Annotated in this window: 47 protein-coding genes and 1 pseudogene (1 of these 48 running past the window's edge); 33 read left to right on the forward strand and 15 right to left on the reverse strand. The window is 59.7% G+C overall.

What is annotated here, in order from left to right; genetic code table 11:
* Window positions 1–8,117, reverse strand: an 8,117-nt coding sequence (locus BW978_RS20335; protein WP_076397666.1) for a peroxidase family protein, incomplete at its 3' end; no start/stop codon positions are given.
* A gap of 318 nt (window positions 8,118–8,435) precedes the next feature.
* On the opposite strand from BW978_RS20335, the gene BW978_RS20340 reads away from it, so the two are divergent.
* Window positions 8,436–9,872: a sensor histidine kinase gene (locus tag BW978_RS20340; RefSeq protein WP_076397667.1), complete on the forward strand. Its 1,437-nt coding sequence runs from the start codon at window positions 8,436–8,438 to the stop codon at window positions 9,870–9,872.
* A gap of 64 nt (window positions 9,873–9,936) precedes the next feature.
* On the opposite strand, the gene BW978_RS20345 is transcribed toward BW978_RS20340, so the two are convergent.
* A complete protein-coding gene (locus BW978_RS20345; RefSeq protein ID WP_054149545.1) occupies window positions 9,937–10,593 on the reverse strand; it encodes a response regulator in 657 nt (218 codons plus the stop codon).
* 534 nt (window positions 10,594–11,127) lie between these two features.
* A complete protein-coding gene (locus BW978_RS20350; RefSeq protein ID WP_076397668.1) occupies window positions 11,128–11,391 on the reverse strand; it encodes a hypothetical protein in 264 nt (87 codons plus the stop codon).
* A 397-nt stretch (window positions 11,392–11,788) separates the two neighbouring features.
* On the opposite strand from BW978_RS20350, the gene BW978_RS20355 reads away from it, so the two are divergent.
* From BW978_RS20355 to BW978_RS20380, 6 genes are all read left to right on the forward strand, one after another.
* Window positions 11,789–13,147: an NAD(P)H-dependent oxidoreductase gene (locus BW978_RS20355; RefSeq protein WP_076397669.1), complete on the forward strand. Its 1,359-nt coding sequence runs from the start codon at window positions 11,789–11,791 to the stop codon at window positions 13,145–13,147.
* 11 nt (window positions 13,148–13,158) lie between these two features.
* Complete coding sequence (locus tag BW978_RS20360) at window positions 13,159–13,479, forward strand: putative quinol monooxygenase (protein ID WP_076397670.1); 321 nt, start codon at window positions 13,159–13,161, stop codon at window positions 13,477–13,479.
* On the forward strand, window positions 13,476–14,366 hold the full coding sequence (locus BW978_RS20365) for an NAD(P)-dependent oxidoreductase (RefSeq protein ID WP_076397671.1): 891 nt from the start codon (window positions 13,476–13,478) through the stop codon (window positions 14,364–14,366). Before BW978_RS20360 ends, BW978_RS20365 begins: the two co-directional genes overlap by 4 nt.
* A 50-nt stretch (window positions 14,367–14,416) precedes the next feature.
* Window positions 14,417–15,412 (forward strand): DctP family TRAP transporter solute-binding subunit, encoded by a 996-nt coding sequence (locus BW978_RS20370; protein WP_076397672.1) that lies wholly within the window; start codon window positions 14,417–14,419, stop codon window positions 15,410–15,412.
* Between the two features lie 63 nt (window positions 15,413–15,475).
* Window positions 15,476–16,033, forward strand: coding sequence for a TRAP transporter small permease (locus BW978_RS20375; protein ID WP_076397827.1), 558 nt, complete (start codon window positions 15,476–15,478; stop codon window positions 16,031–16,033).
* A complete protein-coding gene (locus BW978_RS20380; RefSeq protein WP_076397673.1) occupies window positions 16,030–17,310 on the forward strand; it encodes a TRAP transporter large permease in 1,281 nt (426 codons plus the stop codon). Before BW978_RS20375 ends, BW978_RS20380 begins: the two co-directional genes overlap by 4 nt.
* A 57-nt stretch (window positions 17,311–17,367) precedes the next feature.
* Here BW978_RS20380 and BW978_RS20385 read toward each other — a convergent pair whose 3' ends face one another.
* On the reverse strand, window positions 17,368–18,273 hold the full coding sequence (locus tag BW978_RS20385) for a LysR substrate-binding domain-containing protein (RefSeq protein ID WP_076397674.1): 906 nt from the start codon (window positions 18,271–18,273) through the stop codon (window positions 17,368–17,370).
* Window positions 18,274–18,848: 575 nt separating this feature from the next.
* Window positions 18,849–20,408, reverse strand: coding sequence for an acyl CoA:acetate/3-ketoacid CoA transferase (locus BW978_RS20390; protein WP_076397675.1), 1,560 nt, complete (start codon window positions 20,406–20,408; stop codon window positions 18,849–18,851).
* A 97-nt stretch (window positions 20,409–20,505) separates the two neighbouring features.
* Here BW978_RS20390 and BW978_RS20395 point away from each other — a divergent pair, with 97 nt between their 5' ends.
* The 9 genes from BW978_RS20395 to denD all read left to right on the forward strand — a co-directional run bounded on the left by BW978_RS20395 (window position 20,506) and on the right by denD (window position 28,599).
* Window positions 20,506–20,973: a MaoC family dehydratase gene (locus tag BW978_RS20395; protein WP_076397676.1), complete on the forward strand. Its 468-nt coding sequence runs from the start codon at window positions 20,506–20,508 to the stop codon at window positions 20,971–20,973.
* A complete protein-coding gene (locus BW978_RS20400) occupies window positions 20,970–21,623 on the forward strand; it encodes a hypothetical protein (protein ID WP_076397677.1) in 654 nt (217 codons plus the stop codon). Before BW978_RS20395 ends, BW978_RS20400 begins: the two co-directional genes overlap by 4 nt.
* 63 nt (window positions 21,624–21,686) lie before the next feature.
* Complete coding sequence (locus BW978_RS20405) at window positions 21,687–22,730, forward strand: LacI family DNA-binding transcriptional regulator (RefSeq protein WP_076397678.1); 1,044 nt, start codon at window positions 21,687–21,689, stop codon at window positions 22,728–22,730.
* 109 nt (window positions 22,731–22,839) lie between these two features.
* On the forward strand, window positions 22,840–23,856 hold the full coding sequence (locus tag BW978_RS20410; protein ID WP_076397679.1) for a Bug family tripartite tricarboxylate transporter substrate binding protein: 1,017 nt from the start codon (window positions 22,840–22,842) through the stop codon (window positions 23,854–23,856).
* 68 nt (window positions 23,857–23,924) lie between these two features.
* A complete protein-coding gene (locus BW978_RS20415) occupies window positions 23,925–24,425 on the forward strand; it encodes a tripartite tricarboxylate transporter TctB family protein (RefSeq protein WP_076397680.1) in 501 nt (166 codons plus the stop codon).
* Window positions 24,426–24,434: 9 nt separating this feature from the next.
* Window positions 24,435–25,958 (forward strand): tripartite tricarboxylate transporter permease, encoded by a 1,524-nt coding sequence (locus BW978_RS20420; protein ID WP_076397681.1) that lies wholly within the window; start codon window positions 24,435–24,437, stop codon window positions 25,956–25,958.
* Window positions 25,951–26,769: a shikimate dehydrogenase family protein gene (locus tag BW978_RS20425; RefSeq protein ID WP_076397682.1), complete on the forward strand. Its 819-nt coding sequence runs from the start codon at window positions 25,951–25,953 to the stop codon at window positions 26,767–26,769. The genes BW978_RS20420 and BW978_RS20425 overlap by 8 nt, the downstream gene beginning before the upstream one ends.
* A complete protein-coding gene (locus tag BW978_RS20430) occupies window positions 26,769–27,617 on the forward strand; it encodes a fumarylacetoacetate hydrolase family protein (RefSeq protein WP_076397683.1) in 849 nt (282 codons plus the stop codon). Before BW978_RS20425 ends, BW978_RS20430 begins: the two co-directional genes overlap by 1 nt.
* Before the next feature lie 4 nt (window positions 27,618–27,621).
* A complete protein-coding gene (denD, locus tag BW978_RS20435; RefSeq protein ID WP_076397684.1) occupies window positions 27,622–28,599 on the forward strand; it encodes a D-erythronate dehydrogenase in 978 nt (325 codons plus the stop codon).
* Window positions 28,600–28,753: 154 nt separating this feature from the next.
* On the opposite strand, the gene otnI is transcribed toward denD, so the two are convergent.
* A complete protein-coding gene (otnI, locus tag BW978_RS20440) occupies window positions 28,754–29,536 on the reverse strand; it encodes a 2-oxo-tetronate isomerase (RefSeq protein WP_076397685.1) in 783 nt (260 codons plus the stop codon).
* 1 nt (window position 29,537) lies between these two features.
* Window positions 29,538–30,452 (reverse strand): L-threonate dehydrogenase, encoded by a 915-nt coding sequence (gene ltnD, locus BW978_RS20445; protein WP_076397686.1) that lies wholly within the window; start codon window positions 30,450–30,452, stop codon window positions 29,538–29,540.
* A 343-nt stretch (window positions 30,453–30,795) separates the two neighbouring features.
* Here ltnD and BW978_RS20450 point away from each other — a divergent pair, with 343 nt between their 5' ends.
* The 4 genes and pseudogenes from BW978_RS20450 to BW978_RS20465 form a co-directional block, all read left to right on the forward strand.
* The gene (locus tag BW978_RS20450; RefSeq protein ID WP_076397687.1) at window positions 30,796–31,797 is read left to right on the forward strand and encodes a LacI family DNA-binding transcriptional regulator; all 1,002 of its coding nucleotides are present in this window, start codon (window positions 30,796–30,798) and stop codon (window positions 31,795–31,797) included.
* Window positions 31,798–31,824: 27 nt separating this feature from the next.
* Window positions 31,825–33,090, forward strand: a complete 1,266-nt coding sequence (gene otnK / locus BW978_RS20455) for a 3-oxo-tetronate kinase (protein WP_076397688.1) — start codon at window positions 31,825–31,827, stop codon at window positions 33,088–33,090.
* Window positions 33,087–33,728, forward strand: coding sequence for a 3-oxo-tetronate 4-phosphate decarboxylase (gene otnC / locus BW978_RS20460; RefSeq protein WP_076397689.1), 642 nt, complete (start codon window positions 33,087–33,089; stop codon window positions 33,726–33,728). The genes otnK and otnC overlap by 4 nt, the downstream gene beginning before the upstream one ends.
* A 195-nt stretch (window positions 33,729–33,923) precedes the next feature.
* A pseudogene (locus BW978_RS20465) lies at window positions 33,924–34,138 on the forward strand (hypothetical protein); the annotation flags it as partial.
* A 51-nt stretch (window positions 34,139–34,189) separates the two neighbouring features.
* On the opposite strand, the gene BW978_RS20470 reads toward BW978_RS20465, so the two are convergent.
* Together BW978_RS20470 and BW978_RS20475 are read right to left on the reverse strand one after the other, a co-directional pair.
* Window positions 34,190–35,932 (reverse strand): extracellular solute-binding protein, encoded by a 1,743-nt coding sequence (locus BW978_RS20470; protein WP_076397690.1) that lies wholly within the window; start codon window positions 35,930–35,932, stop codon window positions 34,190–34,192.
* 52 nt (window positions 35,933–35,984) lie between these two features.
* Complete coding sequence (locus BW978_RS20475; protein ID WP_076397691.1) at window positions 35,985–36,887, reverse strand: NAD(P)-dependent oxidoreductase; 903 nt, start codon at window positions 36,885–36,887, stop codon at window positions 35,985–35,987.
* 506 nt (window positions 36,888–37,393) lie between these two features.
* Between BW978_RS20475 and BW978_RS20480 the strand changes: the two genes are divergently transcribed.
* The 13 genes from BW978_RS20480 (at window position 37,394) to BW978_RS20540 (ending at window position 51,301) form a co-directional block, all read left to right on the forward strand.
* Window positions 37,394–38,467, forward strand: a complete 1,074-nt coding sequence (locus tag BW978_RS20480; protein ID WP_076397692.1) for a 2,3-butanediol dehydrogenase — start codon at window positions 37,394–37,396, stop codon at window positions 38,465–38,467.
* 139 nt (window positions 38,468–38,606) lie between these two features.
* On the forward strand, window positions 38,607–38,891 hold the full coding sequence (locus BW978_RS20485) for a YciI family protein (protein ID WP_076397693.1): 285 nt from the start codon (window positions 38,607–38,609) through the stop codon (window positions 38,889–38,891).
* Entirely contained in the window at window positions 38,888–39,901 is a 1,014-nt protein-coding gene (locus BW978_RS20490) for a Gfo/Idh/MocA family protein (RefSeq protein ID WP_076397694.1), read from the forward strand. The genes BW978_RS20485 and BW978_RS20490 overlap by 4 nt, the downstream gene beginning before the upstream one ends.
* Window positions 39,902–39,914: 13 nt before the next feature.
* Complete coding sequence (locus BW978_RS20495; protein ID WP_076397695.1) at window positions 39,915–40,898, forward strand: zinc-dependent alcohol dehydrogenase; 984 nt, start codon at window positions 39,915–39,917, stop codon at window positions 40,896–40,898.
* Window positions 40,899–40,902: 4 nt separating this feature from the next.
* Window positions 40,903–41,961: an SDR family oxidoreductase gene (locus tag BW978_RS20500; RefSeq protein ID WP_076397828.1), complete on the forward strand. Its 1,059-nt coding sequence runs from the start codon at window positions 40,903–40,905 to the stop codon at window positions 41,959–41,961.
* A 24-nt stretch (window positions 41,962–41,985) separates the two neighbouring features.
* Window positions 41,986–42,900, forward strand: coding sequence for an intradiol ring-cleavage dioxygenase (locus BW978_RS20505; RefSeq protein ID WP_076397696.1), 915 nt, complete (start codon window positions 41,986–41,988; stop codon window positions 42,898–42,900).
* A 156-nt stretch (window positions 42,901–43,056) separates the two neighbouring features.
* Complete coding sequence (locus tag BW978_RS20510) at window positions 43,057–43,356, forward strand: Dabb family protein (protein WP_076397697.1); 300 nt, start codon at window positions 43,057–43,059, stop codon at window positions 43,354–43,356.
* A 122-nt stretch (window positions 43,357–43,478) separates the two neighbouring features.
* Window positions 43,479–44,540 carry a ketopantoate reductase family protein gene (locus BW978_RS20515; RefSeq protein WP_076397698.1) on the forward strand — a complete coding sequence of 354 codons (1,062 nt, stop codon included), beginning with the start codon at window positions 43,479–43,481 and terminating at the stop codon, window positions 44,538–44,540.
* Between the two features lie 613 nt (window positions 44,541–45,153).
* Window positions 45,154–46,149 carry an ABC transporter permease gene (locus BW978_RS20520; protein WP_210216994.1) on the forward strand — a complete coding sequence of 332 codons (996 nt, stop codon included), beginning with the start codon at window positions 45,154–45,156 and terminating at the stop codon, window positions 46,147–46,149.
* Between the two features lie 23 nt (window positions 46,150–46,172).
* Window positions 46,173–47,240, forward strand: coding sequence for a substrate-binding domain-containing protein (locus tag BW978_RS20525; protein ID WP_076397700.1), 1,068 nt, complete (start codon window positions 46,173–46,175; stop codon window positions 47,238–47,240).
* Between the two features lie 72 nt (window positions 47,241–47,312).
* Window positions 47,313–49,814 (forward strand): ATP-binding cassette domain-containing protein, encoded by a 2,502-nt coding sequence (locus tag BW978_RS20530; RefSeq protein ID WP_076397701.1) that lies wholly within the window; start codon window positions 47,313–47,315, stop codon window positions 49,812–49,814.
* A gap of 93 nt (window positions 49,815–49,907) precedes the next feature.
* Window positions 49,908–50,699, forward strand: a complete 792-nt coding sequence (locus tag BW978_RS20535) for a glucose 1-dehydrogenase (protein ID WP_076397702.1) — start codon at window positions 49,908–49,910, stop codon at window positions 50,697–50,699.
* Between the two features lie 77 nt (window positions 50,700–50,776).
* Window positions 50,777–51,301 (forward strand): VOC family protein, encoded by a 525-nt coding sequence (locus BW978_RS20540; RefSeq protein WP_076397703.1) that lies wholly within the window; start codon window positions 50,777–50,779, stop codon window positions 51,299–51,301.
* Window positions 51,302–51,528: 227 nt separating this feature from the next.
* On the opposite strand, the gene BW978_RS20545 is transcribed toward BW978_RS20540, so the two are convergent.
* The 6 genes from BW978_RS20545 to BW978_RS20570 form a co-directional block, all read right to left on the reverse strand.
* Complete coding sequence (locus tag BW978_RS20545) at window positions 51,529–52,197, reverse strand: helix-turn-helix transcriptional regulator (protein WP_076397704.1); 669 nt, start codon at window positions 52,195–52,197, stop codon at window positions 51,529–51,531.
* Between the two features lie 635 nt (window positions 52,198–52,832).
* Window positions 52,833–53,621 carry an ATP-binding cassette domain-containing protein gene (locus BW978_RS20550; protein WP_076397705.1) on the reverse strand — a complete coding sequence of 263 codons (789 nt, stop codon included), beginning with the start codon at window positions 53,619–53,621 and terminating at the stop codon, window positions 52,833–52,835.
* Window positions 53,618–54,298, reverse strand: coding sequence for a siderophore-iron reductase FhuF (gene fhuF, locus BW978_RS20555; protein WP_076397706.1), 681 nt, complete (start codon window positions 54,296–54,298; stop codon window positions 53,618–53,620). Before fhuF ends, BW978_RS20550 begins: the two co-directional genes overlap by 4 nt.
* Window positions 54,295–56,247 carry a Fe(3+)-hydroxamate ABC transporter permease FhuB gene (gene fhuB / locus BW978_RS20560; RefSeq protein WP_076397707.1) on the reverse strand — a complete coding sequence of 651 codons (1,953 nt, stop codon included), beginning with the start codon at window positions 56,245–56,247 and terminating at the stop codon, window positions 54,295–54,297. The genes fhuF and fhuB overlap by 4 nt, the downstream gene beginning before the upstream one ends.
* Entirely contained in the window at window positions 56,244–57,122 is an 879-nt protein-coding gene (locus BW978_RS20565; RefSeq protein WP_244552020.1) for an ABC transporter substrate-binding protein, read from the reverse strand. Before BW978_RS20565 ends, fhuB begins: the two co-directional genes overlap by 4 nt.
* A gap of 8 nt (window positions 57,123–57,130) precedes the next feature.
* A protein-coding gene (locus BW978_RS20570; protein ID WP_076397709.1) for a TonB-dependent siderophore receptor crosses the window boundary here: on the reverse strand, window positions 57,131–57,671 show its 3' portion. It continues 1,946 nt past the right edge of the window; the window shows 541 of its 2,487 coding nt (coding positions 1,947–2,487); the start codon falls outside the window, past its right edge; its stop codon occupies window positions 57,131–57,133.

Consider the following 57,671-nt stretch of genomic DNA (forward strand, 5'->3'; position numbering starts at 1 on the left):
TCGCCGAGCCCGGCATTGATGACGTCATTGCCGTCACCGCCCGACACCACATCGTCGCCGTCCTCGCCACGCAGAATGTCCGAGCCGCCCTGACCGACCAGAACATCCGTCCCGGCCCCACCCAGGATGGTGTCGTCTCCACCAGCGCCAAGCAACGCATCCGCAGAGGCCGTGCCGATCAGCGTCAGTGCTGCAATCGGAACCGGCGTTGGTGTCGTTCCACCACCCGTGCCAGTACCGCCACCCGTGCCAGTACCGCCACCCGTGCCAGTACCGCCACCCGTGCCAGTACCGCCGCCTGTGCCGGAGCCATCGTCGTCCCCTTCGCCTTCCGAGGCGCCGTCGTCGTCCTCCTCATCCTCACCGTCGTTTTCATCGTCGTTGTCGGTCTGGCCGTCATCGTCGCCATCACCGTCGTTATCATCATCCTCTTCGCCGCCATCGTTCGGGCCATCCTCGAGATCCGACGAGAAGATGTCTTCCGGCAGGCCGGTGAGACCGGTATTGCGGGTGACGATGTCAGAGAAGCCCTGGCCATCGATGAAGTTTTCATAGAGGTCGAAATTGTCGAAGCGCTCCAGATAGTAGAGGCGATCCGCTTCCTGCAGGCGATCGAACTGCTCATGCAGGACGACCCAGAAGGTATCGCCGGCCATGCCACCGTTGAAGTGCCTCTCGGCAAGACCACCGACCCAGAGGTCGACGCGATCAATGCCCTTGACCAGACCGGTGCCATCGGGCTGGACCGCGACGACATTGCCGTTGATCGCCTTGAAGGCTGCGATCTTATCGGCCTGCAACACGAGATCCGGATAAGCTGCGATGAACTGCGCAAGCACGACATCGCTGAGCCCGTTGCGCTGCTGGAAGTCCTGCCAGCTCGAATAGGGGTTCATCGAGCCCCCATTGGCTTCGAGGAACTCGACAGCGAACTTGATGTAGGGATCGGTCGAGGCCTGCAGATCGGCCTTGACCTGATTGAGGGTACCGAGACCGACGTCGCGTCCACGCGCCACGTTGAAGGCGAACAGATCGGCGCGGATACGGACGAGGTCGTTTCGAACCGCATTGACGACGTTGAAGTCGACGTCTTCCGCCGGTTGCTCGACGATGCCAGCAAGGATCGCACCGGTGCCGAGCTGTTCATAGCCGGGCTTCGGATCGTATCCCATCGCCTGCAGCTGGGCGATCTCTGCCGGTGTGAACACATCGTTGGTCGGGTTCAAGAAGGCATCGAACAGATTGACAGAGACGTTTTGCCCGTCCGGCCCCTTGACCGTGATCGTGTCGCCGATCAGCGAGTGGCCGATCCGGTAGACCGCAGCTGCAAACTCGTGGCTGATGCCGGCGTTTGCCGTGTCGTTGTAGCCTTCAAAGCCGTGGCTGCCGTTGCCCTGGATGCCGCCGATGAGCGCATCGGCGAATTCCGTGAAGACGACGCGCTGGTACTCGGCCTCGTTGACCATCTTGGCGGCCTGGAAGAGCTCTTCTTGGGTGCCCTCAAAACCCGCAGCCTGCAACTTCTCGACATGGAAGTTGTGGTTGCGGGCCCAGATGGTGTGCATCGAGGTCAGCGTGAAGTTCTCGTTCGCACGGCCGTCACCACCGATATAGTGATCAAGCGGGCTGATGATCGGATTGGCGTCGAGAAGCAGGGCATGGCTCGAGCCCATGAAGTTCCCAGCGAGTTCCCGGACAACGGTCATGTTGTAGCCACCCGCCTGCGTCCACAGGGTCGGATAGTATTCAAGCAGGGTCTTGCCAGCGCCGAGGCCCGGTCCTTCGAAGATGGTTCCGGCTGCCCGGTGATGGTCGAGCAGTTCGCGCAGCGTCGACATCAGGTGGAAACCCTCCGCCGAGGGATCTTCTGGTCCCATCAGGATGTGCGAACCGACACCGCGGGCGCCGTCGCTTTCCCGCAGGAACTGACCGACGATCACGTTCGAACCATAGACCTGGTTCTGGTCGACGTAAGGCGAGGTCTTGTTGATATGCTGGGGCGTATCACTCGCCGATTGCAGCGGGCTCGCCAGCGAGCCACGGGTGAGATCGGTGAAGTTGGCCGCCGTCGGTCCGGGGATGTCCGCACCGTCGATGATTACCTTGCCGGCCCCACCCTTTGGCAGGAAGTCGAGACCGTGGTCGAAATACTGACCGAAGGCCATGAAGAAGATGTTGGCCTCGTTCGGTGCCTTCGGCAGGTTTGCCTCCTGCGCACCGATGGCATTGGAGATCGCCCGTGGATCGAGCCCGTCGAAGATTGGGTTGAGGGCCCGGTTGATGATATTGCCCTGGGCATCCAGCTCGACACCGGCGCCATAGCGGGCTTCGGTCAGGCGGAGGAAGGGCTGGTCGGCAGAGCCGAAGGTCGGATTGTCGATGTTGTTGCCGTTGCCCGAGAGATCACGGACGCCGCCAGCACCTGCCGTATCATCATCTCCTTCGAAGGCGGGCAAGCCCTTGAGGAGGTTCGTGATGCCCTGGATGTCGCGCGCCGTGTATTCGAAGGCGCCCGCAGGGCCGGGAATTGTACCGGGGTTCTCGATCCCATGTTCGCTCGGGACAGCAAGCTTTGGCACCTCGCCCGAGAAGGTGATCGAGTGCGCCCCGTTCGAAAGTGTTTTCGTGCCGTCGCCGTTCTCTGTCAGCGCATAATCTGTCGGATTCGCGCCTTCGGGGATCTCAACGACATCCTGTGCACGCAGGGTGCCGATGATGGTATCTTGGCCTCCGGCGGAACGGAACAGGATGCGGTGCGCAGAGGAAAGATCCGAAATGTTGACCGTGTCGTTTCCTTCGGAGCCTTCGATCGTGATCGTATTGAAGTTCAGGCTGGTCGGGTTGAAGTTACCGACCGGGATGACCAGATCGTTGCCCGGACCAGTGTTGATGATGATTTCCTCGATATTGTCGAGCTCGGCGATCACGTTGTTGTTGGCCGTGCCATTGCGAGTGATAACGATCTCGGTGTTGGCATTGAGAGTCCGGCCAGGCAGCGCGAGCCAGTCGGCTCGGGCATAGATGCGATAGGTTTCTGCTGTATTGTTTCCGTTGACGATGAAGGTGTCATTGGTGCCTGCGCCACCATCGATGAAGTCGCGACCATCTGTACGGGTAAAGACCGGTATCCCCAGTACCACGATCGGATTATCCACCGTCCAGCTAATGGTGTCATCGCCAGCGCCAGCGTTGATCGTGTCATTGCCACCATTACCTGCGATGACATCGGCCCCATTTGTGCCGTTGATGTTAGTGCCAAGAGCACTTCCGCCGATCGTGTCACCGACGGGAGTGGTCGGTGTGGAGGTCACCGTCGTCAGCGCACCAGCGCCATCGGTATACGTGACTTGAACGCGCAGCAGATTGCCGACCTGCGCCGCGACGGGCGTGAAAGTCGACGCGGTGGCAGCTGCGATGTTACCCCAGGTCGCCCCATTGTTGGTCGACACTTGCCACTGATAGGCAAATGTACCGAGGCCATCCGGATCCGCAATACCTGCCGTATTGACGGACAGTTGTTGGGGCCGAGTGGGCGTCAGATCGGAAATCACGGGAACGCCGCTCTGACCTTCCTGCGCGTTGGTTACGGTGACCGCGAGAGCCTGGGTGTCGACTGCAATTCCGTCCGAGACCTGGACCACAACGTCATAGACGTTGTTGCCGCCGGCATCCGTCGGTGCTTCGAAGTTCGGCGCAGAAATGAACGACAGAACACCAGTGTTCTCGTCAATCGAGAACAATCCTGCATCTGCCCCACCGCTGATCGAATAGGTCAGCACCTGACCCGCATCGAGCTCCGTTGCGGTTACGGTGGTAACGACGGTCGAGTTTTCGGGACGAGAGATCGTGGTCGTATCACCGCCCCCGTTCGACGTGATGACGGGTGGCCGGTTCAGTAGATCTTGGAGCAAGACTGTCGAACCGTCTCCGAAGCGCAAGGCTTCGATGTTCGACAGGCGGTCTGTTCCGTCAGACGTAACGAGCCCAAGCGTACCGTCTGGATCGACCGATACATGGGTGACAGTGACGCTACCATCCGCGTTGCGTGTGAACGAGTAATTTTCGCGAACGTCGGAATAGACTGCGACATCGACATCGCCCGTTTTGCCGCCGTTTACGATTTCGCGAACGATTTCCATCTGGCCCGGTGTGATGGTCCGCGCCAGCAGAAGATCAGACAGCGCCTTGCCTCCCAAGGCGGGTGCAGTGTTCGCCGGGATTTCGCCGTTGACCAGCTTGGACTCGAGATAGACCGGACCCGCCAGGCTGTCTGCCGTATAGATAGTCGCGCCGTCCTTGATACGGATCCGCACGTTAAGCCAGGCATCGCCATCGATGACGTCGTCGCCACCGCGGCCTTCGATGAGGTCGCTGCCGCCGCCGCCGAGCAGGATATTGCCATCGTCGAAGGCGATTTCAGCCTCGCGGGCGGCTTCGCCGACAGCTGTACTCGTCTGGACGAGGTTGCCCAGCAGTTCTCGCAGGCCGGCGATGCGATCGATGCCTGCCTGGCTGAGGTGGTGCTTGACCATGGTGTTTTCGGCGCCGGCAAGATTGGCGTCGGGCTCGGCCTCGGGATCCGGCGTCGACGGGAAGGCCGTCGCGCGATTGTCACCGCGAAGCACGTCGTTTTGCTTGTAACCCGAAAGACCTTCGACAGCGTCGAAGCGGTTGCGCAGGATGTCTTGCTGGTCGGTCGTGAAAATCGGCTTGGTCAGATCCGCATCGGCATTCTCGCTATTGCCCTTGTAGATCGCCCAGTCGTAGCCCCACATGCCTTCATTGCGCATGACGCTTTCGCCCTGCACCATGATGTCGTCGCCGGACTCGGCGTCGAAGTCATGCTCGTTTTCACCGGCAAACATGACGTCATGGCCGAGGATCGTCGAGTTGAAGAAGAGTTCGGAATTGTCGCCGGCTGTCGTGTCGAAGCCGTTGCCGCCCTCAATCCAGTCGTCGCCTTCGTTGCCGAGCAGGAAGTCGCCGCCTTCGCCGCCGAGCATGAAGTCGTCACCCTCGCCACCGAACATTTCCTTGCCATCGGGGCCGGCGATCAACACGTCAGAGCCCTGGTTGCCAAAGACAAGCGCCAGGCCAGAGCCGCCATGGACGACGTCGTCTCCTTCCTCACCCATGAGGAAGTCGGTCTCACCGATGTCGGTCCCCGAGTTGGTGATGATGTCGTTGCCTTCACCCCCGTGGATCTTGTCGACACCATAGCCGGCTTCGATCCGGTCATTTCCGCCACGGCCCCAGACGGTGTCGTCGCCGCCACCAGAAATGATGGTGTCGTCATCGTCAGTGCCCTGGATCAAGGCGTGATCGAGGCTGTTGAACTGGAGGAAATTGGTGCTCGCATCCCGCTGCACCATGGGCGACAGCGCGTTCTGGAAGAGATCGGTGCCCGTCGGATCGGTGTAACCCCACTTCCTCTGCTCATCGCGGTCGACATAAAGCACGTGATCCGGGACTGAGAAGATGTCGCCCGGCACGGCATATCCGGTCTCGCCGATATCGGTGTTGCGGATGACCATTTCGGCGAAGGAATTGGCTTCCAGTTCGTTGAGAAGGTTCAGACCCTGGGTGCGCGACAGATAGTAGAAACGGTCGCCGTTCTGCAGGTTTTCAAGCTGGAGTTCGAAGACGAAGGAGAAGGTCGAGCCCAGCATGCCGCCGAAGGCCATCTTCTTTTCGGCCAGACCGCCGATCCAGAGATCTACGTCGTTGAGGCCGCCGAGATCGGTGAAGTAGTCATTGGTGCCATTGTCGATACCATTCAGGAAGTCCAGGCGATCAGCAGGAGAGTCGACTGTCTGGAACACCAAGTTCATCGCCGCTTCGCGCTTTGCATCTGCAGTGGTCGCGGACGTGATTGAGGAGTGCGTTCCATAGGCAGCGATAAAGTTTACGATCGAGGCCGGGTTCTTGAGGTTCATGCCGAAGTCGACCCAGTTCTTGTAGGGGTCGAGCTGTGTGTCGCCGTTGGCAATTTCCTTGAATTGGGCGCGCGCAGCATTGAGGCCAGGAAGACCGGTCTCGCGGCCGCGAGCGATGTTCAGCGCCGCAAGGTCGAGCGGAATGCCAACCAGATGGTTGCGCAGAACGTCCGTGACGAATTCGTCGATCTCGTTGCCAACCTGCCCGGTCATGCCGCGAATGACGGCGCCGGCGCCCTGGTCGGCGGTGATCTGACCCGGTGCGTAAGCTGTCGGGTTCAGGAAGGCGGTGAACAGGTCCATTGAGGTCTTTGGTGCCGGCACGATAACGCCAGCCGCCGTCTCGCTGGGCAAGCCAACCCTATCGACCGTCTCATTCAGCATCGAGTGGCCGAAGCGATAGACGACGTGCGCGAACTCGGCGAAGATTGCCGGATTGATATCCATCGAAGGATTGAAGACGAAGGCGTCGACATCCGGCTGGACCTTGCGGGCGAACTCTTCGAAGACCAGATGCTGGTACTGCATTTCGGTGGTGAAGCGTGCAGCCTGGAACAGACGCTCGCCATCCCAGTTCAGCGTGGCAAGGTTGCCCGGCAGAGCCGTCACGTCCGTCGCGAGCCATTCGTTCAGGAAGGCGAAGTTGCCGCTTTGGGCCGCAGCGATCGCCTGAGCCTTTACCTGCTCGACAATGCGGTTGTGCTCGGAGTGGAAAATGTGGTGGACCGCGGTCAGGCCGATGTTTTCGTTGCCGCGACCGTCGCCCGTGACGAAATGCGCGTCGAGCAGTTCGTTGTCATAGGTCGTTGCCTGGCCAAGCGTATTCAGCTGGATAGCGTTGTTTGCGACATTGTCGGCATCCGCCCCTTTCATGATGGGGGCGGTTGAAGGATCCCGGTCATGATCGACCATTCCGGGGACCGCATTGTGGGCGATATCGTCGAGGAAGGCGTGGTTTGTCAGTACGGCATTTGCAAGGCTGATCGGCGTTGTCAGATTGCCTTCGACCCAAACGATGTTGTTGGGAGTGCCGGTCGCAACCATTGGAAGACCGTTCGGCCCGCGCACGAACTCGCCATAGGCATCCATCTTGAAGAGCGGAACGGTTCCGACGAGCTTGTCGGTCAGCTCGACGCCCAGCATCTTCGCCGCCTGTTCCTTCACCTCGGCCCAGGTTGCAATCCCCTTGGAGCCTTCAAGAAGGTGACCCGTCGATACGGGTTTGCCGTCGACGAGTTTGTACTCACGCAGGAAAAGCTGCTTGGAGGCGACGGAGGAGTAGGTCTGGTTCTGATCGACGAACGGCGTGGTCAGGTTGAGCGGCTGTTGTGGCGCGCGTGTCAGCACCATGTAGTTGGTGAAACTGCCGGGAACATAAAGCGGGTCATCCGGCGCCAGCGGAATGTAGATTTTCTCGTTGCCCCCCTTCTGAACCAGGTCGAGGCCGTGATCGAAGAACTGACCGAACAGCGTGAACCACGAGTTATAGGATGCCGAGAGCCCCTCATCCGGCGCCACGTTCTCGATCAGGATGGAGGGACCGTCGAACTTGATGCTGTACTCTTCCTCAATGTCGGCGGCCACCCGTTTTGTAGCCTCCGCGATCAAGACTGCGTCCGTCTTGAAAGGAGCGGTTCCTACTGGCGTTACGGCTTGGAGAGCTGCGGCAAAGTCGGCCCTGATATCATTGATCGCCGCCATCAGATCGCCGGAGTAGCCGGCCTGCACGAGTGCGGTGTAAATGGCGGCTGGATTCGCGAGTGTCTGATCGACGATCAAGTTCGAGATCAGTCTTGGATCCGCATCGGCGACGGCGCCGGTCGGGTTGTAGGCGCCTGGCACAACCGTGCCGGACTGCAGTGTGAAAGTGTCCCCGTCGGTTGCGCGCCATTCGTCGCCCAGCAGGTCGAGGAACGGCTGATCGACGGCGCCCCAATTCTCGCGACCGGCGCCCAGATTGTTGAAGCTGCCGTCGACGGTGCGCAGACCGTAGGGTACGTGCTCGGCGCTGATCGCGAGCGTCGCGCCGGGCGTGCCCGCCGGCACCAAGTTGCCGAGCTCATCGACCCAGATATTCATGAGGGCCTTCGCATCGGCTCCAGAATGAGCGATCGAGTTTGCTTCGGCGATCTTAATCTGCCGCAGGATGAATTCGAGATCGTGCTGGTTGACCTGGACCATGCTTTTATCGGGGAAGCCCCCGCCTCCGATGTTCGCCCCTGTACGTCCTGTCAGGGTTTTGTCAGGAGAGCAGGGTCTCACAGCCACGCGGAATGGTAAGGGTACTTGGTCTCGCGAAATCATGGATCAAAGTCCAAACTTAGTTCGGACCTTGGTCTGAACTTCTGCAGAACGCAGTCGACAAGAAGACTTAAGCGTGCATCAATTCAATCCCAAGTGTAGGCGGGAAAACTGCATCACTATACTGGGTGCCTCTGGAAGGCGCGGGGGGAAGGGAAAACCGATGCTGATGCTCTGGGCAGAACTCGGCCCGGTGTGATGAACACCAAGTCGAAGAAGATAGCACATGAAACTGCGGCGCCATCCTTGGTCCAGGGCGCCTGGCTCAGGCTGAAATCCCTGTCCTTGTCGGCACAGTTCCTGATTGCGGCATCCCTGATCGTGTTTGGTCTGATGACCGGCGTGAGCCTGTTTGTCGCCGCACAGGTCGAAAAGGCGGCCCGGAATGCGGCGGGCTCCGCAGGAGCCGTCAGACTTCAGACTCTCGTCGCTCCCCTTGTGGAGCCCTCGGAAAACGGGGCCTTCCGCTTCGATGACGAGTTTCAGGCCAGGGTTACCAATCTGATCGGGACAGGACCCCCAGGACAGCGGATCATCAACATCAAGATCTGGTCCGCCGATGGCCGACAGGTCTATCCATCCGCGCCTACCGAGGGGCCGGCGCTTTTCGAAGAGCTGGAACAAGCCCTCGCCGGAAGGACGACCGTCTCCCGGACCACGGTTGCAAAACACGCCTATACGGACGAAGAGGAAGCTCAGTCTCTTCTGGAGGTCTACAGCCCCCTGATCAGGTCGCCCGAAGGTAAGGTTTTGCTGGCGGGCGAGGTCTACGAAGAATCCGAAGTGCTCGAACGGCAGATTGCCGAGACCCGGCAAACGTCGATGGCTGGCGTCTTTCTTCTGTCTGTCCCGATGCTGTCACTGCTTTATCTTGTGGTCAGGCGAGGCGCGCAGCTTATCGAACAACAGCGCCGAACTCTGAAGGAAAGCCTCCGCAACGCCATCGAGCTGTCGGTTGAAAACAATCGCCTCCGCCTCCTCGCCGATAATGCGCGGACAGAAGCCGGCAAGCTGAACGAGCGCATCCTGGATCAGATCGGTGCGGACCTGCATGATGGTTCGGTTCAGCTTCTCACGCTCCTGAAGCTGCGTTTGAGTGATCTGGTCACGCCGCGGCCGGATGTCTCCCCAGAGATGCGGGATGCCCTCACCAAGATCCTGGATCTCGTGGGCAGCGTTCTCGATGAAGTCCGAAACCTGTCGGCCGGGTTGGTGCTTCCCGAGCTCGAGCATGCCACCATCGACGAAGCTCTTCAGCTTGCAACCAAGCGTTACCTCGAGATCACGGGACGTGAAACAGTGTTGACTGGATGCGCCGGCACGGATCTGCGCATTCCTGATCTGTCGATCTGCCTCTACCGGTTCGTTCTCGAAGGGCTGATGAACAGCTACCGTCACGCCCACGGCAATTCTCATATGGTGCGCTGCAGCTTCAAACGCGGACGTCTGTTCGTCGCGGTGGTCGATGTTGGCCAGCGCCCGGTCTTGTCGTCAAAACGTGAGGTGCAGAGGGCTCGATTGGGCAAGGTCAGCCAGAAGCGACGCGTTCGCACATTTGGTGGTCGGGTACGCTATTTCCCTCGCAGAAACGGTTCATTTGTGGTGGCTAGCTTGCCGATTGGAAACGTCGACTGATAGCAAGTGCCGATTCTAAGAAGCGGATTCTATCGGTTTTTATCATCGACACTTGGTATAATCGTCAGCTTGCGATCCGGTCCCGCGGCGACGTCCGGTTCCTCACGGCAATCACGAGTTCGACGCGATTGCGGACGTTGAGTTTGCTCATCAGTGAAGTCATGTAGTGTTTGACCGTCTTCTCGCTGATGTTCAGGCCGACGCCGATTTCCCTGTTCGTCATACCCTTGAGCAGGCCGCTGACGATCTGCTCCTCGCGATGGTGTAGCTGCTCACGCGGCTGTGCCTTGCGCCGCAGCTCCGACGTCTTCATCGACACGATGACTTTGGTTGCAAAGCCGGGTGTGATGTAGGTCTCGCCGCTATGAGCGCTGATGATGGCGTGATGCAAATCCGAAGATGATGCGCCCTTGAGGACATAACCGCTGATACCAGCTTCGATGAGTTCGACGGCGGGCTGGATCGCGCTGGAAGCTGTGAAGACGATAACCTTGGTCGCGGGATAAGACGCCAGCATAACGTCGATCGCTGCGAAGGCATCTCCCGGCATGCTCAGATCCATGACGATGACGTCCGGATGATGGTTTTCCAGGATATTCAGGGCATCCACACTGTTGTGGCCCATCGCCACGACGTCTAGATCAGCCTTGGTCCTGTACAAGCTGACCAAACCCTCCAGCAGTATCGGATGATCGTCTACAAACGCCACACGTACAAGCATTAACCCTACCCCTCTAGGGAAATACTTACCACAGCGAAGAGGCCTCAGGAAGATCTTGTTTAAGTTTCGGTTAATGTTGGCGTGGCCTTTTCTGGTAGAAGCTCGGCCGTCTCGATATGCTCTAGTCGGAGTGACGGGCTTCGATGTGCAACTTCCACCGTCTTGCGAGTTTGGCGTGTATAGCGCTTTACCGCCCGTAGTTTTATATTTAAAACTGTATATGGTGTTTATCTAATGTTATTCTTCTTGCTGATTTTTGCCAGCTGATGGCGCTGCAACACGCCGAGGCTTCAGTTTGTTGCAGTATTTCAGCACGCGCTGACGGCCGATTTTGCGGGCACGTCAATGAGCCTGGAAGGTCAATAGCGCGCCTCCGTGCTGATCAGGCCGCCAGATTACTCTGCATCGTGCAAGATGGCCCGGTTCGGCATTTTTGATGCGAGATGCATAATAGGCTCCGTAAAATCAGGCCCCCGCAACCAATGAGACTTAAATCTGCTGCCACTCAAGTTGTTTCCTCGAAAGCTCCTCAGCCTAACCCGCGAGGAGCTTTTGGTTTTTGTCCTCCGTGTCGATCTCGACGGATGCCAGGCGCGCCAGCACATCCTGATCAACCATCGCCTTGAACTTTGCCTCGATGATTTGCGCCGTCTCCATGGCGGCCAGGATCGATACGATGCGCCCATGGACTTCCAGCGCTGGAGGTTGCCGGCCGGGTGTTCTGGCAATGACGACTTTTTGGATGAGCTCGCGAATGATGCCGACCAGCGGCTGCTTGGTCTGTGACCTGAGCCCCATTTCCCTCCAGTTTTCGGGGATTTGAGCATCAGAGCAAGTGAAATTGACGTACGTGTCGGACTCGAAAAGCCCACAACGGGAGGCTGACGACCCGAAACGCAGCCACGGGGTCTTGGAGCTGGTCAAAATCCGTGGAGGATGGCCCTCGAAGGATTAGATTTTCTAAAGCGTTTTTCCTATCTTCTAAATTGAGCTAATCCCAGCTCGGCTCTAGTATTTCCTCATCAGCCACTGTGGGAGGCGGCTGAGAGGCACGATCGCAAGTCGTGTTTGCGGAGGAGATTACTCGTTCAGGTCAAATCGAAGCCGGAGGTTCTTGGTCGAGCCTCCGCATGAGATTGCTTGTCGTCGATCCAGCCGCTCTCCTTTCGGATTTGCCACTGTCGAGGATGTGAACATGAACCTTTATTCCCTGCTTTCCCTCCGTGCTTCAAATGGCCGCCCCGTTCGTGTCGGGCTGATCGGCGCTGGCAAGTTCGGATCGATGGTGCTGGCTCAGGCGCAACGGATTGCCGGCCTCCATATGGTCGCGATTGCTGATCTCGATGTCGGCAAGGCGAAGGAGTCGCTGGCCCGCGTCGGTTGGCAAAAGGAGCGCTACGCCGCATCCAGTTGTGGCGACGCGATCAAGACCGGTGGCACCTTCGTTACCGACAATGTGAAGGCGTTGTTCGAATGCGGCGAGATCGAATGCATTATTGAGGCGACGGGCCATCCGATCGCTGGTACCCGGCATGCCCTCGGCGCCATCGAGCACAACAAACATGTGGTCATGGTCAATGTCGAGGCGGACGTCATGGTCGGCCCGATCCTCGCCGAAAAGGCCCGCGCTAAGGGCCTCATCTATTCGATGGCCTATGGGGATCAGCCGGCGCTGATCTGCGAATTGGTCGACTGGGCCCGCGCCAGCGGCTTTGAAGTCACGTCGGCCGGCAAGGGCATGAACTTCGAGCCGCGCTATCGGTATTCCACCCCAGATACGGTTTGGGGCCTGTTCGGTTGGACCGAAGAGCAGGTCGCCGCGGACAACCTCAACCCGAAGCTCTACAATTCCTTCACCGACGGCACCAAGGCGGCCATCGAAATGGCGGCCGTCGCCAACGGTACGGGCCTCGATTGCCCGGATGATGGACTGGCCTTTCCCCCGGCCGGCCTGCACGATCTCGCCCGCGTGTTCCGCCCGGTCGCCGATGGTGGTCGCATGGCACGCTCAGGCCTCGTTGATATCGCTGCCAGCCAGGAGCCGGATGGCCGCGAGGTGTTCAACAACATTCGCTACGGCGTCTTCGTCACCTTCAAGGCACACAACGAATATGCACGCGCCTGCTTCAAGCAGTACGGTCTGCTGACGGACCCATCGGGCTGGTATGCTTCCATGTGGCGGCCGTTCCATATCATCGGTCTGGAAACCTCGATCAGCGTTCTTTCCGCCGTGCTGCGCAACGAGCCGACTGGTTCGTCCAAGGAGTTCCGTGGCGACGCGGTCGCCACCGCTAAGAAGGATATGCAGCCGGGTGAAATGCTCGACGGCGAGGGCGGTTATGCCGTTTGGGCGAACGCAATTCCGGCCGCACGCAGCCTCGATCTTAAGGCCTTGCCGATCGGTCTTGCCCACAACGTCAAACTGAAGCGGGCCATAAAGAAGGACCAGATCGTTTCCTTCGACGACGTCGAACTCGTCACCGATCTCGATGTTGTGTCGCTGCGCCAGGAGATGGAAGAGCGATTTCGCCCGGCCAAGATCGCTGCCGAGTGAGGGAGGGGAAGATGGCTGTTCAATCCTTTGTCGTGATTGCCGAGTTTCAGGTGAAGCCTGGCATGATGACGGCCTTTCTTGATGCGGCGCGCGATGATGCGTCTCACTCATTGGCCGACGAGCCCGGCTGCCGACAGTTCGATGTCATCTGCCCCAAGGGTAGCGACGACACGGTTGTCTTCTACGAGGTCTATGACAGCCGTGCAGCTTTCGATGCCCATCTCGAGACGCCACATTTGGCCCGCTTTCGGGAGGTGTTTCCGTCACTCATCGTTGAGGAGCGGCCTGTCCGCTTCGCAGATCGATTGCATCCCACAGGTCACAGGTCATGACAGCAATCTCGCCACGTCAGACGATCGGTTTTCTGGGAACCGGCATCATGGGTGCCCCAATGGCCTTAAACCTGGCGAAGGCCGGGTTCGAGGTCCGCGCCTGGAACCGCAGTCTGGAAAAGGCCGAGGTTTTGCGGGGTAATGGCGTGATCCCTGTCGCGACGGTCAGGGCTGCTGTCCAAGATGCGGATGTTGTTATCTGCATGCTGAGCTCGGGGCCGGTCTGTGAGGCCGTATTGATTGGTGAAGACGGTGCACTTGCGCACATGCGTGACGGCACAATGCTCGTGATCATGAGTTCCATTCCGGTTGATACCGCGGTTGCCATTGCACATGAGGCGGCAGCACGGGGTATTGCCTGTGTCGATGCGCCTGTTTCCGGTGGGGAACTCGGGGCCAAGGAAGGCCGGCTTGCGATCATGGCGGGCGGGGATGCCGCGGTGGTCGACCAGCTTTCTCCGATTTTTACGCCCCTTGGTCGGGTAACGCATGTGGGGCCATCCGGCTGCGGGGCACTCACCAAGCTCGCCAACCAGCTGATCGTTGCCTCGACGATTTGCGCCGTGGCCGAGGCGCTGACTTTGGCGCAAGCGGGTGGCGCAGATCCAGCCCGTGTTCGTGAAGCGCTGCTCGGCGGATTTGCGGATTCCACCGTCTTTCGCCAACACGGCTTGCGCATGGTGGAAGAGGATTTCAAGCCGGGTGGCCCGGCCAAGTATCAGGTTAAGGACACATCGACCGCACTCCGTTTCGCGCGGAGCCACGGGTTGAAATTGCCGGTCGGCGAGGAGGTCGATCGTCTGTTCCAGGCCATGGTGGATCATGGCGATGGAGACCTCGATCACAGCGGGGTCATTCTTGAGTTGCGGCGCATGAATTCGGGTTGAGCCCGGTTCACGTGCCGATCGTCATCTAATGTCAAACGGGAGGAAAAGACATGAGACAGTTCACAATGCGCAGCCTTATCGCGGCCGCCACCATGCTGACCGCGAGCCTTGCACAGGCGGAAACGCTGACACTTTCAACGCCGGATCCGGACACGTCGGAGATCACCGTTGCAGCCAACAAGTTCGCCGAGCTCGTTTCCGCCAAGACCAATGGCGAGCTTACGATCAAGGTGTTTCCCAACGGGACGCTCTATGGCGGCGATCCATCTGCTGCCGTGAAGCAGCTTGCCGGCGGATCGCTCGATATGCTGGTTCTGGCAACGTCGCTCTACGCCAACTTCAACCCGAAATTCTCGGCCATTTCGATCCCCTACCTCTTCGATGACGAAGCCCAGCTACGGTCCTATCTCGCCGGTGAGCCTGGCAAGGAACTGATCGCCGACCTCAATGCCATCGGCATCAAGGGCATCAATCTTTGGCCGCGCCCTTTCCGCCAGATGACCAATTCGCAGCGACCGATTGAAAAGCCGGAAGATCTGCAGGGCCTCAAGTTTCGCGTTCCGAACAATCCCCTCTGGGTCGAGTTCTTCGGCAAGATGGGCGCAGTGCCGACCCCCATGGCGTTTGCGGAAGTCTATAATGCACTCCAGCTCAAGGTCGTCGACGGACAGGAGAACCCCGTCAGCGTGCCGCTGTCTGCCAAATTCTACGAGGTCCAGAAGTATGTCTCGATCACCAACCACATGGGTGATGGCTGGGTGCTCGGCATCAATCCCGCACGGTTTGAAGGTCTGAGCGACGCCCATAGAAAGGCGATCGAGGAGGCTGCTGTCGAGGCTGAAGCCTGGAAGGTCGAAAACGACAACGCGACCGCCGAAAAGACCATCGCCGAACTGCAGGCGCAGGGGATGGAGGTCAATCGCCTTACGCCAGAGCAGCAACAGGCCTTTGTCGCCATTGCAAAGCAGCTCTATCCGGTCTTTGCCGGACTGGTGAAAGATCAGGCCTTCTTCGACAAGACCGTTGCCGCCGTCGGCAAGAACTGATCGATGGACAAGATCGGACCGGCATGGAGGATGCCGGTCCGGTTCATGACGGGAGGATCAACCATGTCTCAAAACAGTTCGATGTTCGGTAGCCTCCTGAAGGCCCTGAGCGACATAGCGGCTGGACTTGCAGCCTTTGGCATTCTTGTCGTCGTCTTGCTTCAGGTCGGCAGTCGCCTGCTCAACACGTCCGTGGCATGGACAGAAGAAGCCACTCGTTACCTCTTTGTCTGGATGATCTTTCTGGGACTTGCAGCAGGGTTTCGTACGGTCGAAACTGCGCGGGTTACCGTCCTCCTCGCCATGTTTCCGCTCGCGATCCGCCGGCTCTCCGTGCCGATCTATGTGTTGAGCTCGGTCGTTTTCTTCGCCCTGATGGCGTGGACGGGCTACAAGCTTGCCTGGCAGCAATTCTCCATGAACGAAACGGCGGCAACGCTTGCCATACCGATGTGGCTCATCGGCACAATCATGCCGCTTAGCGCGATGCTTGCTGTTCTCGGTATCGTTGACAGCCTCAAGCGCCGACGGCATCTCATCGAAATCCTCGAGCCGGATGTTCAGATGCCTGAATTGCGGCATCAAGATCCGGCCTCCAATTCGACGGAGACGCTGTCATGAGCCTCGTCCTTCTAGCGCTTTTCCTGACCATGAGTGTGTTCGGCGTGCCGCTTGCGATCGCACTTGGACTCTCGAGTGTCATCGCCATCGCGATGTTCACCTCGGCCCCGATCGATCTCATGGCGCAGAGCATGTTTTCTGCCATGAATTCGTTCCTGCTGGTTGCCGTTCCGCTGTTCATCCTGGTGGGTGTCTTGATGGAGCGCGGCCGGGTGGCCGAGAAGCTCTTCGACTTCGCTGAAGCAATGGTCGGCTGGTTGCCGGGCGGACTCGGCCATGTGAACGTTGCCTCTTCCGTCATCTTTGGCGGGGTGTCCGGCTCATCGGTCGCCGATATCGCATCCATCGGTGCAATAGAGATCAAGGCCATGGAACGCCACGGGTTTCCGAAGGGCTATGCCGTTGGCTTGACGCTCTGCACTTCGACGCTCTCCTCGATTGTACCGCCCTCCATACTCATCGTCATCGCTGGTTCGATTGCCAATGCCTCCATCGGCACGCTTCTCGTCGCCGGTTTGATACCCGGCCTCTTCATTGCCTTCGCCTTCATGGTCTTCAACCACATCTATGCGGTGCGTTATGGCTTCAATCCGCCCTCGCCATTCAACCTGCGCCTCGTGCTCAAGACCGGTCTGGCCGCCATTCTGCCAATGCTGACGCCAGTGATCCTCCTGGTCGGGATTGTCGATGGTTATTTTACGCCGACCGAGGCTGCCGGTATCGCGGTTCTCTACACGCTTTTTCTGTCGGTCATTCTCTACCGCACGATCTCGCCGCGGGAACTGCCGGGTATCTTCATTGAAACGGCGAGGACGTCGGGAACGATCCTCTTCATTGCGGCCACAGCCAAGCTTGCAGCCTGGGTCTTCACATATGACGGGCTTCCCGCACAGGTCGCGACCTTCCTCGGTGCCATCTCGACAGGCCCGACCATGGCTCTGGTCCTGATCTTCCTCTTTCTGATCGTAGTTGGCATGTTCATGGATGCAATCGCGGCCATGTTCATCCTGATCCCGGTGCTGCTGCCGCCGGCCGTTTCACTCGGTGTTGATCCCATCCATTTCCTCGTCGTCATGGTGATCACACTTACGCTGGGGCTGGTCACGCCACCGGTCGGTGTCTGCCTGTTTGCAGTCGCTCAGGTGGCCAAAATGTCGATCGAGGATGTGGTCAAGGGATCGCTGGCGCCGATGTCGATCCTGATAGCCGCGATCCTTGCACTTGTGCTCTTTCCGAGCCTGACACTGTGGCCGATCCGCATTCTGGGCCTCTACTGAAACGGCGACCCGGTTGAAGAGTTTGGCCGCAGAAGCCTTCGTCTGCCCCTTCTGTCGTCAGGCGCCGTTCACGCGCTGTAGCGCCTGCCAAGCGTCACGTTCATCGCGAAGCCATTCGAGAAACTGCCGGACCTTCTTTTGACGCAGATGGTCGCGGGGACACACGATCCATTGAGTTGTGATCCGCAGGTCCGGCGGATCGCGCACCGGGCAGATCAACTGGCCGTTCTCGAGTTCGTCCTGCATCATCAGGGTACTTTCAAGCGCGATACCCATGCCGCGAACAGCGGCATCGATTGCCATATGGCTTCGGTCGAAAAGCACGCGTCTCCAACGGCTTTCGGATGTGACCTCTGCCAGTTGAAACCATCGTCCCCACTGTGCCTGCGACTTGACCGAATGGATCAGCCGGTGGGTTGGTATGTCCTCAGCGTCCAGTGATGCGGGATCGGCGTAGGATGGCGCGCAAACCGGCAGGAAGCGCTCTTCCGCCAGCCCCTCGACGAAGAGCCCAGGCCAGCGCCCGTTGCCATGGCGAAGTTCGAGATCGACCATTTCCTGATTAAAATCTGTTGGTTCATTCGTTCCATCGAGCCGGACTTCAAGGTCGGGATGCCTGTCGAGAAGTCGGCCCAGGCGTGGCAGAAGCCATTTGTTGGACAAGGTCGGCGTTGCTCGAATGGTGAGGGTCGTGACCGAGCGGAAACCTCTGATCGTGGCCGTTGCTTCCTCGATGCGCTCGATCTGGTCTGAAATCATCGAGAAATATCGCTCGCCTGCCTCCGTCAACGCAATGCTTCGTCCTGCCTTGGTCAATAGCGTGACCCCGAATTGGCTCTCGAGCAACTGGATCTGCTGACTGACGGCAGACGGCGTGACGCCCAACTCTTCGGCCGCACGCGATATGCTGCCGGCGCGCGCGGTGACATGGAAGACGAGGATTGCTTTGATGGGGAGCTGCATGAAGCATCCGAGCTTGTTGTGCGATGACCATAAAGCAGGTGCCGAGGCGGGAGAAGAGACGAGCGCCGATCAGACGTGATTTCAGCAAGGCAGCCATGCCAATTGCGTGCATCTTCCTTACTGATCGTCGCAGTATAAGAGATCAGGTTTGTATTGAGGATAGATCATGAAACACGGAAAAGAGACCCCCGCACGTCCGAGCATTTGGAGCACGATGTGGCAGGCCGTTCGTCAGGAACGCAATCGGCAGGTGAAGCGGCTTCTGAACCAGCATCGGGTTTGATGGTTCGCGGCGCATGCCGTTTGGATCGCCCATAGCTTTGAGATGTCCAGAGGCTTTTAAAACAATTGGGCCTGCCGGGCACGCGCTGCTTGGCGGTCGTGAGCGCCAGTATCTGCGTTATCAAGCAACAACGCGCCCTGTTGTGCCCCATCAAGACAAGGCGGTTTTCAACATGCGGAGCGGGCAATGGTACTCGCAATCGGTACTAGGCTTAGCCACCGATTGCTGAGGATACCATGCCGCTATAATTGATCATCGGATGTTGTGATCGGGACACAAGCGTGCCCAAATCTCACGAAAAATGTGGAGTCTCGATCAGGCCCATTTTCTCGGATCTGAACAACCGCGGGTCCATAAGGGGGAGGGTGTCAGGGATGTCCGGCATGAAATCCATATGTGCTAGGATGTCGCGGGCAAGGTCGATGCCTGGGGCGATTTCCTGGAGGCACAATCGTCCGTTTTGGATTGCGAAGACAGCGCGTTCGGTAACGAACAGTGCCTTGCGCTGCTCGCTTGACGCGAGCCGGCCTGAATAGCTGAGCTGTTGCAGGTCGTTCTTGAATTTGCGGTGCTTGCCTTCGCTAACAATCTGAAGGGCACCGTTTGCGCAGGCGACCTGAAGCCCTCCAGCGGTGAATGTGCCGCTGAAGACGGTTTCCTTGGCGTTCTGGCTGATGTTGATGAAGCCGCCGACGCCGACGATCGTGTTGCCAAAACGCGAGATATTGACGTCGCCGGTCGCGTTCACCTCGACAAAGGAGAGGAAGGCGCGGTCAATGCCGCCGCCGTCGTAAAAGTCGAACTGATAGGGCTGGTCCACCATTGCAGAGAAATTCTGCGCGGCTCCTGAATCGCGTCCGGTCAGCGGGGCGCCACCGATGTAGCCTTGTTCGTTGGTCAGCACGATGCGATCAAGAATGCCTTCTTCGGCCGCAACCGAGGAGATCCCGGTCGAGATGCCCGCGCCGATATTGCACACCACGCCCGGGCGTAATTCCATGGCGGCCCGCCGGGCGATGATCTTGCGATGGTCAAAGGGCAGGGGACGTATCGATTCAAGAGGTACGCGCAAGACGCCGGCATAGCTTGGGTCGTAATGGGTAGCATAGGTCTGACTTTGATCGGGCACGACCACCACATGATCGACGAGAATTCCCGGAATTCTGACCGACCGGCCAGGCAAGGTGCCGGCCTTTGCCCGCTGTTTAACCTGCACGATCACCTTTCCGCCCATACGTCTCACGGCCTGAGCGGTGGACAGCATCTCGCCCGGGATCGCCTCATCCTCCATCGAGACATTGCCGTCTTCATCGGCTGTTGTCCCGCGCAAGAACGCGACATCCAGCTGAAACGGCTTGAAGCGCAGCCATTCTTCGCCGTCGATCTCGATCAGTTCAACCCGCTGTTCGGTCCGGGTGCCGCCCTGCAGGCCACCCAATTGCCGCGGGTCGACAAAGGTATGCAGACCGGTTCGGCAGATCAGGCCGGGGCGACCTGCTGCCATGTCTCGCAAAAGCTGTGACAGGACGCCCTGCGGCAGGGTGTAGATCTCGATCTCGTCATTCAGGGCCAGCGGGATGAAAGCGGGAGAATCAATCAATGCGCTGGTAATGACCCTGCTGACGAGATCTGGGTCTGCCAGATGCGCCGCGCCACGGCTTTCTCGATCGCCGATGCCCACGACATGGGCGAAGGTCAGATTGCGCGGGCTTCGACTATCTCTGAACCGTTCGCCCAGGGCTTTTAGCAGCGCTTCTGGTACAGCGTGTCCGCCACCCGATCCGCTGGCGATCAATCCGTCGCCATCCTTGACCATCATTGCGGCATCCTGCGCCGTAATAAACTTGGACATGGTTCATCCTCTGCTGATGTCACTCTTGTTTTGATATCTGTAACCGGTTACAAATTTGGTGGCAATCACTGTTAGAGTTGACGAGAAGGAAGATCAGATGGGGCATTCCGGGTTGGATTATGTGAAAGTGGGGGAGGTGTTCCGCTTTGCCAAAACAGTGACGGAGGCTGATGTCGTGCTGTTTGCTGGGCTAACCGGAGATTTCAGCGCAACCCATGTAAACGAACAATACATGCAGGAAAAATCGGTGCTTGGTCGGCGGATTGCGCATGGCGCCTTGATCGTCGGCTTCATGTCGACGGTATCGACGGTCAGCATCGAACATATCATCCACAAACCTGATCTGGACGATTTCCCGGTCTCTGCCGGCTATGACAAGATCCGGTTTCTGGCGCCGACTTTTCTGGGGGACACAATCACGGTCACTTATGAAATCAGCGAGGTCGACCGTCAAAAGGGCCGGAGTCTGGCCAAGATGGAAGCCCGCAATCAACACGGTGACCTCACGGCCGTTGGTGTGCATGTCATGCGTTGGGCATCAAAGCTGAAGGTGGAAGCGCCATGAGCAGCCTTTTCCGGGGCAGTGGCGTTCTTGCGATCTGGAACGGCATTGCGCCGGGCCATGACTCCGAATTCTTGCGCTGGCATGTCGGTCAGCACCTGCCTGAACGCATGAGCGTGCCAGGATTCCTGCGCGCTAGGCGTTACGTGAGTGCCGAGGCACATCCGCGCTATTTCAATTTCTATGAAGTAACCGACGTGGGGGTTCTGGAGTCAGAAGCCTATCTGGCCCGTCTGAACGCGCCAACCGACTGGACAAGGGCGGTGGTCCCTCATTTCATCGATACGTCGCGGACACTGTGTGAGGTGCTGTACAGCGAGGGGCATGGCTGTGGCGGTGTTATTGAAACCCTGCGCATCGAGGCGCAGGCAGAGATGTTGGTGCCGCTTGTCGCAACCTTGGTAGATCATCCCGATATCAGTGGTGTCAGTCTGCTTGCGCGCCACAAGTCCCCGGCTAAGGCGACCTCCGAATCGCAGATGCGCGCGGCACCGGATAGGTCTTCTCCCGCGATCCTCTTGATCGAAGGGGCGGATGCGTCGGCGCTTGCAAGTGCTGGGCGCATGATTGCGTCGGACAATGCGATTGCTGAGCTTTGCGGGCGGGCTTCTGTTCAACGAGGTGTTTATCATCTTGATTTCCTGATGGATTAACGAACTGGCCACGCGGCTGACCTTGAGGCATAGTCCTGCCCTTGAAAAAGGTATTGGACGGGCATGACTGACGGCAAAGCTAGACCTGACTCTTCAATGTCGCGTGTGGGGTTGCGCGATGTGGCGCGGATTGCCGGGGTATCCACCGCGACCGTGTCGCGCGCCGTCAATCGTCCTGAAAGCGTGTCGGAAGCGCTGCGCGATCGGGTCAATCTGGCAATTGAACAGGTAGGATGGGTGCCCAATGCGGCGGCGCGTGCGCTCAATTCCAATCGTACTGGTACGATTGGTGCGGTGTTTCCTGCGTTGGCGCTGGGTGATTTCGCACGGGCGATCGACGCGATGCAGGACGCCCTGGCCGCGCGTGACTATGTGCTGTTGCTTGCGCGGTCAAACTATGACCCTGAACTTGAATTTTCGCAGGTTCGAAAACTGGTCGAACGCGGGGTCGACGGATTGATCCTGGTGGGGCATAGCCGTGCGCCCGGGTATCAGGACTATCTGTCGAGACTGAAGATTCCCTACATCAACAGTTTTGTTTACGAGGCTGATGCCGTGATGCCCTGTGTAGGTCCCGACAATGCGCAGGCCATGGCCCAGATGGTCGACTATCTGGTGGAGCAGGGTCATCGAAGATTTTCTATGATCGCCCAGACGACGCGGTCAAACGATCGTGCGCTGGCGCGCTACGAAGGGGTGCGCCGCGCGTTGGAACATCACGGACTGGCTATTCCGCCACGTGCCTTGTTCGAAGGCAAATGGAGCATAGCAGAAGGGCGCGCGCTGTTGCGGCAAGCCATGGCGCTCGACCCTCGGCCAACCGCGCTGATCTGCGGCAACTCACTGCTGGCTGTCGGAGCCTTGCTGGAGGCGCTGAGCTTAGGTGTGGCGGTACCGCAGCAATTGTCGATCGTAGGCTACGATGACGTCGAATTCATGAGCGAACTGCCCGTTCCGATTACCACGGTACGCGTTGCCTCCGATGAGGTAGGCCGCGTTGCGGCTGATTGCGTACTGGATCTGCTGGAGGGGAAAGCCTCCAAGGGGCAGCGGATCCCGTTTGAGATTGTAATCCGTGCCTCGAGCGGGCCTGCCTGCGACACCTGAAGCCTGCCATTCCAAAAAGACGGGTTGACTTCAGCTGAAGAAAGGCGACAAGATGTAACCGGTTACATATAGCAGCGCTCAGCGCGGCTATCTTTTGGGAGGATGAAACATGAACCGTAGAAGTTTGCTTTCCGTGTTGTTGGGCTCTGTCTTGGCCATGCCTTTTGCCGGCCCTGTGGCAGCGCAAGAGGCGTGGCCGGCCAGACCGATCCAGATTGTTGTGCCATGGGCTGCAGGCGGCGCGACCGATGCCGTTATGCGGATTGTGGCGACTGAGGTGTCCAACGCGCTTGAAGTGCCGGTCAGCGTGGTGAACCAGACTGGTGCCAGCGGAACCGTTGGCACCAATGCGGTTCTGCAGGCGCCGCGCGACGGCTATACCTGGGCTTCGGGAGGGGTTCAGGATCTGGGAACCTACAAGGTGCAGGGTCTGCTGGATACCACGCTGGATGACTGGGAGCTGTTCCTGGTCGTGCGCAATGCCCCAGTTTTGAGTGTGTCGCCCAACAGCCCGTTCCAGAACCCGCAAGAACTTGCTGCATTCATGAAGGAAAAACCCGGCGAGCTGACTGTCGGTACCTCGGGTATCCCGTCGACGGCGTATAGCGCGATGCAGGCATTCCAAGCTTTGGTGGGTGGCGAATTCCGCGCAGTCGCCTATGACGGCGACGCGCCGACAATGGTGGCGCTGGTGTCGGGCGAAGTCATGGCATCCACACAATCCGGCCCTGGTCAGGCGGCCATGATCAAGGGCGAGCGCGTGCGACCTTTGGCGGTGCTCGCTGATACCCCGCTGGAAATCACCGGTGCAAAGACAATCCCCGCGATCACCGACTTTTTCCCTGACTTCAACTCGCCTGGGGTGACCATTCAGGCCGGTATCTTTGTTCCAGCAGATGCCCCGAAAGAGGTTCTGGACCGGATGGGTGAGCTTTGGGCCAATGAGATCGCGAACTCCGAGCGGCTCAAGACCTATGCGTCAGAGAACGGGTCGATCTTCACCCCCGTGCATGGCGATGAAGCCAAGGCAATGGCGCGGGCCGCGGTCGCAGAGGCTGCGTGGCGCATGTTTGACGGCGGCACGGCTTCGGTTTCGCCCGAAGAGGTTGGTATCCCTCGTCCGTAAGTTCTGCGTAACAAAGCCTCGGCCCCTATTGGGGCCGAGTCTCGCAAGATGGGGAAGGAAACCTTGATATGATTTTTACAAAGGCATCGCGCGCCGATTTCTGGACAGGATTGTTCTGGGTCGTAGCTGGCGGGGCCATCGTCGCCATGTCGGCAAGACTGCCGATCCCGCGTCATCTGGGTGCGAGTGCCATGACGTCACCGGGGATGGTTCCAGGTCTGTTGGGGGCAGCTTTATTGGCCCTTGGCATGATCTTGAGCCTGCGTGCCTGGAAAGGGCGCAGCGTGCTAGGGCCAGACGACATCGTCGACCCAGCCAGCGTTTCAACCAGGCGGCCTGTCGTGGCAGGTGTGTTGATGGTCAGCTATGCGTTGGCTCTGACCTTCGGACTGCCGTTCACGCCTTTGACCGTGCTGTTCGTGACCCTGTTCATCATGGCATTCAATTGGCAGGGCCAGAATCCTCGCCAGAAGATGATCACCTGTGGCGGCGCGGCGGTTATGGCGATGGTCTTCGCGGTGACGCTGGAATTCGTGTTTGAGCAGCTGTTCTTTGTCCGCTTACCGTGATGGATCGATATGTTTGATTTTCTTCCGCTTTTGCAGACGGCGTTTGCAAATCTCCTGACACCGAATTCCCTGTTCCTGGCAGCAGCAGCCTCGCTCGGAGGGTTCATCATCGGTGCCTTGCCGGGCCTGACCGCGACGATGGGTCTGGCGCTCCTGACCACGATGACGATCAACATGCCGGCCAATGATGCGATCCTTGTGCTGATCTGTACCTATGTTCTGGCGATTTATGGCGGCAGCCGCAGTGCAATCCTGCTGAATATCCCCGGCACGCCCTCGTCGGCCGCGACAGCGCTGGATGGCTTCGTTCTGGCGCGTAACGGTCGCGCGGGTGAAGCGATGGGCATGGCAACGGTCGGGTCGGCGTTTGGTACGCTGGTGGGCATCGCGCTTCTGGCGATCATCACACCGCCCCTTGGCGAGTTGGCATTGTCCTTCGGAGCCTATGAGTTCTTCTGGCTGGCGCTGGTCGGGGTCATGCTGTCTGGCTCGCTGTCGGGCAATGACCCGGTCAAAGGCTGGATCGCGGGGATCCTGGGTCTGCTGGTTGCCATGATCGGTCGCGAACCAGCCTATGGCGTGGAGCGTTTCACCTTTGGCTTTACCGAGATGATCGGGGGGATCCAGCTGCTGCCGGCTATGGTCGGCGCATTCGGATTTGCCGAAGTACTCTATGTCATGCGCCGGCGGATGAATGCGTCGATCTCGGATGCTTCAGACCGCGTCATGCCGCGTCTCGCCGATATGATCAAAATGCGCTGGACGATATTCCGCTCTGGTATTCTTGGAACTTTTATCGGGCTTTTGCCGGGAGTGGGTGAGGATATCGGTGCCTGGGTCTCCTATGGTATGGCCAAGCGCTTCTCGAAAAAGCCTGAAGAATACGGCCATGGATCAGTCGAGGGGCTGACCGCGGCCGAAACCGGCAACAACGCTTCGGTGCCCGGCGCGATTATTCCGGTTCTGACTTTGGGCATTCCCGGATCTGGCGTTGCGGCGGTTCTGATGGCAGCGCTCATCATCCATGGCGCGCAACCTGGTCCGCTGATGATGACGACAAATCCGCAGATGATTTATGACATCATCGCCATGCTGGTCATCGCCACCGTCTTCATCCTTATCCTGGGATTGGGGCTGACCCGTCTGATGATCATGGTGTTGCGCGTCAAGGATACCTGGCTGATGCCCCTGGTCGCGGTCATGTGTCTGATTGGGCCCTATGCGATCCAGTCTCGGTTCTTTGACATCTGGGTCGTCGTCGTCTTTGGCGTCATCGGCTTTGGTTTGCGGCTGATGAATTACTCCATGGCCCCTTTGGTCTTGGGTATTGTGTTGGGCACGATCCTGGACAGCAATATGCGCCGATCATTTACCCTGGCCAATGGCGACCTGACGCAGTTTGTCTCCCGTCCGATTTCTGCCTTTTTGGCAGCCATCGTCCTGATGATGATCCTGGCACAGATTGGGCCGGTGCGTCGTGCCGTGGGCAACGGCTGGGCGCGGTTGCGCCAGGGGCGTCACGCCGATGTTTGAGTGGCTAACGGGGGCTACTCGATTGTACGGCATCGTCGGTGATCCGATCGGCCAGGTTCGATCGCCCGAAATCGTGACGACGGCCCTGCAGGCGCGCGGGATCAATGCGGTTCTGCTGCCCATCCATGCAAGGCCAGATGCGTTTGACGGTGTGATGGCCGGTTTGAAGCGGATTGAAAACCTCGATGGCCTGATCCTGACATTGCCCTACAAGGCACGCGGGCTGGAGCATGTGGACACCTTGGGTCGCGAGGCCACAGCGGGTGGCGTGATCAATGCCATGCGGCGCGGCGCGGATGGCCGATGGCATGGCGAGATGTTTGACGGCCTGGGCTGCCTTGCGGCCTTGGCGGCTGCCGGCGTTCATCCGGCTGGCAAGCGCGTATTGCTGGTCGGCGCGGGCGGGGCGGGTGCGGCAATCGCGCTGGCGGTGGCGGACAAGCAGCCCTCCTTTCTTCGGATCGCAGAGATTGACGATGACCGCGCTTCGGCGCTGGTCAGAAGAATTTCTGCGGTGACCGGCGACCTGCCAGTCGATTTGGGACCCGCTGATCCAAGAGGCTTCGACCTTGTGATCAATGCCTCTCCGATGGGAATGGCCGATCGGCCTGAAAGCCCGCTTTTGCATCCCGTGACGGGATCGACCGTTGTCTTCGATGTGGTGGCAAAGCCGGCCGTGACGATGCTGATCGCCTCGGCTCTTGCCAATGGGGCGGTGGCCATCGGCGGGGCGGAGATGATCCGCGGACAGGTCGATCTGATCGCCGACTTCTTTGCCCAAACAAGCTTCAATATTGAAAAGGACTTGTGATGAAATTTCTGCGTTTCGGTGACATGGGGGCTGAACGCCCCGGGGTAATGGGCGATGATGGCAAGATCCGCGATATCTCCGGCCTGCTGCAGGATATCGACCCTGCCGCCTTCGCTTCGGGGGCACTTGAGCGTTTGGATCCTGCGGCAGTCATGGCCTGCCCGGAAGTGCCCGACGGAACACGTCTGGCTGCACCGGTTGCCCGAACGGGTAACTTCCTGGCCATCGGGTTGAACTATGTCCAGCATGCGCTGGAAACCAATTCACCCATTCCCGAAGAACCGATCCTATTCAACAAGGCTTCGTCCTGTATCAGCGGCCCGCATGATCCTGTGCTGCTACCGCCCGGCTCGGAAAAGCTTGATTGGGAGGTTGAGCTCGCCTTTGTCATCGGCAAACGCGCCTTTCGGGTGACCGAAGAGGAATCCCTTGCCCATGTGTTTGGCTATATGGTCTGCAATGATGTCTCGGAGCGGCATTTTCAGCTGGAGCGTGGTGGGCTTTGGACGAAGGGCAAGTGCTATCCGACGCATGGCCCGCTTGGACCCTATCTGGTTACCTCGGACGAAGTGGGGGATCCGCAGTCACTCGGCCTCTGGCTTGAAGTGAACGGTGAGCGCCTGCAAAACAGCAATACCGATGACATGATTTTCCCGGTGGCAAAAATCGTGTCTTACCTGTCGCAATTTCTGGTTCTGGAGCCCGGCGACATCGTCACCACCGGCACTCCGCAGGGCGTTGGATTGGGCATGGTGCCTGAACGTTTCTTGCGCGCGGGCGACGTTATGGCGTTGGGGATCGACAAGCTGGGTACCCAGCGTCAGACCGTGACACCGTTGGAGGGCTGATCCAATGCATGTTCTGATTATTGGTGCGGCTGGTATGATAGGGCACCGTCTAGCGGCAAGGCTAGGCGCTCAGCCTGTCCTGGGCGGAGAGAGCGTGACCCGAATGACGTTGGTGGATATGGTTGCGCCCAACGCGCCGGACGCCGCCATGCCTTGCGAGACAGTGGCTGGATCAATCGAGGATGCCGAGATCCGGCGTCGGATTCTCGCAGGCAGGCCAGAGGTTATCTTTCAGCTGGCCGCCGTTGTCTCAGGTGCGGCGGAGGCCGATTTCGACCTCGGTTGGCGTGTCAACGTGGCCGCTGTGCAGGCGTTGTGCGAAGATATCAGGAGAATTGGCTATAGCCCTCGCCTGATTACCACGTCATCGGTGGCAGTGTTTGGCGGTGACCTGCCTGATCCGGTGCCCGATACGCATCATCTGTCGCCGCAAAGCTCGTATGGAGCGCAAAAGGCCGTGGGCGAGCTGATCCTCGCTGATTTCACGCGCAAAGGCTTCATTGATGGGCGCACCGTGCGCCTGCCGACCATCGTTGTACGGCCTGGCGCACCCAATGCAGCGGCGTCGAGTTTCGTGTCCGGTATCATCCGCGAGCCGCTTAAGGGAGAGCGCGCCAAGCTCCCGGTGGCGCGCGACAGCCGGGTCTGGATTGCCTCGCCTGATCTTGCGGTTGCGTCGCTAATCCATGCCGCGACGCTTGCACCGAAGGCGCTAGGGGCTGCGGCGGTCGTGACGGCGCGCGGCCTCACTGTCAGCGTTCAGCAGATAATCGACGCTCTGGCGTTTGCTGCCGGCCCGGAGGTTGCCGCGCTGATTGACGATGAACCCGATCCTGCAGTGGCAGCGATTGTGGGGAGTTGGCCGCAGGGCTTTGATAGCGGGCTGGCGGTCGCACTCGGTTTTCCGACCGACGACAGCATCGAGCAGATCATCGCGCGCCATATAGCAGAGCATCATCCTCACTTGGCGCAGGCGGAATGAAGCGTGCTCCTTGCCGGTGTATTGATCGGACGGTCAGGCCAGCGCCCCTCTGGGCAGCTGTCCTGTTCGCAAATTCCTGCTCGCACATTCGGCATGATCAGCAGTGAAACAGTCGCGTTTGCGATGTTGAACCAATCGTGGCGCGGCAGGCGCTTTACGCTCCTATGCGATCAAGCCCTGCCATCCAACCGAGCCCCTCGCGGGTGGCGGCGGCCGGACGATATTCGCAGCCGACATAGCCCTGATATCCGACTGCGTCGATTTCGGTGAAGATCCTGCGGTCGTCTAGTTCCCCGGTGAGAGGTTCGTGTCGTTCTGGCACCGAGGCGATCTGGATATGACCGATCACTGGCGCCAACTGCCGGAGCGCCATGATCACGTCCCCATGCAGTATCTGCCGGTGGTAGACGTCGAACTGGAGCTTCACGTGTGCCGCATCCATTTCGGCGATGAAGTCGACTGCTCGATTGAAGTCGTTGAGGAAATAACCTGGCATATCGCGACCGTTGATCGGCTCGATAACGAGACCGATGCCGGCCTCACCTGTGCGGTCGGTGGCGCGCCTGAGGTTATCACGATAGCTGGCGATGGCCCCTGGATCGGTGGCTGGTGCTAATCCGGCCATCATGTGCAGCAGTGGCGTGCCGATCACCTTTGCGTAGGCGATTGCCATATCCAGGGCTGCTGCGAAATCGGCCTCGCGTCCCGGCAGAGCTGCCATGCCGCGCTCGCCTGCCGCCCAGTCACCGGGCGGCATATTAAAGAGCGCCTGGGCAAGGCCTGCCGCCTTCAGGTGCTCGGCGACCAGTTCGGCGGGGTGATCGTAGGGGAAGAGATATTCGACGGCCGTGAAGCCACACTCGGCTGCGGCTGCGAAACGGTCGAGGAAGGGAACCTCGTTGAACATCATCGACAGGTTGGCGGCAAATTTCGGCATGTCAGTCCTCGTCGTCCATACCCGGCAGCTTGATGCCGGCAATCTGTGCCAGCAGGCGCGCGACGGAGCTATCGTCGTCGCGTCCCATGCCGGCGGCTTCGGTCATGATGAAGAGCTGCAGGGCGGCGCTCGCAATCGGCAGGGGAAATTTCGTCTGCCGGCCTATATCGGAAACGATGCCAAGATCCTTGGTGAAGATCGCGACAGCACTGTGCGGCGTGTAGTCGCCTTCCAGCACATGTGGGATGCGGTTTTCGAACATCCAGCTATTGCCGGCCGACTTGGTGATCACGTCAAAGACGCGGGAAATGTCGAGGTCCATGCTCTTGGCGAATGTAATCGCCTCACAGGCGGCGGCGATGTGCACGCCCGCCAGCAGCTGGTTGACGATCTTGAAGGATGAGCCGATGCCGGGCTGATCACCGAGTTCGTAGACCGTGCCCGCCATCGCATCAAGGGCTGGTCGGGCAGCGGCGAAGGCTGCTGATGAGCCCGAGGCCATGAAGGTCAATTGGCCGGCTTCGGCCTTCTTCGAGCCGCCGCTGATCGGGCCATCGACATAGAGAAGACCGGCTTCCTCGGCGCGGGCGGCAAAGCGCTTGGCCTCAGCCGGCGAGATGGTGGCACAGGCAATAATGACGCCGCCCGGCTTCATGGCAGCGACCACACCGTACTCGCCAAAGAGCACGGTCTCTGTCTGGGCAGCGTTCACCACCACGATGACGGCGACATCGGCGCCCGCCACAGCATCGCCTGGATTGCTGCGGGCGGTGCCGCCGGCTGCCTCAAGCGCATTCAGCGTCTCGGCACTGATGTCAAAGCCACGCACGGCATGTCCGGCCCGGAGTAGCGAGCGAGCCATGCCGAGGCCCATGGAACCGAGGCCGACGACTGCGACGGACGGAAGGTGAGACATCAGCGAAAGCTCCTTTTGTAGCCCCGGATCAAAAGCATGGCCAGAATGATGACACCAAAGACAATCTGCCTGAAGGCTTCCGGCATCTCAGGACCTAGAGGATCAAGGACAGGAAAGTGATGAAGATGGCGCCGACGGTCTCAAGGTGAGCTCCTCCCAAAATTTCGTCACCTCGAAAACGCCAATCTCAGCGCTAACATAATTTTTTAAGCACATCCTCTAGCCACGATCAAGTGGAATATGTTAGCGCTGAGATAAGGTTTAAGGCGCGGTTCTGCACTGCAGATCGCGTGTCGCCGTCTTAGCCAATCGGGCAATGCGGCAGGGAAGGAGACGGGAACGAATGCAGCCGGAGACGCCGACGCTCACTCATGTGGCTCGCCTGGCAAATGTCAGTGAGAACACCGTGTCGCGGGTGATCCGTAACAAGGGCTCGATTGCGGAGGGAACTCGCAAGCGCGTTCTCGATGCTATCGATACGCTCGGCTACGTGCCCAATCGGGCGGCCGGTTCGCTCGCCTCCTCGGCCTCGCTGATCATTGGCGTGATCCTGCCTTCGCTCTCCAACATCGTTTTCCCCGAGGTGCTGCGCGGCATTCATGCGGGGCTTGCCAACACGCCTTATCAGCCGATGATCGGCGTCACCGATTATGATCTCGGCAAGGAGCAGCAGCTCGTCTCCTCGCTGCTCGCCTGGCAGCCGACAGCCCTGATCACCACCGGCTTCGAACACACGGACGCTGCGCGCCGGATGCTGGAGAACAGCCACATTCGTATTGCCGAACTTATGGATATCGACGATAGGCCGATCGATCTCGCGGTTGGCTTGTCCCACCGCCGGGCCGGTCGCGCGACCGCTGAACATCTGGTGCGGCGCGGCTATACCCGCATCGGTTATGTCGGCCACGACTGGACGGCCGACCGCCGCGCCCGCGCCCGCTATGACGGCCTCTGCGAAGCGCTGTCTGAAGCCGGCCTTTCCCTTGTCGTCGCGAAGCGCCATGACGGTCCGAGCTCAACGATTGCCGGCCGCGATACGCTGGCCGGCCTGCTTGGCGATGGCGCTGTGGCCGATGCTGTCGTCTTCTCCAACGACGACATGGCGGTCGGCGGCTTCATGCATTGTCTGGGCACCGGGATCCCGGTGCCGGAGCGGCTCGCCCTCTTCGGCTTCAACGGCCTGGAAATCGGCCAGGCGCTGCCAAAGCCCTTGTCGACCGTTCGTTCGAACCGCTTCAACATCGGCAAGACGGCGGTTGAGGCGCTTCTCGCGCAGGCCGAACGGCCGGGCGAGGCACAGATCATCGACACCGGATTTGCCATCATCGACGGCGCAACGGCCTAACCGCGCGCCACTTCACCGGAGACTGCCATGCTTTTGGGCGCCATTGCCGACGACCTCACCGGAGCCACCGACCTTGCGCTAATGCTGTCACGGGAGGGCATGCGGACCATCCAGACGATCGGTGTTCCCAAGGACAGTCTTGATCTTTCGGACGTCGACGCGGTGGTGGTTGCGCTGAAGTCGCGCACCAATCCCGCAGCTGAAGCTGTCGCCATGTCGCTCGAAGCCCTCTCTTTCCTGCAGGTGGCGGGTGCGAAACAGTTCCTGTTCAAATATTGCTCGACCTTCGATTCCAGTCCGGCCGGCAATATCGGTCCCGTTACCGAGGCGCTTATGCAGGCGCTTGGTACCGATCTAACGATTGTCTGCCCGGCTTTCCCGGCAAATGGCCGAACCATTTACAAGGGCCATCTCTTCGTCGGTGATCAGCTGCTGTCCGACAGCCCGATGCGCAATCATCCGCTGACGCCGATGACCGACAGCTCGCTGGTTCGCCTGATGGCCGGCCAGTCGCAGCTGAAGGTGGGGCTGGTGACCCGCGATACGGTGGGGCAGGGAGCGCACGCGGTTGCGCAAGCCTTCGAAGCTGCGCGTGGCAAGGGCGAACAGGCGCTGGTCGTCGATGCGCTGACGGATGCAGATTTACGTGTGATCGGCGAGGCCGCTGCCGCATTGACGCTGATCACTGGCGGCTCTGGCATCGCGCTCGGCTTGCCGGAGAATTTCCGCCGGGCCCGCCTGTTAAGGCCTGCGGGCGACCCACTCGCCTTTTCCGCGCCGGCGGGTCGGTCGATGATCCTTGCCGGGTCCTGTTCTGAAGCGACCCGCGGCCAGATCCGCACCGCGATCGAGGCGGGGGGGGCGACGCTCAAGCTCGACCCTATGGCGATTGCAGAAGGTCGCTTCCGGGTCGAGGAGGCCCTTTCCTGGGCGCTGGCCCAATCGACACGGGCACCACTGATTTATTCGAGTGCAGAGCCTGACGAGGTGAAAGCTGCCCAGGCTGCCCTCGGTCGCGAGAGGGCCGGATCGCTGATCGAGCACTTCCTCGCCGAGACCGCACTCGGCCTCAAGGCCGCTGGCGTCCGTCGCCTGATCGTCGCCGGTGGCGAGACCTCGGGTGCCGTGGTCGGGGCGCTTGCGCCCGACGCACTCTTCATCGGACCGGAGATCGATCCTGGTGTGCCCTGGACGCTGACGCTCGGACAGACGGAGCCGATGGCGCTGGCGCTGAAGTCCGGCAATTTCGGTGCGCCCGATTTCTTCCTCAAGGCCTGGGACCTCCTGCCATGACATCCATTCTCTCCGAGGAAACCCGCCTGCGCGACGAGATCGTTGAGGTCGGTAAATCCCTTTTCGATCGCTGCTTCACCTTCGGCTCTACCGGCAATATCAGCGCACGGCTCTCGAACGGCGAGATGCTGATGACGCCGACGAATGCCTCCATGGGGTCGCTCGATCCGGGCCGACTGTCGAAATTCACCGCCGAGGGCGTGCATCTCAGCGGCGACAAGCCGACCAAGGAAGCCTTCCTGCACCAGTGCATGTATTGCGCGCGGGAAAGCTCCGGCGCGGTCGTGCATCTGCATTCCACCCATGCAGTCGCCGTCAGCATTCTCGACGGTCTTGATCCCAACGATGTTCTGCCGCCGCTGACGGCCTATTACGTGATGCGGGTCGGGCGCCTGCCGATGGCCCCTTACTTTCCGCCAGGGGATGCAGCGCTCGCCGAAGCCGTGTGTGAAAGGGCTGAGCATAGCCATGCGGTCCTTCTGGCCAACCACGGCCCGGTCGTTGCGGGCAAGACGTTGAAAGAAGCACAGTATGCAATGGAGGAGCTGGAAGAGACCGCCAAGCTCTTCCTTATGCTGCGGGGCGAGCGCTTGCGGCCGCTGACGACGGAGCAGGCCGATGCTTTGCGCTCGATCTAGTCCAACCGTCTGCTGTGCGCCGCGGTTCTGGCAGAAACGGCTTGCCCCCGCGAGCCAGCGTCCACCAAGTGGAAAGGCTGTTGCCTCCCAATCCATACAGTGCCCAACTTCCATGGCTGTTGTGCCAGGCCTTAAGCTTTCCGAAACAAGCTTTTCCTTGATCTCGTCCGGCCATTTCGGTGAACGTCACCACCAGCGCTTGCCGCAGTACTCGCCTTCATTCCGCTGACGCATTCAGTCTTCAGGGGATCCATGGCCTAACGCTGATCGGCGGCACGGTTGTCGGTACCATGATGATCCTGCTGTTCCTCCCTGCACTTTATGCAACCTGGTTCAGGATCAAGCCACCCAAGCAGGAAGCTGGGCTACTGAACAATGATCTGGTACCTGTTTCTTCGACCGCTCTGTAACCCGCCTCCGGTCACTTGCGGGTGTACCCAAACCGCGGGTTGATCCACGCTTTACCCAGCGGGAAATTTGAGCTCCCGGTTTATGCGATCGGCTGCATCCGCAAGCGCTGTCTTGTCCGTCTTGATGCCTGATAAGGCGTCGTGCACTTCTTCCCCCAGAATGCGTTCAATTGCAGCATATTGTGGAATGTTGGGACGCTGCCACGTGTGAAGAAGGTTCTTTTTGGCCAATTGGTCAACGAAGCGTACGATTGGCGAACTGGCTGCGGCTTCCGGATCCGCACTGACCGAAAAACGCGGCGCAATTGGAAAGCCGTTCTTCACATGGGCCTTCATGGCTTCGCGGGAGGCCATCCAGGCGATCGCGTCAGCGGCAAGCTCTACGCGTTCCTCCGGGAGATTTGAGGGTATGCAGAACAGGAAGCCGCCGATCGGCGTGGCACGTGTGCCACCAGGCCCTGTAGGCTGTGGCAGGTATTCGACCCGCCGCTTCACCACGGACTGGACGTCGTATTCGAAACGCGCCGCCCGCATCGTCCAGAAATAGCCGAGACTGGCCTTCCCCTTCATGAAGACGTCCAGTGTCCGGTCCCAGGCCATGTTGAGGATGTCGGGTGGCGAGATCTCCATGAGCCGGCGCATGAAATCGAGCGCGGCAAGGCCCGCATCCGAAACGATGGTGCAGTGCAGCTCCTCCAGATTGACCCCTTCGAAGGTGAAGCCGGCCCTCGACTTTCGCAGCGAAATAGTCGGCTGGCCGCAGGCGCCAAGAAAGAACATGAAGCTTGAAGCAATCGGCATGCCGCGCGCGCCATCCCACACCGCCCCATACATGCCGTTTTGCGGTGCGTGGAAGTGCCGACCTGCGGACAGAACCTCCTCGAACTTGCGTGGGAAATCCAGGCCAGCTTCTGCAAAGAGATCCTTGCGGGCTGCGAGGATTTCGACCGTGCAATAGCCGGGAACGCCGTAATCCTGGCCATTCCAGCGCACTGTCGACCAGATGGAGGGATGGAAATCGAGCGGATTGATTCCGGTTTTCTGGATCAGCGCGTCAATCGGCCGGATGATGTCCTTTTCGGCAACCTCACCGAGCCAGGGCATGTTGATGGCGAGCACATCGTAATCCGAGACAGGCTTGGACCGGTTCTCCAGCACGCGGCGATAGAGATCCGGCAGGGGCAGAAGCTCGAAGTTCTTCCGCGAGGCGAGGTTGTTGCGGAAGTCGGCCCACATGTTGCGCACGGCCGAAAAATAGTTGTCGTCATTGAGAAGGAAGCGCAGCTCGATATGGGATTCCGCCCGCTTCTGCACGAGGCGCATCGGCGGGATGATGTGCGAGCCGAGCGGTGTCCCACCGAAGTAATAATCGTCCTCCTGCTCGCCCGCGCGCAATCCGAGCGTCTGGGCCAAGAGGGACTTCGTCTTGCCGGCATAGGCCTGGAAGGATTGCAGCAGTTTTTCGCTTGGTTGCAGGGAAAAGGTCTTGCCGGAGGTGCTCTTTGGCACCTTGATGATGTAGCCGCTGTCGACCATGCGATTGATCAGCCGCATCGAGGTGGCGTAGGGCAGGCCGGATTCCTGTCCCAGTGTAGAGATCGCGACGCTCTGGCTGTGAATATGCGCCTTGATCAGGAAGATCGCGATTTTCCAGACGGGATCCTCGTCGAAACCCGCGATCACCTCGTGAAAGGGGCGCCGGGTCTTTTCTAAAAATTCGATCACCCGGAGCATTTCGTAGTCGTTCACGTCGGCCTCCCGTCCGTCGCGCGTGGTGACGATGTTCCTAGCCATTGCCGCGCCCTTTGGCTAGGCGCGGTCGATGTTCATGCTGGTTTGTCGGGCGCTATTCGGCAGCCGGCGGAAGAATGCCGGCGCGGCGTTCGGACTGTTCGAAGAGAACGAAGAAGTCCTTGTCCGCCAAGCCCTCCGCATAGGCAGATTCATACTGCTGGCGGATCATCGACGCCATGTACATTGGGATATGGTCGGCCCGGGCGGCATCGAGGATGAGGTCGAAGTCCTTCATCATCTGCGCCACCGAGAAGGCCGGATCGAAATTACGCTGGACCAGCAGATCCCGCTTGTAGGCGATCAGGGGCGAGGCGACCGCGCTCTCGCAGATGACGTTGAGCATGGTGTCGAGCGAAAGATTGCCCTTGAGGCCGAGTGTCAGGGCCTCGCCGAGAAGCGCTGACGTGGCACCCACCATGGCGTTCAAAACCAGTTTCAGGTAGCGCGCCTCTTCCGCCTCGCCGACATAGAAGCGGCGCGCTGAAAAGCACTCGAAGATCGGTTCGGCATTTTTGTAGGCCTGTTCGGGTCCTGACGCCATGACCGAAAGCGTGCCGGCGGAGGCTGTCGCCGTGCTGCCCGAGACCGGTGCTCGCAGGTAATCCACGCCAAGGGCTGCCATGGCTTCGTTCACCTCGGCGGAGATCGCGGGCGAGACTGTGCTCATCTCGATCAGTGTTTGGCCGGCTTTCATCACGCCGGCGAGCCCTCCGGGTGCAAAGACAAGATCGCGCAAGACTGCGTCATTGGGAATGGTGAGGATAACCACGTCTGATACGGCGGCGAGATCTTCAAGCGTGTGGGCGACGTTTGCCCCCTCGGCGACGATCGTTGCACGGTTTTCCGGCAGCGGTTCGTAGACGTGCAGCCGATAGCCTGCATCCAGCACGCGGCGGCTCATGGGCGCACCCATCTTGCCGATGCCAGCCCAGCCGACCGAAACCTTGTCGTTCATGGTATCCTCCCGTGCCTGTCGTCCGTCGATCATGGCGAGCCATAGATCCGGCTATCGCATGGGGAGTGCACGCGCCGAGGCCGCGCAAGCTGCTGCGCGTCGTCACGTCCTCCCTGTGGCCATAATGGCGAAGTGCCGATCGAAAGCTCTGCACAAAATATCCGTTTCGGATAAATCTGGGGCTGTGAGGCGTTTGCTAATCCATTAGCGTTGCCATCGGATCGTTCAGCATTCCGTGGGAGGAAAAGCTGACAGAAACAACGAGAGGCTGCAGGTGTGCTTGATGGCGCCTTGCTAAGGCTTCTTGTTGTCTACAGTCAGGTCGAAGGGTCGAAGGGTCGAAGGGTCGAAGGGTCGAAGGGTCGAAGGGTCGAAGGGTCGGAGGAGGATCCGTGATGCGACAGCAAGAGGGATTTTCCGTCCGTCAGGGCGTGAATGCCGGCTGACCGCAAGGTCGCGCCGTCGCATGCCGAGATCGAGCAAGTTGTTTTGTGAAGGACAATGACGTGAAAGCAGTTCGATACTATACCCGTAAGGATATCCGGGTCGAAGATGTGCCCGCACCGTCTGGGCCGCTCGGCGACGACATGGTCCTGATCGAGCCGCTGGTCTGCGGCATTTGCGGAACGGATCTTCACGAATACATTGCCGGACCGATTGTCACGCCAACGACCCCGCATGTCTATTCCGGCGCGATCCTGCCGCAGATCCTCGGACATGAGTTTTCGGCGCGCGTGCTCGAGGTTGGCCGCAATGTCACCCATGTGGCACCCGGAACCCGGGTTTCCGTCCAGCCGCTCATTTCGCCACGCGACGACTATTACGGGCGCCGTGGGCTCTATCACCTGAGCGAAAAGATGGCCTGTGTCGGTCTCTCCTGGGATTGGGGTGGTATGGGCGAACTGGCTGTCGTCAATGGCTACAACGTCTTTCCGGTGCCCGATAGCGTCAGCGATGTTCAGGCCGCGATGATCGAACCGGCGGCCGTTGCCCTTTACGGGGTGGACCGCGGCGGGGTGGAAGCGGGCAGCACGGTTCTGGTTTCCGGTGTCGGGCCGATTGGCGCGCTTGTTCTGCTCGCCACACGCGCGGCCGGTGCCACCACCATCTTTGTCTCCGAGCTCAACCCCAATCGCCGGGCGCTGGCGAAAAAACTGGTGCCGGAGGCGATCGTCTTCGATCCGCGCGAAACCGATACGGCAGCCCTGTTCCGCCAGCATACCGAAGATGGGGTTGGCGTCGATGTGGCCCTCGAATGCGTGGGCGCGGAAGCCTCGCTCAATCTCTGTGCCGCCGCCGTCAGGCGCCAGGGCACCGTCGTTCAGGTCGGGTTGCACGTCAAACCCGCCGCCATCGACGCCATGCTGTGGGCATTGAAGGACATCACCGTTGAAGCCACCTGGTGCTATCCGGTGACGATCTGGCCACGGATTGCGCAGATGATCGGTGCCGGCATCTTCCCGGTCGAGCAGATCGTCACGGCGCAGATCGCGCCCGAGGATGTTGTCGACAAGGGCTTCGAGGCGCTGCTCGATCCGAACGCCTCGCACATGAAGATCCTCGTCAACATGAAGGGCTGAGCCCCGACGAGCGCTATCGCAGACTGCTGGCGAGACGAGACAATCGCAGCGGCACGACTGGCGATCACCACCGACATGCAGCGCCTGCCCGTGCAGGCGTCTTGCAAGACATAAACGCCTGACCCGAAGAGGTTTCGTCATGCATTACATCGTTCATTGCCTCGATCACCCCGGCGGTGTGGAGAAACGGCTCTCCCATTACGACGCCCACAAAGCCTATCTCGCAGCTGGCAAGACGAAGACCATCATCTCGGGTCCGCTGCTTGCAGACGATAACGAGACGATGATCGGCTCGCTCTTCCTGTTCGAGGCGGACACCAAGGAGGAGGTCGTCGCGTTCAACAAGGCCGATCCCTTCAGCGCCGCCGGCGTCTGGGCCTCCGTGAACATCCATCCTTTCAGCAAGCGGGTCGATAATCGATGAGCGCGACAGAAGAACGCCCGGTTGGAGCTGCGATCATCGGCCTTGGCTGGTGGGGCAAGAAAATGGCGACCCTCGTCAATGCCGGCGGCACGGACATGCGTTTCGTCCATGGCGTTGATCCCAATCCGGACGTGCAGGGTTTTGCCGCCGATCTCGGGATGCGGTTTTCCTCGGAGCTTTCGGCAGTGCTTGCTGATCCAGAGGTCGAAGCCGTCATCCTGGCGACGCCGCACTCGCTGCATCAGGAGCAGATCGCACAAGCCGTCGCGGCCGGAAAACATGTGTTTTGCGAAAAGCCGCTGGCCATGACCCGCAAGGATGCAGAAGCCTCCGTGGCGCTCTGCGAAGGCGCAGGCCTCGTTCTTGGCATGGGTCATGAACGCCGGTTCGAGCCGCCAATTGCCGAGATCATCGAGGCGGCAACCTCCGGCCGTCTCGGTCGCCTGTTGCAGATCGAATCCAATTTCAGTCATGACAAGTTTCTCACGCTCGATCCCTCCAATTGGCGGTTGAATGCCGAGCAGGCACCGGCAGGCGGCATGACAGCGACCGGCATTCACCTAACAGATCTTTCCGTCAAGCTGATGGGGCCTGCGGCAGATGTCCGCGTCGTCTGTGAAAATCTCGCCTCGCAAATCCCGCAAGGGGACACGATGAGCGCGCATGTCCGGTTCAAGGGCGGCGGCTCCGCCTATGTATCAGCAACGCTTGCGACGCCGTTCATATCCCGCTTCGCCGTCTTCGGCACGCTTGGATGGATCGAAGTGCGCGACAAGGCGCACGTCGAATCGCCGGACGGCTGGATCGTGACCGAGGGCTGGAAGGGGCAGCAGATCACCATTCGCGAAGTCGCTCCCGCCGAACCGGTCCGGGACAATCTGCGCGCCTTCGCTCGCGCGGTTCGCGGCCTCGACGTCTATCCGATCAGTGGCGACGAGATGATCAACAATATCGCATTGCTGGAAGCCATCATCCGATCCGCCCGCACGGGCCTGGTCGAGACACTTTGACAGGGAGGTTGTCATGAAAGCCTTGGTATTCGAAGCGCCGGACAGACCGGTGATCGCGGATCTGGCCATGCCGGAGATTTCCCCCAACGAGGTTCTGGTGCGAACCCGTGCGGTCGGCATCTGCCACTCCGACTACGAGCTGCTCGCCGGCCGCTACATCATCCCGATTTCCTATCCTGTGACACCGGGTCATGAGTGGAGCGGCGAAATCGTCGAGGTTGGCCGCAATGTCACGGGCTTCAAGGTTGGTGACAGGGTCGTGGGTGAATGCGTGGTGCGGACCCCCGAACGTCTCCACCATTTCGGTTTCTCCATGAGTGGTGCCGACCGCGAGTTCTTCAACGTCAATCCGGAATGGCTGCACAAACTGCCGGACGCAGTTGATGACAAGAAGGCGGCCCTGATCGAGCCCTTTACTTGCGGCTTCTATGCGGTCCTGCGTTCCGGCGGCACCAATGCGAGCGAGACCGTTGTCGTCTCCGGTGGCGGCACGATCGGCCTGGTTTCGGCGGCAGCCGCGATCGGCATGGGCGCTCGTGTGATTGTTGTTGATCCGCTGGCATCGCGTCGGGAGGTGGCACTGAAGCTTGGTGCAGTCGCCGCCCTTGATCCGACTGATGGGGGTGCAGCCGAGCATATCCGCGAGATGACCGGTGGCCACGGCGCGGATCTGGTTGTCGAAGCTTCCGGCCATGACGCATCGCTCGCGGCTGCTTTCGATTACGCGCGGGAAGACGGCCGTATGTCGATGGTTGGCATCAATATCGGCCGCAGTGTTCCTGTGGTTATCGGGCAGATCCAGATGAAAAATCTAACGGTGAGAGGGTGCATCGGTTCGCCTGGCGTCTGGCCGGCGGCAATCCGCTTTCTGGAAAGGACGGGCATCGACCTGTCCCCGATCCAGACTCATGACTATCTACTGACGGATGCCGTGCAGGCATTCAGCTTCGGCAAGGATGCGTCGAAGAGCATCAAGATTACTCTGTTGAATGGTTGAAAACATGACAAACCACGCCCTCATCGTTGGTGCGACCGGCATTGCCGGCAGCAATCTGGCCGAACATCTCCTGGCTCAGGGTGGCTGGGAGATCTCCGGCTTGTCGCGGTCGCAGAGCCCGATCTCTGCCGTAAAGACCCTGTCATGCGATCTCACGGATGCCGCCTCGGTGGCTACCGCCCTCGAAGGGGTGAGCCCGACGCATGTCTTCATCACGGCATGGTCGAGACAGGAGACGGAGGAGGAGAACTGCAAGGTAAACGGTGCGATTGTGCGCAACGTGCTCGACGCCCTTCGTGGCCGGGGCGTGCGCCACGTCGCTCTCGTCACCGGCACCAAGCATTATCTTGGCCCCTTCGAGGCCTATGCAAAGGTCGCGCCGCAGACGCCGTTCCGCGAAGAGCAGGAGCGCCTGCCCAACCAGAACTTCTATTACGTCCAGGAAGACGAGATCTTCGAGGCCGCGGCCCGGGAGCATTTCACCTGGTCGGTGCATCGTCCCCATACGCTGATAGGTTATGCCGTCGGGAATGCGATGAACATGGCGGCCACGCTCGGGGTCTATGCCTCGATCTGCAAGGAGACCGGCATGCCCTTCGTGTTTCCCGGTTCGGCCGAACAGTGGCAGGCAGCAACCGATGTGACCGATGCCCGCATCCTGGCCAATCAACTCGCCTGGGCGGCAACGACGCCAGCTGCAGCCGATACCGCATTCAACGTGGTCAATGGCGACATCTTCCGCTGGAAATGGCTCTGGCCGCGCATCGCTGCCTATTTCGGTATCGAAGCTGCCGACTATCCGGGAACGCCGCAGCCTCTCGAGGCAAAGATGGCCGATGCCGCGCCGATCTGGGATGCACTGGTGCAAAAGCATGGCCTGAAGCCCAATGCTTTGTCGCGCGTCGCCTCCTTCTGGCACACCGATGCCGATCTCGGCCGTCAGGTCGAGACCTTCAACGACATGGGCCGCAGCCGCAAGGCCGGCTTCCTCTCCTATCAGGACACCACCGCTTCCTTCACTGATGCTTTCGACCGCTTGCGCGCCGATCGCATCATCCCGTGATGGACAGAAGATAAAGGTGACGACATGACCATTGATCCGCGCAGCCACGAGGCCGAAAGCGCCTATTTTTCCGAGGATGACTCCGCTGAGGTCGTCATCGCACGGATAGCCAGCGACACCGATCCGCGACTGCGCGAGATCATGGATGCCGCCATCCGGCATCTGCATGCCTTCGTCAAAGAAGTGGAGCCGACCCAGGGGGAATGGGGCAGGGCGATCACCTTCCTGACCGAGACCGGGCAGATCTCAAACGACTGGCGGCAGGAGTATATTCTCCTGTCGGATATCCTGGGCGTCTCCATGCTCGTCGACGCGATCAACAACCGCAAGCCATCGGGCGCGACTGAGACGACGGTGCTCGGTCCCTTCCATGTCGCGGATGCACCTCGCTACGACAGTGGCGCCAATATCTGCCTCGATGGCAAGGGCGAACCGCTGCTGGTTACGGGGCGCGTCACCGACACGGAAGGCCAGCCGATTGCCGGCGCCCTACTCGACGTCTGGCAGGCCAATGAGGACGGATTTTATGATGTCCAGCAGAAGGGCGTGCAGCCCGAGATGAACCTGCGCGGCATCTTCACGACTGATGCCGATGGCCGATACTGGTTCAAGTCGGTGCGTCCGAAATACTATCCGATCCCGGATGACGGTCCCGTCGGCAAGTTGCTTGGGCAGATGGGCCGGCATCCCTATCGGCCAGCCCATATCCACTTCATCGTCGGTGCCGCCGGCTTTGAGCCGATCACCACGCATATCTTCACGCCGGATTGCCCTTATCTCAATTCCGATGCGGTGTTCGGCGTGAAGCAGGATCTGATCGCGGACTTCCATGCTGTCGACGATCCGGCAAGGGCCTCCCAACTCGGCTTTTCCAATCCCTTCGAGGCCGTCACCTGCGACTTCGTGTTGGTGACGCCGCAGCAGAAGCTGGATGCCTAGGCATGAAGGGCCATGACTATGGCGGCCCGCGGCGGGATGCTCGGAAACAGGCGATCTCACGCTCGCCCCGCGGCTGGGATACTAGGCCCCGACCGCCGTGTCGGCGGCAATGCTATCTAGGCGCGATCGGACTTTAGAGACCTTGAGAGACAAGCCATGATCAAGCACATCGTCATGTGGAATGTTCACGGGGATACGCCCGACGAAAAGCGTGATGCTGCCATCATGATCAAGACCAAGTTCGAAAGCCTGGTCGGACAAATCCCGGGTTTGAGAAGCCTTGAAGTTGGGCTGGACATCAGCCGCATCTCCTATGCCTGCGACGTGGTTCTCTACTCGGAATTCGACGATGAAGCAGCGCTCCAACGCTACGCAGAACATCCGGCCCACGCCCAGTTGCGCGCCGATCTGGAAGGGGTGCGGATAGCCCGCCATCAGGTGGACTACGTCTGCTAACCGCAGCCTCGCTGACGTTCGAAGCACGTACCCATTCTGCTGCCCGCTGAATGCCGGGCGAGACCTGATCCGCTTTCGCAAGGGCGATCTTCGCCCGCAATGATCTTCGAGGAGACCGGCGCATGACTTCCCATCCGAGCAAGAAACCGAGAATTGCCTTCCTTGGCACCGGAGCCCAGGGCGCATCCATCGGTGCGGACTTCGTCCTTGCCGAGCATGACGTGACGTTTATCGAGCAGTGGCCCGACCATGTGAACGCCATCCGGGCGAATGGGATAACGGTCAATCTGCCGACCCGGACGATCAATGCCAAGGTTGCGGCCCTGCATCTGTTCGAAGTGGCCGAGGTCAAGGAGCCGTTCGATCTCGTGTTCCTGGTGGTCAAGGCCTATGACACCAAATGGGCTACACAGCTGATCGAGCCGGTTCTGGCAAAGGACGGCCTGGTCATTGGTCTCCAGAACGGCATGACCCATGAAGACATCGCCGCCATTGTCGGACGCGAGCGCACGATTGGCGCCGTTATTGAAATCGCTTCCAACATGTTTGTGCCGGGTGTGACCAATCGGCAGAACGATCACGACACCTCCTGGTTTGCTCTGGGCGCCCTCGACCCCGAGACCCAGAAGAGGGTGGAGCCTGTGGCCGAACTGCTGCGCTGTACGGGGACTGTCGAAGTCACAGACGACATTCGCTCCGCCAAGTGGATGAAGCTCGTCGTCAACGCCGCCGAACTCATTCCGTCCGCGATCGTCAACCTGCCGCTTGGCGATGCAGCCCGAAGCCCGGGCATGCTCGAAGTGATGCGGGCTGCAGGCTATGAGGCCATGCAGGCAGCTATTGCCGATGGCGCCAAGATCGTACCGATCATCGGCATGCCGCCGGTGACCACCAACCATCCGGAGCGCTATGTCGATCAGATCTTCGAGGAAGTGCTCACCGTCTTTTCCCAGGCCGATACGCTCACGACCTCGCTGCAGGACTGGCGGAAGGGGCGGCGGGCCGAGATCCAGGAGGTGAACGGCTGGGTCATCGACACGCTGAAGGCCCATGGCCATTCAGCCCCGATCAACCAGCGCGTGGTGGAATTGGCCTATGAAATCGAGGCCAATACCCGAGACGCCAGGCCGGAGAACGCCGCCTTGCTGATCGAAACCTATCAATCAACGACGCGGGCGTCGTGAGTGCATATCGACCAAGAACTCCGATAAAACTCAGTTATCCAAAGCGGATATTTTCGGGGTTTTCGCAGTCTTTAAAATGCATAAAGTCAATCATGAGGAGTTCGGAGGAGTGAATTTCCTGAAGTGATTTAAGGGCCGGTTCTCGCATACTCACCGGGCGGTGAGGCGAGGGGCGGACAGAGTGACAAATTCTTGGAGGAGCAAGAATTTGGACAATCCGAAAATTGTCGTGATTTTCGCAGTTCTGACCGTTTGACGGTTCGGGGACCGCTATAGTCTTGCCAAAGCTTGAGGCTGCGGCTGCTGCGTTGTTCGGGTCTGTTCTTCTGACTGCTTCATCTTAAAAGGAACCGTGATCGTCTCGGGAGGAGGACACGATGCTTGAGAACTTTAAGAACGCACCGTGTCCCATCAGGCCGGCAGCAAAGGCTCGCGCAGCTGTTGCCGTTGTTCCGAACTGGACCTCCGGCATAGCGCAGCGCCGAGACGCCTGCTCCTACAATCCAATCCGATTGCTGCGGGAAGTTCCTGCTCAGAGCTTTGGGCTGCATGCCCTCATGCGTGATGGTTGCGGCCGCCTGCCTGCAGCATGCCTGCCGGAAGGAGCCTCCTTGTGAGTGCAGTTTCGACGACCCCGAGTGGCTCGGGCAATTATGGGGCAGGGCGGATGCAATTGACGCGCAGTTTCGTGACTGTCGCTTTTTCCACAGTGGTCCTTCTCATCGCCTGTCTGATATTTGCGCCCTCAAGTGTGTCCTGGGGCGCGCTATCCGGCAGTCTTCCCTTCGCTGCCATCATCGCTATCGTAGGCCTCGGCCAGTTGCTGGTTGTGCAGCAGGGAGGTTTCGACCTTTCGCTTCCCGGCGCCGTGTCGCTTGCCGTGGTGGTGTCGACGCATTTTCCGCAGCAAAACGACGCTTTGCTCTATCAAGCGGTTCTGCTGGCGCTGGCATTCAATCTCTCCATCGGTCTCCTCAACGGTATTCTGGTCAGTGTCTTCCGCCTGAATGCGATCATCGCAACGATCGGCACAAACGCGCTTCTCTACGCGGCCGTCTTTGCAATGTCCGGTGGGGTGCCCTCTGTCACCACCGATCTTCTGGCCACGATCGCAGGGGGCGAGACCCTCGGTATTCCCAATGCGGTCTATTTTGCCCTCGGCGCAACGGCGCTGGTCTCGTTCATGTTGAAGAAGACCGTTGGCGGTCGCCGGTTTGAGGCGATAGGCGCCAGCCCCGCTGCCGGCGAAGCGGCAGGCCTGCGGGTCCGCTCCTACCAGATGATGGCCTATGTCTATGCGCAGCTGTTCTATTGCTTGGCGGGCATTCTGATCGCCGGCATCACCCGCGAGCCTACAGCCTTTCAGGGCGACAGCCTGCTCTTGCCATCCGTCGCTGTCGTCGTGCTGGGAGGCACCTCGCTGCTGGGTGGACGCGGCTTTCCGATCTCGACAGTGCTGGCGGCCTTCTTCCTGAACCAGTTGAGCCAATTCGCGCTGACGGTCGGCGTACCGTATTCGGCGCAGACCATTATCCAGGCTTTGGCGCTGGGTTTTGGCATCGGTGTTTACTCGCTCCGCGGGAGCGGAAACGTCAGAAAAACGACCTAACGATAACATGTGGAGGAGCAGACATGAATTATGCAGATTTGACCAAGGGCCTTGCAGTTTCAGTTGCGACTGCGGTCATGGCACTGGGGGGTGCCAATATTGCTCAGGCGGAAACACCGTCCTGGTGCGGACCCAAGCAGGCGACGCTTGCCCTTCTCGACGGTTATGGCGGCAACAGCTGGCGCCAGGTGACCACGGCGTCCGGAAAGCAGACCGTCGAACTCTGCCCGAGCATCACGAAATACGAGTATGCTGACGGTCAGGGTGATACGCAAAAGGCGCTCTCCGACATCCGGGGCATGGCGGCCAAGGGCATCGACGCCCTCGTCGTCTTCGGCGATGCCGGGCCGGCCGTGCTGCCGGCGATCACCAGCGTTTTCAAGGCTGGCAAGGTCATCGTTCCCTATCGCGTGAACGTCGGTGGGAAGGATGGCGAGAACTATTCCAAGTTCATCGGTTCATCCTTTGAGAACGACGGGGTTACCTGGGGCAACTGGATCAAGAGCATTTTGCCGAATGGCGGCAATGTTCTCTTCCTCAGCGGACCGGCCGGCAACAGCCAGGGTCTCGACGAGCTGAAGGGTCTGAAGAGTGTGCTCGGGCCGGAATATGTCTTCGTCAATCCCGAACCCTTCGCTGTGACCAACTGGGATCCGGCGCTGACGCAGAAGGTCCTGACCGCAGAGATTGCCAAGAACGAGAAGATCGACGTCATCGTCTCGGACTTCGGCCCATCGCTCGTGGGCGCACTTCCGGCCTTCACCAAGCAGGGCAAGTCGATCCCGGCGCTGGCTACCTCCGACGGCAACTCGCTCGGCTGCTTCTGGCAGGAAAACCAGGCGGCCAACCCCGACTTCAAGCTCTTCACGGTAGCGACCGGCAACGACAATGTTCGCCTTGCCGTCCAATGGGCCGTGGCGCTTGCCACCGGTGGCGAACTTCCGAAAGAAGAAATCTTCTCGGCTCCGGCCTACGAAGACTCCGTTTCCGGCAAGCCCAATGCCGTCCAGTGCCGCAAGGACCTGCCGGGCGCGATCTACATGTCGTCTGCGCTTTCGCCTGAGGACCAGGCCAAGGCTGTCGGCCAGTAAGGTCGCTCACCATCAACTGACCCCGGAGAAATCGGTCTCCGGGGCCATGCTACCCAGGACGGATCGCAGAACATGTTGGCACGCAACACGCAAGAGATCGCTTTGGATGCGCAAGAGGTGGTCATCCGCCTCTCTGGGGTCTCGAAGTATTTTTCGGTCGTGGCTGCACTGGTTGATGTCAGCGCTGAATTTCGTCGGGGCGAGGTCCATGCGCTGCTTGGCGAAAACGGTGCAGGCAAATCGACGCTGATGAACATCATCTCCGGTACCTTGCAGCCGACCGATGGTGAGATCTTTTTCGAGGGCCGTCCTGTCAGCCAGATGACACCCGAGATCGCAAAGTCACTCGGAATCGGCATCTGTTTTCAGCATCCGGCAATCCTTGATGATCTTTCGATCCTGGAGAATCTACGTGTCGCTTTGCCGGCTCGTGTCTTCGAAGGTGATCAGCCGCAGGCAGTAGGCCAACGCCTTCTGTCCAAGGTCGGCCTCGATCTCGCGCTGTCGATGCGTGCCGATAGCCTGACCGTGGCACAGAAGCACCTGCTGGAGATTGCCAAGGCGCTGGCCCTTGATCCGAAGGTCCTCATCCTCGACGAGCCGACAGCGTCTCTGGACCAGGACTCGACGGAAATGCTGTTTGCCCGCATCCGAGAGGTCGCGGCGGCAGGGACGTCAGTTATCTACATCACCCATCGCCTGGCCGAACTGCGCCAGATTGCCAATCGAGTGACGGTATTACGAGACGGATGCGTGCGCGGATCCGCGATGATCGGCGAGATCGCCGATGCCGATCTTGTCGGTATGATCGTCGGCCGAACGATGCACTCCGCCTTCCCTCCCAAGGCGCCGGACGGCGAGTCCGATGTCGGCCTCGATGTCACCGGTCTTTCGAACCGACATCTCAGGGATGTCAGCTTCACCGTCACGCGCGGCCAGATCGTCGGGATTGCCGGCGTTGCCGGAAATGGCCAGTCCGAGCTGATGCGGACCCTCGCCGGTCTGGGGCCGTTCACGGGCGAAGTGGTCCTGCGCGGCACCTCACTCAGCCAGAAGACACTTCTCGATGAGGCAGCGTTCATGCCGTCGGACCGCCACATAGAAGGCGTTGCCGGCAGTCTGACCGTTCGCGAGAATGCGACGTATTCTGCGCTTGAGCGCTTCGCCACGGGTGGCATCATGAGCCGCAAGAAGGAGCTGGAACACGTCAACGCGATCTTCAAGGACCTTGCCGTGAAGACGCCGGGTCTCGAAGCGCCGATCTTTGCGCTTTCTGGCGGAAACCAGCAAAAGGTCGTGATGTCGAGAGCGCTGCTCTCGGAACCCGGCCTCATCATTGCCGATGAACCGACCCAGGGTGTGGACGTTGGCGCGCGGTTCGAGATCTACCGGATCCTGCGGGAAGTGTCGGCGACGGGCATTCCGGTGGTCGTCAATTCTTCGGATGCCGTCGAGCTCGAGGGACTTTGTGACAAGGTCGTGGTCTTGTCCCGCGGGCAGGTTGTCGAGGTGTTGACCGGAAATGATGTAACCGAGGAGAGGATCGTGTCGGCTGCTGTTCAGGCGGAGACGCATGGCGATAGCAGCCTCTCGGTTAAAGAGCAGAAGTCCGGCTGGAAATGGCGCAACCTGCTCCAGTCTGACAATGCTGCGGCTGTGCCCCTCGCCATCGTCACCATTCTGCTCGGGCTCTATGTCTATGCGCAGAACGAGAACTTCTTGTCGGTCTTCAACATTTACAACATCCTGATGTTGGCGACAGCACTCGGCTTCATCGCGATGGGGCAAACGATCGCATTGATGATGGGGGGAATTGACCTCTCGGTCGGGCCTTTGGCCGGGTTCCTTGTGGTCGTGGCCTCCTTCTTCCTGACCGGGGAGTCCTCGACCTCGATGATGGTCGTGGGTTTTTGCCTGATGTTCGTCGGAGCGTTCGTGACGGGCGCAATCAACGGCATCCTCATCCGCTTTGCCAATTTTACGCCGATTGCTGCGACGCTCGCCATGTATATCGCGATCCAGGGCTGCAGCTTCCTGCTGCGTGATAATCCCGACGGCTACATCAGCATGACCGTCACCGACTGGATCAACTGGCAGTGGGGACCGTTCCCTGTGGCATTTCTCGTGCTGGTCGCCGCTACCATTGCGGCAGAGGTGATCCTGAGGCGGACGCGGGCTGGATGGCGTCTGCGCGCTGTCGGCTCGAACGAGCACTCTGCCCGCCGCGCCGGCATACCTGTCGAACTGACCTTCGTCGGCGGCTATATTGCGTGCTCGATGCTGACCAGTGTCGGAGCGATCATGCTGATGGCTCAGATCGGCGTGGGTGACCCGCGTCAGGGCGTCAATTACACCCTGGCCAGCATCACCGCTGTTGTGTTGGGGGGCACGAGCCTTGCCGGCGGTCGCGGATCCTTCATCGGAACCCTTATCGGGGCGGTCCTCCTGACGGAGGTTTTGAATGCCGTAACGTTCCTCGGGCTCTCCCAGACCTATCAGTATCTTTTCCAAGGTCTGCTGGTGGTCGCCTCCGCGCTGATCTACGCGGCAGCAGGAAAGAGATCGCGCCACTGAACTGCGGGAGCCATTCCCGGGTCTGGCGAAACTCAATACGAACACAGTCCGGTCAGCCTGAGGTCGGGGCCGCCGGTCCACGGAGGACGCAAGATGGCTGATGCAATGGTCGTTGGAAAGGTCGCGCTCGTGACGGGCGCCGGGCGGGGGATCGGTGCTGCCATTGCGTCGGACTTGGCGGCGCACGGTGCACGCGTTGTCGTTGCCGATCTGAATCGTGGTGCCGCGGAAGATGTGGTTGCAGCGATTTCACAGTCAGGCGGCAAGGCTTTGGCTGTGGCCGTCGATGTTTCCGACCGGCAAAGCGTCATACTTGCGATTGAAGGGAGCGTCTTGCATTTCGGGCGGCTCGACGTGATGTTCAACAATGCCGGCATCAGCCAGACCTGTCCGTTTCTCGAGGTCACCGAAGCGGACTTCAGGCGCATCATGGACATCAACGGCCTGGGTGTCCTGATCGGTACGCAAGAAGCTGCACGGCAGATGATATCCCAAGGGGGCGGTGGCAAGATCATCAATACAGCTTCTATTGCAGGCAAGCAGGGTTACCCCCTGTTCGCCCATTACTGCGCCTCAAAGTTTGCCGTGGTCGCACTGACCCAGGCTGCAGCGCGGGCGCTGGCCGAGCACAAGATCACCGTGAACTGCTTCGCGCCCGGCGTCGTCGCAACGGAGCTCTGGCAGCAGCTTGACCGTGAATTCATGGACCATGGGCTGACACAGGTGCCTGATCAGGCGATCAACGAGTTCTCGCAGTCGATCCTTCTTGGTCGTGTTTCGACGCCGGCGGATCTGACGGGATCAACCCGATTTCTGGCCTCGTCTCTGTCCGACTACATGACCGGCCAGACGTTGATGATCGACGGTGGCATGGTCATGACATGAGGATGATGCGTCGACATGGGTTGACGAAAACAAGCGCGGAACACCAAGCCCATTGACGAGACCGCAGGGAGGGAGCCATGGCCTTTAAGACATTCGGCATGCATCATATCGGCATCACTGTGCCCGACATCGAGGAAGGGATTGCGTTCTTCAAGGCAGTCTTTGGAGCCGTGGATGTGTTTAGGACAGGCGCCTTTCATGTTGATGAAGAGTTCATGGAGCGAAAACTCGGGGCTTTGGCCACGTCTTCCATCAAGGGTCTCGTGTTCCTGAAATGCGGTTTGGGCACCAGCGTGGAGCTGTTCGAATATGCTGGAGACGATCGTGCTGCAGAGCCTCTGCGCTCTTCCGAAATCGGTGGCATGCATCTTTGTTTCGAGGTCGACGACGTTCAATTGGCAACGAAACGACTTATGGCGTTGGGTGTCGATGTGCTTGACGGGCCAAATCACGTTGAGGACGGGCCACTCGCAGGCTTCAGCTGGATCTATTTTCGAGCGCCCTGGGGGCTTATGCTTGAGGTCGCAAGCTTCGATAAGCTCGGCTACGAAGAGGTGTCGTCAGACAGATTGTGGAGCGCACGACACGCGATTCCGGGATAGTCCGCTTGCCGTGTAGGTCCATGCTGCATTCCCAGTCCTGTCAAAGATATACGAGTATCGGTGATGGCGTCATTTCGCTCCCATGGACTGCGGGATTGTGGAAGAGCGCATCGATGGTTCCATCAGGGTCCGATTCTACAAGTCTCTGTGGGATCAGGGGCCCGCAAACAACGAAAGTTGTGTCCATACCTAAGACATGGGCTGAGCCAGATCATCGGATCGGTTGCCTACACAACGAGCCCGCGGCGTATTGTATTGGCAATGAAACTAAGCCTATTGGTCGCGCCCATCTTCTTCATTCCGGAGCGGATATGATCGTTGATGGTATATTCTGAGAGGCTGAGGATAATCGCTACCTCCGGAGAAGTTTTGCCTTGAGAGACCCATTGGGCGATCTCCAACTCTCTTTTTGTCAGAAGCGCTTGCTCGGCATGCCCTGATAAGGGGGCAACATTAATGGCTGCGTCGAGTTCGAGTGAGCACTTTGCTGCATCACTCGTTTCGAGCGGCAGGAATACGATGATATAAGTTGCGCTCATGGCGAACGGTTGGGCGACGTATCTCAGAGCAACTGTATTGGCGACACGGACAATGGACGGCCCATCAAAGCTTGCATCTTCATGCAGCAAAAGTCGTTTCCACTGCACATCAAGCGCGAAGCTTGCGCCCGGATCCAACACCAGGCTGCATGGGTGATTTTCATCCTCCCAACCATAGATGAGGTCGTTAGAGTCCGACACATGGTTCGACTGGTGTTCGTATATTCCCAAGGCAGAAGCTCGCCAACGTCTGGCGACATCATTGATCCGCTCCGAAAGATCGAGAATGGCTGTCGATCGGAGATTTCCCGAACCTCTCAGCATGAGGCTGTCGATATGCGCGCTAGAAATGGCCATAGCCTTGCAGCCCCCTAGAAGTCAGTGATTGCTGTTTGCGTGCTACGTGTCAGTATTCGCCTGTTCCGAGGGGATAGGGTTTTCTTAAAGGCGCGAGGCCAAGAGAAAACAACAGCGGCGGCAGCCTATCCCCTCGAGCCCATTTGTTGGGCTACCTGGATAGGCATCACATTGCTTATTCGGAGACTTGCGGCGGCATCGTCTATGATGAAAAAGCTGTTAAGCGTGACAATTGGTCCAGGCAATATAAGTGTCAACTTTATTATACATTTATTCCAGCAATCTATGGGGGAAACCCCAGAATAATTGAAATAACATGTTATGCAACTGTCTCGCAATTCAGGCCCCGGCTGCATTGTAAACTCGCCACGGAAAATCCGCAGAGAAGTCGGCCAAGGCTATGTAATTTCGATCGAATGTAAAGGCTGATTGTCAATCGATCCATAAGTCATGGCGAAACCTTCAAACAACCCATGCGAGCACATTCATATTGCGAGACTTAAGCTGCGATTTTGATGTGGCATCCAAGGGTTGTAATGGTGAGCGAGGGCTTTGCAAATGCGGCTCACTGTCTGTCTATCTCTCAACGCATGTCGAGGCGATCGTCAGGTGAATAACCCGCGTTTCACCGCAGCCTAACGCGCAACCGCCAGAGGTTTTCCCGTTGGCTCGTGGATCATGACCTCCATCGGCAAACCATAGATGCGCTGCAGTGCTTCAGGCGTCATGATCGTCTCTGCGGTTCCCTGCATGATCACGCGGCCTGAATGGAGCGCCGTGATAGTGTCGCAAAAGCGGGACGCCATGTTGATGTCGTGCAGCACGATGATGATGCCGAGACCCTTCTCCTGAGACAGCTTGCGGACCAGTGAGAGGACCTCGATCTGATGGGAAATGTCGAGGGCCGAGATCGGTTCGTCGAGCAGCAGGCATTCCGTATCCTGCGCAACCAGCATGGCGAGCCAGGCGCGTTGTTTTTCACCGCCCGAGAGCGTGTCGACGAGGCGGTCGGCGAGCGGGGCGACACCGGTCAATGCAATTGCCTCCTCTGTCTTTTGTCTGTCCACCTCGCCGAACCGACCAAGGGCGCCGTGCCAGGGATAGCGTCCCAGCGACACGAGTTCGCGGACGGTCATTCCGGCAGCCGAGGGCAGGTGCTGCGCCAGATAGGCGACCTTGCGCGCTAGCGCCCGATCGCCCCAGGTGTCGAGCGGTTGTCCGTCCAGGGTGATGCTGCCGCTCGTGGGCGCTTGCTGACGTGCCAGAAGCTTCAGAAGCGTCGATTTGCCCGAGCCGTTGTGCCCGATCAGTCCGAGAACCTGGCCATCCATCGGAATCTCGAGCGTCAACGGTGCAAGAATGGGCCGCTCGGCCACATCGAAGGCGACGTCGCAAAGAGAGAAGGTCGATCTCTGTCTGTTCAAGATTTGATCCTTTTTACTCGATCTGGGCAGAGACTGCCGCAATCCTCGATGCCCGGAATGCGATCCCTCAGACAGCAGACTTTCCGGCGACGCATGCGCAATCCGTCTTCCTCGACGTAGCGGATGGCATCCGTCATCGGGGTGGGCAGGGCGAAGTCTGGGCTCTTTCCGGGAAGCTGCCGGACAATCCACTCGAGATAATGCGCCGCATTGCCCCAGAAGACCTTTCTCGACAGGCCGCTCCGCCTTGCAAAGGCATCAACGAGCGGGGTCAGATGCGTGGAGACCAGTAGGCAGGCCGCCTGGTCTGCCTCTTCTGTCGTGAAAGCGGTGGGGAGACGCAAGGCGACCGGCTCGCCGTCGTCATCGACGACGATCGCTGTGTTCTCGATCTCGGCATGAACGGCTTTTCCCCCGATCACGGACAGGGCCATGATGGGGATAATCACGGTCGCCAGATATTTCTGCGACCACAGGGAAACCAGATAGCCATCGGGTTTGACGCCAAAGCGACGTGCGTAGCTTTCTATGAGACAAGCAAAGGGATCGGCTTCCAGCACCTGTAAGGATGGCACCACCCTGCGGATTTCCGGTCCATGGGACAGTCTGTCCCGGATCGGCGCGAGCGGGCCGCTCAATCGCGAGAGCAGATCCTGCGGGCTGCTGAGGCTGTTCATGGGTGCCTCCGGTAAAGGAGCCAGAGGAAGTAAGGTCCACCGACGAAGGCCGCGAGGACGCCTGCCGGGATCTCGTAAGGGAAGTGAATGCTGCGACCGAGCCAGTCAGCCGCGGTCATCAAGGCAGCCCCGATGGCGGCCGCACACAAGGCCCGGTTTAGCGGTTTTGGAGGCGTGGTCATCGCTGCGATATGGGGCGCGATCAGTCCGACAAAGCTCAAGGGGCCGACGATCAAGGTCGCGCTAGCCGTGAGGACGCCTGCCAGCGACAGGAGCCTGGTCCGGGACCGTCGTGGGGCAAGCCCCAGTTCGCGCGCTGCCTGGTCTCCGAGCGGCAGAATCTGTAGCGAGCGCCTGAAAAGCGGCAAGAGGACCAGAGCCACCAGCAAGATCGCGAATCCCGCCAAGCCGGTGATTGCCGTGGCGCGGTAGGTGGGGCCCATCGACCAGGCCAGCACATAGACCGCACGCGGATCGCCGCTTGCCAGAACAACAGTGATGAGAGTGGCGGCAAACGTGCCGATGGCGGCACCTGCGAGCAGGACAGGTCCGGGCGCGTGGGCGGATTTGGCGGTGATGGCCATCATCACCAGAAATGTCGCGAGCGCCCCGCCAATGCCGCCGAACAGCATGGCCAGCGGAGAGAAGGTGCCCGCCAGCAGAAGGGTTGCGACAATGCCAAGCGCTGCCCCGGAACTCACGCCGAGGCCTTCGGGGCTCGCCAGCGGATTGGCCGTGACCGACTGCATGATCGTGCCGGCGAGCGCCAGCATGGCCCCGGCCGAGGCTGCCGCAAGGACCCGCGGCCATCGACCCGAAAACAGCTCCGCCGATGGAAGGTTGTCGATGAACAGCTGCTCGGTCAGCGAGAATATGGCGATTGCGCCCATCATGACGATCGCGATGAGCAGGACGAAGTGCGGACGGTGGCGGGGGCTGGAGGTGGGCGTTCGGGCTTCAGCCTGCAGCGCCGTCACGGGCATGTTCTTCAAAAGCACAAGCAGCAGGAAGGCCCCGAAAAATGCGGTTGCCGTGCCGGTGGGTACTTCGGCGATGTAGCGTGCCATGACCAGGACCGAACCATCGGCAAGAAGCAGGAGTGCTCCGCCTAGCAGCGGCGACCACAACAGGCGGTCCGAGAAGGTTCGGGCGCCAGCAAATCTCGCCAGGTGCGGTGCAGCGAGGCCGATGAAGGCGATGACGCCGACCCTTGCCACGACGAAGGCGGCGAGAACCGAAGCGAGAAACAAGGCGGCTAGTCTCAGTGTCCGGACGGGCACGCCGAGACTGCGACCGCTTGCATCATCGAGCCCGGCAATCGCCAGCGGACGGGCGAGAAGCACAAGCATGGGGATGCAGACCGCCAAACGCCACGCCAGCGCCACGGCACTTGAAAAGTCGTTCTGAACGAGCGAGCCGCTGGCCCAAATGAAGACAGAGCGCAGATATTCATGGTTGAAGAGCGCAAGCACGACCGAGGCGGTTCCGGCAAAGAAACTGACGATCATCCCGGCAAGGAGCATGGTGACGGGGGAAAAACCACCTTTCGACGCCAGCAGCATCACAAGCCCCAGCGTGGCCAGGGCTCCGGTGATCGCGGCCAACTCGATGGACCATACCGCCATGCCCGGCGCTGCGAGTGTCGACAGCGTGATGGCAAGCTGTGCGCCGGACAGAAGTCCCAGCGTGCTGGGTTCGGCGAGCGGGTTCTTCAAGACCTGCTGGAAGACCACACCCGCCAAGGATAGGGCAGCTCCAGCAAGCAGCGCCACGAAAATGCGGGGGAGAAGGGCATAGTGCAGATAGGTTTCGCCGAAGCTGTCTGGCGCAGGACTGAGGATCGCCGCCATCATCCGGGACAGGGGAACATGGCTGCTGTAGCCCAGAATGGTCAGCGCAAGTGCGGACAAAATCAGCAGTATGAACAGAAGTAAGGGGCGTTGCTTCATGCCGGTTGCAGCGCCTTTCCAAGGATGGTCGCAAAGCGCAGGGCAGACGGCAGGGCGCCGAAGACCCAGGTCGGCGGGATGGTCACGACCCGGTTTGCCTTTACGGAGGGAATGGCCCTCCACAAGGCGCTGCCGACAAGCCTTTCGGGCGGGCCTGGCTCGATGATGACGAGCCTTGCCTCCGGGTTTCGCGCAATAGCATTCAGCCCCGAGGTCGAGAAACCCCAGTTGTTGCCAGCCTCTGTCCAGGCGTTTTCAAGGCCGAGCCGGCCAAGCACGTTATGAAACAGGCTGCCGGGGCCGTATATGTCGAGAATACGTTCGTCGGCGAATTTGACAATCAGCACGGGGCGTCCGTCATAGGAGCGCAGGCTGTCGCGGATTCTTGAGAGTTTCTGCTCGAACTCAGCCTTGTATTCGAAGGCCCGCTGCTCGCGCTGCAATTGCCCGGCGATAGCATCGAGGCCGGCTTCGGCGAGTTGCAGCGGGCGGCGTTCGGCTGTGAAAAGCGGCAAGGCCAGTGTCGGTGCGATCGGCTCAAGCGATGCCGCCTGAACGCCATAGCCGGCCTGGGTGAGGATCAGATCCGGTTGCAGGGATTTGAGCAGCTCCATGTTGGGCCATGAGCGCAATCCAAGGTCGATCACGTCATTTGGCAGTTCGGGCGTGACCACGCGTTCCCTGTAGAGTTCGGCTTCCGCAATCGCATAGGGGCGAGCGCCGAGCGCAAGCAGGGTTTCGGCCCAAGCCCAGTCGAGCGCGGCGATGCGAGGCTCTGGCTGTTGCGCGCGGACGTGCTGCGGCATGGCCACAAGCGCCAGCATCGCGGCGGAGAAGCTCCGCCGCGACAAGGCATGATTTGCAATGGTTCTCACGGAAGACGTCACCAGCTGTATTTCAGCGTTCCGTAGATCGTGCGCCCTTCGCCCCAATAGCAACCGGTGGTGCCGATGCAGGAGGAGACATACTTCTTGTCGAAGAGGTTGCTCACGTTGAGCGACGCCTTGAGGCCTTCCAGCTTGGGATCCGCCTTGCCGAAATCATATCGGATGGCCGCATCGAACAGGGTGTAGCCGGGCACATCATAGACATTGGCATTGTCGCCATAGGTCTGGCCGACATAACGCGCACCACCACCGAAGCTCAGGCCGCCCCAGGCATCATCGGACTGGACGCTGTAGTCCAACCAGAGTGCTGCCTGTTGTTCCGGCACGAAGGCAAGGCGTTTGCCCTGGTTGCTTAAGCCTGAGCTGCTCGGATTGTCGCGGGTGATTTCGCTGTCGGTATAGGCATAGGAGGCGATGACAGAGAATGCGTCGTTTAGCTCCGCCTTGCCTTCAAGCTCGAGACCGCGCATGCGCACCTCGCCGGTCTGCACACGATAGCTGGTGTTCACCGGGTCGGGCGTCAGAACGTTCTGCTGC

It is taken from the genome of Rhizobium sp. RU33A (genome assembly GCF_900156055.1).
GTDB lineage: Bacteria > Pseudomonadota > Alphaproteobacteria > Rhizobiales > Rhizobiaceae > Allorhizobium.

Bases quoted from the DNA above. Each gene is read 5' to 3' on its own strand.
- BW978_RS20340 (WP_076397667.1), top strand. From the start codon at position 8,436: ATGAACACCAAGTCGAAGAAGATAGCACATGAAACTGCGGCGCCATCC.
- BW978_RS20345 (WP_054149545.1), bottom strand. From the start codon at position 10,593: ATGCTTGTACGTGTGGCGTTTGTAGACGATCATCCGATACTGCTGGAG.
- BW978_RS20350 (WP_076397668.1), bottom strand. From the start codon at position 11,391: ATGGGGCTCAGGTCACAGACCAAGCAGCCGCTGGTCGGCATCATTCGC.
- BW978_RS20355 (WP_076397669.1), top strand. From the start codon at position 11,789: ATGAACCTTTATTCCCTGCTTTCCCTCCGTGCTTCAAATGGCCGCCCC.
- BW978_RS20360 (WP_076397670.1), top strand. From the start codon at position 13,159: ATGGCTGTTCAATCCTTTGTCGTGATTGCCGAGTTTCAGGTGAAGCCT.
- BW978_RS20365 (WP_076397671.1), top strand. From the start codon at position 13,476: ATGACAGCAATCTCGCCACGTCAGACGATCGGTTTTCTGGGAACCGGC.
- BW978_RS20370 (WP_076397672.1), top strand. From the start codon at position 14,417: ATGAGACAGTTCACAATGCGCAGCCTTATCGCGGCCGCCACCATGCTG.
- BW978_RS20375 (WP_076397827.1), top strand. From the start codon at position 15,476: ATGTCTCAAAACAGTTCGATGTTCGGTAGCCTCCTGAAGGCCCTGAGC.
- BW978_RS20380 (WP_076397673.1), top strand. From the start codon at position 16,030: ATGAGCCTCGTCCTTCTAGCGCTTTTCCTGACCATGAGTGTGTTCGGC.
- BW978_RS20385 (WP_076397674.1), bottom strand. From the start codon at position 18,273: ATGCAGCTCCCCATCAAAGCAATCCTCGTCTTCCATGTCACCGCGCGC.
- BW978_RS20390 (WP_076397675.1), bottom strand. From the start codon at position 20,408: ATGTCCAAGTTTATTACGGCGCAGGATGCCGCAATGATGGTCAAGGAT.
- BW978_RS20395 (WP_076397676.1), top strand. From the start codon at position 20,506: ATGGGGCATTCCGGGTTGGATTATGTGAAAGTGGGGGAGGTGTTCCGC.
- BW978_RS20400 (WP_076397677.1), top strand. From the start codon at position 20,970: ATGAGCAGCCTTTTCCGGGGCAGTGGCGTTCTTGCGATCTGGAACGGC.
- BW978_RS20405 (WP_076397678.1), top strand. From the start codon at position 21,687: ATGACTGACGGCAAAGCTAGACCTGACTCTTCAATGTCGCGTGTGGGG.
- BW978_RS20410 (WP_076397679.1), top strand. From the start codon at position 22,840: ATGAACCGTAGAAGTTTGCTTTCCGTGTTGTTGGGCTCTGTCTTGGCC.
- BW978_RS20415 (WP_076397680.1), top strand. From the start codon at position 23,925: ATGATTTTTACAAAGGCATCGCGCGCCGATTTCTGGACAGGATTGTTC.
- BW978_RS20420 (WP_076397681.1), top strand. From the start codon at position 24,435: ATGTTTGATTTTCTTCCGCTTTTGCAGACGGCGTTTGCAAATCTCCTG.
- BW978_RS20425 (WP_076397682.1), top strand. From the start codon at position 25,951: ATGTTTGAGTGGCTAACGGGGGCTACTCGATTGTACGGCATCGTCGGT.
- BW978_RS20430 (WP_076397683.1), top strand. From the start codon at position 26,769: ATGAAATTTCTGCGTTTCGGTGACATGGGGGCTGAACGCCCCGGGGTA.
- denD (WP_076397684.1), top strand. From the start codon at position 27,622: ATGCATGTTCTGATTATTGGTGCGGCTGGTATGATAGGGCACCGTCTA.
- otnI (WP_076397685.1), bottom strand. From the start codon at position 29,536: ATGCCGAAATTTGCCGCCAACCTGTCGATGATGTTCAACGAGGTTCCC.
- ltnD (WP_076397686.1), bottom strand. From the start codon at position 30,452: ATGTCTCACCTTCCGTCCGTCGCAGTCGTCGGCCTCGGTTCCATGGGC.
- BW978_RS20450 (WP_076397687.1), top strand. From the start codon at position 30,796: ATGCAGCCGGAGACGCCGACGCTCACTCATGTGGCTCGCCTGGCAAAT.
- otnK (WP_076397688.1), top strand. From the start codon at position 31,825: ATGCTTTTGGGCGCCATTGCCGACGACCTCACCGGAGCCACCGACCTT.
- otnC (WP_076397689.1), top strand. From the start codon at position 33,087: ATGACATCCATTCTCTCCGAGGAAACCCGCCTGCGCGACGAGATCGTT.
- BW978_RS20470 (WP_076397690.1), bottom strand. From the start codon at position 35,932: ATGGCTAGGAACATCGTCACCACGCGCGACGGACGGGAGGCCGACGTG.
- BW978_RS20475 (WP_076397691.1), bottom strand. From the start codon at position 36,887: ATGAACGACAAGGTTTCGGTCGGCTGGGCTGGCATCGGCAAGATGGGT.
- BW978_RS20485 (WP_076397693.1), top strand. From the start codon at position 38,607: ATGCATTACATCGTTCATTGCCTCGATCACCCCGGCGGTGTGGAGAAA.
- BW978_RS20490 (WP_076397694.1), top strand. From the start codon at position 38,888: ATGAGCGCGACAGAAGAACGCCCGGTTGGAGCTGCGATCATCGGCCTT.
- BW978_RS20495 (WP_076397695.1), top strand. From the start codon at position 39,915: ATGAAAGCCTTGGTATTCGAAGCGCCGGACAGACCGGTGATCGCGGAT.
- BW978_RS20500 (WP_076397828.1), top strand. From the start codon at position 40,903: ATGACAAACCACGCCCTCATCGTTGGTGCGACCGGCATTGCCGGCAGC.
- BW978_RS20505 (WP_076397696.1), top strand. From the start codon at position 41,986: ATGACCATTGATCCGCGCAGCCACGAGGCCGAAAGCGCCTATTTTTCC.
- BW978_RS20510 (WP_076397697.1), top strand. From the start codon at position 43,057: ATGATCAAGCACATCGTCATGTGGAATGTTCACGGGGATACGCCCGAC.
- BW978_RS20515 (WP_076397698.1), top strand. From the start codon at position 43,479: ATGACTTCCCATCCGAGCAAGAAACCGAGAATTGCCTTCCTTGGCACC.
- BW978_RS20525 (WP_076397700.1), top strand. From the start codon at position 46,173: ATGAATTATGCAGATTTGACCAAGGGCCTTGCAGTTTCAGTTGCGACT.
- BW978_RS20530 (WP_076397701.1), top strand. From the start codon at position 47,313: ATGTTGGCACGCAACACGCAAGAGATCGCTTTGGATGCGCAAGAGGTG.
- BW978_RS20535 (WP_076397702.1), top strand. From the start codon at position 49,908: ATGGCTGATGCAATGGTCGTTGGAAAGGTCGCGCTCGTGACGGGCGCC.
- BW978_RS20540 (WP_076397703.1), top strand. From the start codon at position 50,777: ATGGCCTTTAAGACATTCGGCATGCATCATATCGGCATCACTGTGCCC.
- BW978_RS20545 (WP_076397704.1), bottom strand. From the start codon at position 52,197: ATGGCCATTTCTAGCGCGCATATCGACAGCCTCATGCTGAGAGGTTCG.
- fhuF (WP_076397706.1), bottom strand. From the start codon at position 54,298: ATGAACAGCCTCAGCAGCCCGCAGGATCTGCTCTCGCGATTGAGCGGC.
- fhuB (WP_076397707.1), bottom strand. From the start codon at position 56,247: ATGAAGCAACGCCCCTTACTTCTGTTCATACTGCTGATTTTGTCCGCA.